Source organism: Chloroflexaceae bacterium, assembly GCA_025057155.1.
Lineage (GTDB): Bacteria > Chloroflexota > Chloroflexia > Chloroflexales > Chloroflexaceae > JACAEO01.
The window spans coordinates 115,344-173,014 of the sequence record JANWYD010000009.1 but is presented as its reverse complement, the minus strand read 5'-3'; the positions used below and the strand labels follow the sequence as shown (position 1 = coordinate 173,014).

General features: G+C 64.9%; 42 protein-coding genes and 1 pseudogene (2 of these 43 cut by a window edge). 33 read left to right on the top strand and 10 right to left on the bottom strand.

What is annotated here, in order from left to right; all coding sequences use genetic code 11:
• A protein-coding gene (locus tag NZU74_10155) for an alpha-E domain-containing protein (GenBank protein ID MCS6881685.1) crosses the window boundary here: on the top strand, positions 1-339 show its 3' portion. 624 nt of this gene lie to the left of the window's left edge; only the last 339 of its 963 coding nucleotides appear in the window; its start codon lies off the left edge, out of view; the stop codon is at positions 337-339.
• Between the two features lie 220 nt (positions 340-559).
• On the top strand, positions 560-1,513 hold the full coding sequence (locus tag NZU74_10150; protein ID MCS6881684.1) for a transglutaminase family protein: 954 nt from the start codon (positions 560-562) through the stop codon (positions 1,511-1,513).
• 113 nt (positions 1,514-1,626) lie between these two features.
• On the opposite strand, the gene NZU74_10145 is transcribed toward NZU74_10150, so the two are convergent.
• Both NZU74_10145 and NZU74_10140 read right to left on the bottom strand, forming a co-directional pair.
• A complete protein-coding gene (locus NZU74_10145) occupies positions 1,627-2,502 on the bottom strand; it encodes a DUF547 domain-containing protein (GenBank protein ID MCS6881683.1) in 876 nt (291 codons plus the stop codon).
• A complete protein-coding gene (locus NZU74_10140) occupies positions 2,499-4,043 on the bottom strand; it encodes an NAD(P)/FAD-dependent oxidoreductase (GenBank protein ID MCS6881682.1) in 1,545 nt (514 codons plus the stop codon). Before NZU74_10140 ends, NZU74_10145 begins: the two co-directional genes overlap by 4 nt.
• A 386-nt stretch (positions 4,044-4,429) precedes the next feature.
• Between NZU74_10140 and NZU74_10135 the strand changes: the two genes are divergently transcribed.
• Positions 4,430-4,963 carry a hypothetical protein gene (locus NZU74_10135; protein ID MCS6881681.1) on the top strand — a complete coding sequence of 178 codons (534 nt, stop codon included), beginning with the start codon at positions 4,430-4,432 and terminating at the stop codon, positions 4,961-4,963.
• Between the two features lie 228 nt (positions 4,964-5,191).
• Here NZU74_10135 and NZU74_10130 read toward each other — a convergent pair whose 3' ends face one another.
• Together NZU74_10130 and NZU74_10125 are read right to left on the bottom strand one after the other, a co-directional pair.
• Positions 5,192-5,980 (bottom strand): fumarylacetoacetate hydrolase family protein, encoded by a 789-nt coding sequence (locus NZU74_10130; GenBank protein MCS6881680.1) that lies wholly within the window; start codon positions 5,978-5,980, stop codon positions 5,192-5,194.
• A gap of 236 nt (positions 5,981-6,216) precedes the next feature.
• The gene (locus tag NZU74_10125) at positions 6,217-8,148 is read right to left on the bottom strand and encodes an ABC transporter ATP-binding protein/permease (protein ID MCS6881679.1); all 1,932 of its coding nucleotides are present in this window, start codon (positions 8,146-8,148) and stop codon (positions 6,217-6,219) included.
• Positions 8,149-8,388: 240 nt separating this feature from the next.
• Between NZU74_10125 and cax the strand changes: the two genes are divergently transcribed.
• The 7 genes from cax to NZU74_10090 all read left to right on the top strand — a co-directional run bounded on the left by cax (position 8,389) and on the right by NZU74_10090 (position 19,750).
• Positions 8,389-9,516 (top strand): calcium/proton exchanger, encoded by a 1,128-nt coding sequence (gene cax / locus NZU74_10120; protein MCS6881678.1) that lies wholly within the window; start codon positions 8,389-8,391, stop codon positions 9,514-9,516.
• A gap of 182 nt (positions 9,517-9,698) precedes the next feature.
• Positions 9,699-10,286 carry a DUF4126 domain-containing protein gene (locus NZU74_10115; GenBank protein MCS6881677.1) on the top strand — a complete coding sequence of 196 codons (588 nt, stop codon included), beginning with the start codon at positions 9,699-9,701 and terminating at the stop codon, positions 10,284-10,286.
• Positions 10,287-10,454: 168 nt separating this feature from the next.
• Positions 10,455-13,628, top strand: coding sequence for an O-antigen ligase family protein (locus NZU74_10110; GenBank protein ID MCS6881676.1), 3,174 nt, complete (start codon positions 10,455-10,457; stop codon positions 13,626-13,628).
• Between the two features lie 194 nt (positions 13,629-13,822).
• Positions 13,823-14,032 (top strand): zinc-ribbon domain-containing protein, encoded by a 210-nt coding sequence (locus tag NZU74_10105; GenBank protein ID MCS6881675.1) that lies wholly within the window; start codon positions 13,823-13,825, stop codon positions 14,030-14,032.
• 16 nt (positions 14,033-14,048) lie between these two features.
• Positions 14,049-14,984 carry a hydroxymethylglutaryl-CoA lyase gene (locus NZU74_10100; GenBank protein MCS6881674.1) on the top strand — a complete coding sequence of 312 codons (936 nt, stop codon included), beginning with the start codon at positions 14,049-14,051 and terminating at the stop codon, positions 14,982-14,984.
• A 512-nt stretch (positions 14,985-15,496) separates the two neighbouring features.
• Complete coding sequence (locus NZU74_10095) at positions 15,497-16,306, top strand: SDR family NAD(P)-dependent oxidoreductase (protein MCS6881673.1); 810 nt, start codon at positions 15,497-15,499, stop codon at positions 16,304-16,306.
• Positions 16,307-16,504: 198 nt separating this feature from the next.
• Positions 16,505-19,750: a S41 family peptidase gene (locus NZU74_10090; protein MCS6881672.1), complete on the top strand. Its 3,246-nt coding sequence runs from the start codon at positions 16,505-16,507 to the stop codon at positions 19,748-19,750.
• 220 nt (positions 19,751-19,970) lie between these two features.
• On the opposite strand, the gene NZU74_10085 is transcribed toward NZU74_10090, so the two are convergent.
• The 4 genes from NZU74_10085 to NZU74_10070 form a co-directional block, all read right to left on the bottom strand.
• On the bottom strand, positions 19,971-20,753 hold the full coding sequence (locus NZU74_10085; GenBank protein ID MCS6881671.1) for a succinate dehydrogenase/fumarate reductase iron-sulfur subunit: 783 nt from the start codon (positions 20,751-20,753) through the stop codon (positions 19,971-19,973).
• Between the two features lie 90 nt (positions 20,754-20,843).
• Entirely contained in the window at positions 20,844-22,817 is a 1,974-nt protein-coding gene (locus NZU74_10080; protein ID MCS6881670.1) for a fumarate reductase/succinate dehydrogenase flavoprotein subunit, read from the bottom strand.
• Between the two features lie 21 nt (positions 22,818-22,838).
• On the bottom strand, positions 22,839-23,567 hold the full coding sequence (locus NZU74_10075; GenBank protein MCS6881669.1) for a succinate dehydrogenase cytochrome b subunit: 729 nt from the start codon (positions 23,565-23,567) through the stop codon (positions 22,839-22,841).
• A 403-nt stretch (positions 23,568-23,970) separates the two neighbouring features.
• Positions 23,971-25,587, bottom strand: a complete 1,617-nt coding sequence (locus NZU74_10070) for an ATP-binding protein (GenBank protein MCS6881668.1) — start codon at positions 25,585-25,587, stop codon at positions 23,971-23,973.
• Between the two features lie 437 nt (positions 25,588-26,024).
• Between NZU74_10070 and NZU74_10065 the strand changes: the two genes are divergently transcribed.
• From NZU74_10065 to NZU74_09980, 18 genes and pseudogenes are all read left to right on the top strand, one after another.
• Positions 26,025-27,047 carry a glycosyltransferase 87 family protein gene (locus NZU74_10065; GenBank protein MCS6881667.1) on the top strand — a complete coding sequence of 341 codons (1,023 nt, stop codon included), beginning with the start codon at positions 26,025-26,027 and terminating at the stop codon, positions 27,045-27,047.
• Positions 27,001-27,525, top strand: coding sequence for a tRNA (adenosine(37)-N6)-threonylcarbamoyltransferase complex ATPase subunit type 1 TsaE (gene tsaE, locus NZU74_10060; protein MCS6881666.1), 525 nt, complete (start codon positions 27,001-27,003; stop codon positions 27,523-27,525). The genes NZU74_10065 and tsaE overlap by 47 nt, the downstream gene beginning before the upstream one ends.
• A 275-nt stretch (positions 27,526-27,800) precedes the next feature.
• Positions 27,801-28,469, top strand: a complete 669-nt coding sequence (tsaB, locus tag NZU74_10055) for a tRNA (adenosine(37)-N6)-threonylcarbamoyltransferase complex dimerization subunit type 1 TsaB (protein MCS6881665.1) — start codon at positions 27,801-27,803, stop codon at positions 28,467-28,469.
• Positions 28,470-28,581: 112 nt separating this feature from the next.
• The gene (locus tag NZU74_10050; protein ID MCS6881664.1) at positions 28,582-29,298 is read left to right on the top strand and encodes a DUF3662 and FHA domain-containing protein; all 717 of its coding nucleotides are present in this window, start codon (positions 28,582-28,584) and stop codon (positions 29,296-29,298) included.
• A complete protein-coding gene (locus NZU74_10045) occupies positions 29,299-29,751 on the top strand; it encodes an FHA domain-containing protein (GenBank protein ID MCS6881663.1) in 453 nt (150 codons plus the stop codon).
• 474 nt (positions 29,752-30,225) lie between these two features.
• On the top strand, positions 30,226-30,582 hold the full coding sequence (locus NZU74_10040; protein MCS6881662.1) for an NADH-quinone oxidoreductase subunit A: 357 nt from the start codon (positions 30,226-30,228) through the stop codon (positions 30,580-30,582).
• Between the two features lie 93 nt (positions 30,583-30,675).
• Positions 30,676-31,473, top strand: coding sequence for an NADH-quinone oxidoreductase subunit B (locus tag NZU74_10035; protein ID MCS6881661.1), 798 nt, complete (start codon positions 30,676-30,678; stop codon positions 31,471-31,473).
• Complete coding sequence (locus tag NZU74_10030; protein ID MCS6881660.1) at positions 31,460-31,981, top strand: NADH-quinone oxidoreductase subunit C; 522 nt, start codon at positions 31,460-31,462, stop codon at positions 31,979-31,981. Before NZU74_10035 ends, NZU74_10030 begins: the two co-directional genes overlap by 14 nt.
• Before the next feature lie 18 nt (positions 31,982-31,999).
• The gene (locus NZU74_10025) at positions 32,000-33,109 is read left to right on the top strand and encodes an NADH-quinone oxidoreductase subunit D (GenBank protein MCS6881659.1); all 1,110 of its coding nucleotides are present in this window, start codon (positions 32,000-32,002) and stop codon (positions 33,107-33,109) included.
• Positions 33,110-33,539: 430 nt separating this feature from the next.
• Positions 33,540-33,743, top strand: a pseudogene (locus NZU74_10020) (4Fe-4S dicluster domain-containing protein).
• An 810-nt stretch (positions 33,744-34,553) separates the two neighbouring features.
• Complete coding sequence (nuoH, locus tag NZU74_10015) at positions 34,554-35,891, top strand: NADH-quinone oxidoreductase subunit NuoH (protein ID MCS6881658.1); 1,338 nt, start codon at positions 34,554-34,556, stop codon at positions 35,889-35,891.
• Positions 35,892-35,898: 7 nt separating this feature from the next.
• Positions 35,899-36,567, top strand: coding sequence for an NADH-quinone oxidoreductase subunit J (locus NZU74_10010; protein MCS6881657.1), 669 nt, complete (start codon positions 35,899-35,901; stop codon positions 36,565-36,567).
• Complete coding sequence (gene nuoK / locus NZU74_10005; protein ID MCS6881656.1) at positions 36,564-36,881, top strand: NADH-quinone oxidoreductase subunit NuoK; 318 nt, start codon at positions 36,564-36,566, stop codon at positions 36,879-36,881. The genes NZU74_10010 and nuoK overlap by 4 nt, the downstream gene beginning before the upstream one ends.
• Positions 36,882-37,244: 363 nt before the next feature.
• Entirely contained in the window at positions 37,245-39,485 is a 2,241-nt protein-coding gene (locus tag NZU74_10000) for an NADH-quinone oxidoreductase subunit L (GenBank protein ID MCS6881655.1), read from the top strand.
• 166 nt (positions 39,486-39,651) lie between these two features.
• Positions 39,652-41,031, top strand: coding sequence for a DNA methyltransferase (locus NZU74_09995; GenBank protein MCS6881654.1), 1,380 nt, complete (start codon positions 39,652-39,654; stop codon positions 41,029-41,031).
• A 250-nt stretch (positions 41,032-41,281) separates the two neighbouring features.
• Entirely contained in the window at positions 41,282-42,949 is a 1,668-nt protein-coding gene (locus NZU74_09990) for an NADH-quinone oxidoreductase subunit M (GenBank protein ID MCS6881653.1), read from the top strand.
• A 58-nt stretch (positions 42,950-43,007) separates the two neighbouring features.
• A complete protein-coding gene (locus NZU74_09985) occupies positions 43,008-44,519 on the top strand; it encodes an NADH-quinone oxidoreductase subunit M (protein ID MCS6881652.1) in 1,512 nt (503 codons plus the stop codon).
• Positions 44,520-44,897: 378 nt separating this feature from the next.
• The gene (locus tag NZU74_09980) at positions 44,898-46,526 is read left to right on the top strand and encodes an NADH-quinone oxidoreductase subunit N (GenBank protein ID MCS6881651.1); all 1,629 of its coding nucleotides are present in this window, start codon (positions 44,898-44,900) and stop codon (positions 46,524-46,526) included.
• A gap of 275 nt (positions 46,527-46,801) precedes the next feature.
• Here the strand turns inward: NZU74_09980 and trxB are convergent, their stop codons facing one another.
• Positions 46,802-47,764 carry a thioredoxin-disulfide reductase gene (gene trxB, locus NZU74_09975; GenBank protein MCS6881650.1) on the bottom strand — a complete coding sequence of 321 codons (963 nt, stop codon included), beginning with the start codon at positions 47,762-47,764 and terminating at the stop codon, positions 46,802-46,804.
• A gap of 582 nt (positions 47,765-48,346) precedes the next feature.
• Between trxB and bchH the strand changes: the two genes are divergently transcribed.
• The 3 genes from bchH to NZU74_09960 all read left to right on the top strand — a co-directional run bounded on the left by bchH (position 48,347) and on the right by NZU74_09960 (position 54,127).
• The gene (gene bchH, locus NZU74_09970; GenBank protein MCS6881649.1) at positions 48,347-52,102 is read left to right on the top strand and encodes a magnesium chelatase subunit H; all 3,756 of its coding nucleotides are present in this window, start codon (positions 48,347-48,349) and stop codon (positions 52,100-52,102) included.
• A 160-nt stretch (positions 52,103-52,262) separates the two neighbouring features.
• The gene (locus tag NZU74_09965) at positions 52,263-53,318 is read left to right on the top strand and encodes a GHMP kinase (GenBank protein ID MCS6881648.1); all 1,056 of its coding nucleotides are present in this window, start codon (positions 52,263-52,265) and stop codon (positions 53,316-53,318) included.
• 368 nt (positions 53,319-53,686) lie between these two features.
• Entirely contained in the window at positions 53,687-54,127 is a 441-nt protein-coding gene (locus NZU74_09960; GenBank protein ID MCS6881647.1) for a hypothetical protein, read from the top strand.
• A 203-nt stretch (positions 54,128-54,330) separates the two neighbouring features.
• On the opposite strand, the gene NZU74_09955 is transcribed toward NZU74_09960, so the two are convergent.
• Positions 54,331-55,698, bottom strand: coding sequence for a GH1 family beta-glucosidase (locus NZU74_09955; protein ID MCS6881646.1), 1,368 nt, complete (start codon positions 55,696-55,698; stop codon positions 54,331-54,333).
• 458 nt (positions 55,699-56,156) lie between these two features.
• Between NZU74_09955 and NZU74_09950 the strand changes: the two genes are divergently transcribed.
• Both NZU74_09950 and NZU74_09945 read left to right on the top strand, forming a co-directional pair.
• Positions 56,157-57,245, top strand: coding sequence for a patatin-like phospholipase family protein (locus NZU74_09950; protein ID MCS6881645.1), 1,089 nt, complete (start codon positions 56,157-56,159; stop codon positions 57,243-57,245).
• Positions 57,246-57,544: 299 nt separating this feature from the next.
• A protein-coding gene (locus tag NZU74_09945; protein ID MCS6881644.1) for an SIMPL domain-containing protein crosses the window boundary here: on the top strand, positions 57,545-57,671 show its 5' portion. The gene runs 623 nt beyond the window's last position; 127 of the gene's 750 nt are visible here — the first part of the coding sequence; its start codon is at positions 57,545-57,547; its stop codon lies beyond the right edge, outside the window.

The following is a 57,671-nucleotide window of genomic DNA, read 5'->3' as shown; positions in this document are numbered from 1 at the left end:
GCGTACTGCAAGGTGTATACTGCTGATGTGCAGCCTCATACAGTCGCGGAGTTTTTGTTGCTCGACGCCGAGTTTCCCCACTCGGTGCGTTTTGCCGCCGACCGGGTGCAACGCGGACTGCAAGTGATTGCGCAGAGCGCCGGCATCCGCGGCGGCGGGCGGGCCGAGCGTCTGGCGGGCCGATTGCGCGCCTCGCTCGATTATGGCCAGGTTGAGGAGATCATGGCCGATAATATGCACGCCTACCTCGATGGCATCCAACGCCAGTGTATCGCCATCCACAGCGCGATCTATCAGACCTACGTGACCTACCCCGTAGAGAAGGCCCTTGACACCTAGAGCACTGACTGGAATGCTTGATCCACTGAGGCACTGAGGCGCTGAGGCGCTGAGCCGCATGGCTCGCGGGCGCTTCTGCCGCCATCGGGGTGGATCAACCTTTTCGAGAAACGCTATAGGAGGACTCTGGATTGTGGATCGTGGATTGGGCGCGGCAGATGTGGCCGTGGTCGGTGGTCTATTGATTCCCGAACAGGTTTCCTGGAGTTGCACCAGCCATATGTATTATTCTATTCTGCATAAGACCCGTTTGCGCTACAGCGCGCCGGTGAGGGAAAGCATCACCGAGGTGCGCAAGCAGCCCCGCTCGGAAGGTTCGCAGCGCTGTCTGAGCTTTCGCCTGGTTACAAGCCCCATTGCTCGTGTGCAACATTACACCGATTGCTACGGCAATATTGTTCATCACTTCAGTATCCCTGCGCCACACCGCACCACCACCATTACCGCCGAGGCGGTGGTCATCCTCCAGCCGCCGCCATTACTTCCCGACCGGCTTGACTCCGACGCCTGGGCCGCGCTCGACGCGCTGACCGAGCGTGAGGATCTCTGGGATTTTCTGGCGCCCAGCGCTTTCGCGCATCCGACGACGCTGCTCGATGATCTGGCCCGCGAACTCGAAGTCTGCCGTCGCGATGATCCGCTCACCCTGCTGCGCGAGTTGAACGCGCGGCTCTATGACGCCTTCGCCTACGATCCGGAGCACACCGAGGTCGACTCACCGATTGATGTGGCCCTGGCCGCCCGGCGAGGGGTGTGCCAGGATTACGCGCATATCATGATCGCTCTGCTGCGTCCCCTCGGCATTCCCTGCCGGTATGTAAGCGGCTACCTCTTCCACCGGGTGGAGGATCACGACCGCTCCGCGCAGGACGCGACTCATGCCTGGGTCGAGGCGCTGCTGCCGGAACTGGGGTGGGTGGGCTTTGACCCGACAAACAACCTGATTGCCGGAGAGCGGCATATCCGCACCGCCGTGGGGCGCGACTACGCCGATGTGCCGCCAACGAAGGGGGTCTACAAGGGTCAGGCCGAGAGCGTGTTAGAAGTGGGGGTCAAAGTGGCCCCGACCGAGGCGCCCATCGCCGACGAGGAGGTGCTGCCGGTGCTGGCGGGCCACGCCGCGGCGGTCGAGGCGGATGAGTCGTTCGAGGCCCAGCAGCAGCAGCAGCAGTAGCGCAACCTTCAAGGTTGCGCCTCTACGGCCAGGGTTGCGCCTACGGCGCAGACCGGATTTTCCGCGCCTCTACCCGATGGCCGGGCCCGGACGGCTCCGGGTCTGCCGGGCGCCTAGCGAGCGTTGAGCGACCAGTCGTAGGGCTTAAAGGCCAGAGCCACCTCCGTCTGAGCGTCAATCCAGCGCCGGCGCTCGTCATCGGGGGGGAGGTGGGCGCGAATGAAGCGCAGAACGCCTTCCAGCCCGCCAAAGTCGGCCTGGTACCACTTGAAGATTGACGAGACGAGGAGCGTGCCCGTCCGAGGGTCAAGTTCGGTATCGGCGCCGACGAACGAGCGGGCAGCCAGGTCAAGCTGGGCCTCGATCCGCCTGCCGTCGTAGACGGCGATGGGCGGGCAGGAGCGACTGGCGCAGTTGAGGGCGAAGTGGATGCGCGGTTCGAGGGGGGTAATGGCCCAGGTCAGGCGCGGGTCGTCATCGGCGAACTGGGGTCCGGGAAGGAAGGGGTTGCCAGCATTGGCCCGCAGAATCCCGTGCTCGACGTCGTCGGCGCAGAGACGGTAGCCGCCAACGATGTAGGCGATACGGCGGAAAAAGCCCAGACCTCCGAGTCCTGCGCGCACACTGCGGCGCACTTCGTAAGCCACCACGCCGTCGAGGATCATACCGTTGTAGAGGTTGATCCAGAAGGCCAGCCGCGTGCCGCGGTCGGGCAGCACCGACGGGTCGAACGTGACCAGGAGGGGCGTTACCTGCTCGACATAATCGGCATAGGCCGGGCTGTCGCGCAGGGCGACGTAGTCCACGGCGAGGCCATCGTCGCTGGCGGCGGCGATCTTGAGGGCGCGCACAGCAGTGGCCAGCCGGTCAGCCAGTTCGGGGCCGACGGAGGGATGGCCGGTGGGAGGCGGCGCGTTGAGAGCTTCGCCAGGGCGAATGCCGGCGACCAGGCTCAGCGCCGCCTCGCGAAGGGCAAGCAGTTCGTTCATGTGTACCTCGGTGGCGCGATAAGGCGCGCGCAGTTCATGCCGCTCATCGTGACGCTTACGACCCCGATGCCCGGATGGGTGTCGGCGCCGACCAGGAGCAGGCCCTCTACATCGGTCTTGTGCTGAAAGCGCCGGAAGGCGAATTGATCCACCGTCATGTGCGCGCCCCAGCCGCCGCCCCACTTCGCCAGGTAGTCGGCATAGGTCAGCGGTGTGCCGACTTCGAGGTGATCAAGCGCAGCGGTGAAGCCCGGAAAGACCTCTTCGGCCATACGCAGCGCGCGGCGGCAGGCGGCATCTTTGCGCGCCGCATAGCCCTCGTCGCGCCGCCAGCTCTCGAAGGCCCCGAACTCGGGGTCGAAGTACACGACCTGCACGGCATGCTTGCCCGGCGGAGCCAGACTCGGGTCTTTGAAGGACGAGTTGCAGAAGCAGATCATGCGCATGTCGCGCACACTCGAGTAGTAGCGGTCGAGGTACAGCGTATGCGGGTCGGTGCCGGGGGGAAACACGCGAGCATCTACTCCGGCGAAGAGGGTAACGAACGAGCCGGTGTACTTGAGGCGATCAACACGAGCCAGGGTCTCGGGGCGCAGCCAGCGCCGCTCCACCAGCGGCTCAACCGGCGTGCCGGCGCGTCCAAAGGTGTTGATCACCCCGGCATTGCTGATAACCCAGCGAGCGGCGATGCGGGCGCCGTTGTCGAGTTCGACGCCGCAGGCGCGACCGTCCTCGACAATTACGCGGCGCACGCGACTGCGGTAGGCGATGCGCCCGCCGTGCTTTTCCAGGCCGCGAATGAGCACATTGGCCAGTTCGCCGCTGCCGCCCCTGGTGAACGCGCCGCCGCCCTTGTGGCGCTCAATCAGCACCAGGGCGCCCAGCACGGCGGGCGCGACGTCAATGTCGGCGTAGCAGAAGGCGACAAACTCGGCGTTAATGATCGCCCGCAGTTCAGGCGAGGCGATGTAGTGGTCAAAGAGTTCGCCGAGCGTGACGCGGCTCCAGCGGTTCAGGTCAAGCAGCCGATCAAGGGGCACGCGCCAGATCAGACGGACCAGGGACCAGGGATCGTCGAGAGGCAGATTAGGAACGCCCACAAACAGCCCGTGCAGGGCCTCCAGGTGGTGATAGAAGGCGCGGATGCCTGCAGCCTCTTCGGGGAACGCGGCGCTCAGTTGCGTAGTGTACTCCTCGATTGAACCGGCGACTCGCAGGGCGCCACGGGGATGCTTGAGGGTGTAATAACTGTCATAGTGGATCAGGTCGGGCCATTCGTCAAGCTCGGCGAATACCTCAGCATGGAAGCGCATGTTCCCGCGGGTCGGATCCATGCCGAAAAACAACTTGGGGCCGACGTCGAAGCGGTATTTTCCGCTGGGAAAAGTCTGCGCCGAGCCGCCGGGGAGGTAGTGCTGTTCAAGCACCAGCACATCTTTGCCGCGGGCGGCAAGTAAAGCCGCCGCGGTCAGGCCGCCAATGCCGGCGCCGATCACGATCACCTCGTAGGCGGCTTTCAGCGGGCTGCGATCGCGTTTCATCACTACAGGCCGGTTTTCTCTTGATAGGATTTACGATGGCGTATTGCCTGTTGGCGTTCAGAGAGAGGGCGTCTGATCAGGCTATAAAGTAAGTTTCCTGGCGTTTTCGCCCCCCTCCCAACCCCCCCCGCTGGGGGGAGGAGCCGGACGCGCTCGCGTCTGAACCTGCCCAGCATTTCCGCGCAGGCGCCGAGAGGTGGGGCCGCCTGTCATTACATGTTCGCCCCTCCATAGGTAACCGTACCACAGTCTGGTTGTACAGGCAATGGTTCGACGTAACTCATATGTAACCTTCGCTGATACCCTCGGAGTTGTAACCACCAGGGAAATGCGCGAACCGGTGTAGGTCTACATCGGAGGGCCGGAGAATACTGAGGAGGATTGGTATGGACTGGTCGAAGCAGGCGAACGATATGATCAAGACCTGGACCGGCACGCAGCAGAAGGTCTGGGAGAGCTGGATGAGCTCGATGCAGGCGATGACGACACCGCAAAGCCCTGAGGCCTGGCAGAAAACAGTGGAAACGTGGCGTGGCACAGTGCGCTACGCGATTGAGCAGCAGGTGGAGCTGACCCGTCTCTGGGCTGAGAGTGTTGCTGCGGCCTCGGTGAATATGCCGGCGATGCCAGCGATGCCATCCGTTCCAGGCGTGCCGACGACTCCGGTGGAGTGGAGCCGACAGATGTTGGAGATGACGCGGGTGTGGGCCGAAACCCAGATGCGCTTCTCGGAGAACTGGTTCGATCTGCTCAAGAAGGCTGAGCCAAGCATGTTCGCCCAGATGTGGGACATGAACCAGGCGCAGAAGATTATGGCGACCTGGCAAGAGGCCGCGCAGAAAGCCGTCGAGGCGCAGACGCAGTTCAGCCAGATGGTGATGAAGACCGCGGTCAATAGCGTGGACATTTCCAAGAAGTAGAGGCGCGGCTCCGTCGCGTCTCCCGTCCCTGCCTGCCCCCTCTCCACGTTCGAGAGGGGGCCTCGTTGTTGTGTGGAGGTGTGGAGGTGTGGAGGTGTCCGTGATACTTGATTCAGATCGAATACCTACATCTCCACATCTCTACATCTCCACACTTCTACATAACAGAGTTGCCGAGCCATGAAGAACAGCGAGTCAGGCGGGTTTGAAACATCGCGCCTGACTCGCCTATCCGCAAGTCACGCGTATCGGCCCGAGGTGATCGAACACGGCCTCAAAGGTGTCGCCGGGGGCGCAGGGAACAAGCGGAGTCAGCGAGCCGGCCAGCACTACCTGGCCGGCCCGGAGGGCGTGGCCGTGGGCGGCTATGCGGTTCGCCATCCAGGCCAGGGCGTTGGCCGGGCTGCCCAGCACGCTGGCGCCCCGGGCGCGCGCCGCTTCCTGGCCATTGCGGAACAGCACCACCTCGAGCGCGGCCAGGTCCACGTCTGTGACTGGCACAACGCGTTCGCTGAGCACATAGCGGGCCTGGAAGACATTGTCGGCGATCAGCTCGGGCATCTTCGCCGCCCAGCCAGTGGTGCGCGAGTCGACAATTTCAAACGCGGCGACCATGCCCTGCACGGCGGCCAGGGCCGCCTCGGGGGTTACGCCAGGGCCGCTCAGGTCGCGGGCGAGGACGAACGCAACTTCGCACTCCACGCGGGGGTGGATCAGCGCCGCCATAGGCAGCGTGACGCCGCTGGAGAGGCGCCGTTCGCTCAGGAGCCGCCCGTAGACCGCGTCGCGCAGCTCGAAGGTCGCCTGTGCGCCGGGGTTGGTCGCGCCGGCCTTCCAGCCGGCCAGGGTTGCGCCATTGGCCAGGTGCAGCCGCAGCAGTTCGTTCTGGATGGCGTAGGCGTCGTCTTCCGTGACGCCGGGGAAGCGTTCGCGCCACGGCGGCACAGGTGCGGCGTCGCGCTCGGCGCGCAGGTACATGCTAGCGAGTTCGACAATGGTGGATTGATCCAGGATCATACCTGTTTTCCTCCTCTCTCATTTCAACGTAAGCCCGGAACAGCCGGATGAGACCGGCCCCAGAACCGGTTAAAGCGGGCGGGGAAACCCGGTCTCCCCGCACCCCTGCCTGATGGAGGGTCGGGCGGCCCCGCCGCCGGTTGGGGCGTAGGGAAACCGCGTTTCCCCGCGCCTATGGCCGCAGGGGAACGCTGTAGCGCGCAACCCGGAGGGTTGCGCACGGAACACCAGTTTTCCTACCGATACCCTTCGGCCTGCATATTGAAGAGTCGCGCGTAGGTCCCGCCGAGGGCCAGCAGTTCATGATGGGCGCCAAGTTCGGTGATGCGGCCCCCTTCGATGACAGCGATGCGGTCGGCCATGCGCACGGTGGAGAAGCGATGGCTGATCAGGAAGGCGATGCGCCCGGCGGTAAGCTCGCGAAACCGCCGGAAGATCTCGTACTCGCGCTCGGCGTCGAGGGCCGAGGTTGGCTCGTCGAGGACCAGCACCTCGCTGTCGCGCATGAAGGCGCGGCCCAGGGCAATCTTTTGCCACTGCCCGCCTGAGAGCTCGGCGCCGTTTTCAAACCAGCGCCCCAGCATGGTGTCGTAGCCCTGCGGCAGGTGGGCGATCACCTCGTCGGCGCCGCCGCGGGCCGAGGCCGAGAGAATACGTTCTTCGTTGGCCAGTTCTTCGATCTGGCCGAAGCCGATGTTCTCGCGAGCAGTGACCTGGTAGCGCACGAAGTCCTGGAAAATCACCCCGATGCATTGCCGCAGGTCGTCCAGATCATACTCGCGCAGATCCACCCCATCGAGCAGGATGCGGCCCTCAGTAGGGTCGTAGAGGCGCGTGAGCAGCTTGATCAGGGTCGTCTTGCCCGCGCCATTGGCCCCCACCAGGGCAATCTTCTCCCCCGGAAGCACGCGCAGATTGACGTCGCGGAGGGCATACTCCTCCCGATCGGGATAGCGGAAACTGACCCCCTGGAACTCGATGCCCTGGCGAATGGGCCGCGGCGCCTTGCGCCCCCTGCCGGTGATCATCTGCGGCGCGAGGGAGAGGAAGCCGAAGAGGTTCTCCAGGAAGAGACCGCTCTCAAAGAGCTGGCCGGCATTGTGGAAAACACCCTGGAAGGCTCCCTGGCTCTGGCGGAACAGCGTCAGGTAAAAGGTCATCGCGCCGATGCTAATGGTACCAGAAACGGTCTGCCAGATGATCCAGGCGTAGGCGCCGTAGTAACTCGCTGAGGCCAGCAGCCCCCAGAGGGTGCTGATCAGCGAGCGGCGCCGCGCCAGGGCGGCATCCTCACGATAGAACTTCCAGAACAGATCCTGGTAGCGCTGGAGCAATGGCTCCCCCAGGCCGAAGAGCTTGATCTCCTTGGCGCTGCTGTCAACCGTGAGCAGATGCTCCAGGTAGGTCATCTTGCGGAACTCGGGGGCGCGCCAGGTGAGCAGGCGGAAGTGCAGGCGGCTGTAGTGGGTCTGGGCCACGAAAGAGGGCAGCGTCGCGCCGAAGAGGATCAGCGCCACCAGGGGGCTGAAGGCGATCAGCCCCACGGCAAAGGAGCCGAGGGTGATCACGTTCTGCGCCAGGTTGAAACTGGCATTGATGATGCTGATTCCGCGCCAGTTTGACTCGCGGCGAGCATTCTGCAGCTTGTCGTAGAACTGCGCGTCCTCGAAGAACTGCAAATCGAGGGCCAGCGATTTACGGATGATGGCCGTGTTGATCGTGTTGCTGAGGCGCGCGTTGAGCATATGCTCGGCCAGGGAACGGGCCTGAGTGAGCGCGGCCCCCAGGGTGAGTAGGGCGAACTCCACCAGCAGGTAGGGGAGCGCGGCGCGCAACGCGCTCATCGGAGCGACGCTGCTTGTCACGGCGACTACGACCGCGTCAATGATCAGCTTCGCCACCCATGCCTGGGAGATCGGCAACAGGCCATTCACGAGGGTAATCAGCGCCAGGATCAGGGTCGCGCTGCGGTGGGCCTGCCAGACCAGAGCGAAGGCCCGCGGGACGTTGCGGAAGGCGGCGCGCACTTCTTTCCAGCGCTCGGACCAGGGTTTGGCGGGCGCAGCGCCGCCGGAGGGCGCGCCCGTCCCGGGCGGTCCTTTGGGCCGCCCACGCCGGGTGATGATCACGCGCTCGATAGGTGCGCCATTCGGATTATGGATTGTCATTTCTCTAGTATACTTCTACTTCGGGGCGAGGAGATCCATCGAACGGTCTGGATTCAGGGTTGTGCAACGTCCCTGGGGATTACCCCAACGGCGATGGCCTTCAGGCGCCCGGCGCGCTGGCGGGTCACGACCCATGCAAACGTTGTGTTGCGCCTACCGCGAGCGACGAATGTTGCCCGGGCCGTGGGATTATATCGGGGCCGGTCGCGTAGCCGGTGGCCGTGCCAGAGGGGGTCCATTGTGAAGTGGCTGCGTTTTTTGATCATCTTTGTGCCAGTGGCCTTCGTACTCGAATTCGTGCCGGGATTGCGGAACGAATTGCTGCTGTTTATAGTATGCTGCCTGGGGCTGATTCCCCTGGCCGGCTTTCTCGGTGAAGCCACGGAAGAACTGGCGGTGCACACCGGCCCGAAGGTGGGCGGCTTGCTCAACGCGACGCTGGGGAATGCCGCAGAGTTGATTATCTCGATCGTGGCGCTCGCACAGGGGAAGATCGAGCTGGTAAAGGCCTCGATCAGCGGTTCCATCCTGGGCAACCTGCTGCTGATCCTGGGTCTGGCCCTGCTGCTTGGCGGCCTGCGCAACGGCCTCCAGCACTTCGACCGGCAGGCGGCCAGCGTGGCGGCCTCGATGATGACCCTGGCGGTGATCGGGCTGATTATTCCGACGCTATTCGAGGTGGTGCGAGAAATCCAGTTCGGCCGGCTCGATCTGCTGACTACCGACGTGAAGGATCCATCGCTGAACGCCTTGAGTCTGGGCGTAGCCGGCGTGCTGATCGTGCTCTATGTGCTCAGCCTGATCTTCACCTTCCGCCGGCCTGAACGGGGTGTGGGCGGACGTGCCACGGCAAAACTCGCTTCCCACGATGAAGAGACCCACAGGGCGAAGTGGAGCGTGCCGGTCGCCCTTGGCGTGCTGGCGATCAGCACGCTGGGCATCGTCTTTCTGAGCGAGTTCCTGGTGGGGACGGTTGAACCCTTTGCCGAGGCTCTGGGGTTGAGCGAGTTATTCATCGGGATCATCATCATTCCTCTGGTGGGCAACGTCGCCGAGCACATCGTGGCGGTGCAGATGGCGTTCAAGAACAAAATGGACCTGGCGATGACGATTGCCATGGGGTCCTCGATGCAGGTGGCGCTGCTGGTTGGGCCGCTGCTGGTCTTTGTCGGCCTCCTCGTCGGTCATACAATGACGCTCTTCTTCACGGTGCTCGAGGTGGCGGCGCTGACGCTGGCGGTGCTACTCGCGACGATCATTGCAGTGGACGGTGAGAGCAACTGGCTTGAAGGGGCGCAGTTGCTGGCGGTGTACGCGATTACCGGCCTGGGGTTCTTTTATATCACCAGGGGGGTGATCGGAGGGTGAGGGTATGGGGAACCCGGGGTTCCCCATACCCCTGCCCAGAGGGCGCTCCGGGTGAAACTTTTTCGCCGGCTCCGTCGTCATGGAGAACGGGGACGTCACGAGGGACGGGCGACCGGGGCGAGCTGCGACGTGCCGGTCGCCCGTTCCGTTTCTGAACTCACGCACACGAAAGGCAACCGCGTATGGAGGGCTTGATCGCGCTGGCGTCCGGCCTTGGGTTGGCGATGGCCTCCGGGCTGAACCCCTATCTTCCCCTGTTGACCATTGGCATCTTCGCGCGCCTGGGGTGGATTCAACTCGCCGCGCCATTCGACCTGTTAACCAACGTTTTTGTTCTCTTAATCATCGCCGCCCTGGCGGCGCTGGACTTCGTGGGCGACAAGGCACCGGTGGTGGACAGCGTGCTGCATGCCGCCGGGCTGATCATCACGCCCATCGCGGGCGCGATCCTGGCCCTGGCTAGCCAGGGCGATGTGGCGGTCGTCAATCCTGTGATCGTAGCCGTGGCTGGCCTGATCGTTGCCGGGAGCACCCATCTGACACGCAGCGCGGTACGCCCGGTAGTGACGACGGCCACCGCGGGGACGGCCAATCCCGTCCTGAGCTTTATCGAAGACGCAACCTCGCTCTTCCTGAGCATCGTAGCGATCGTGCTGCCCATTCTGGCGCTGCTGCTGGTAGTGGCGCTGGTGGTGCTGGCGGTGCAATTTTTCCGCCGCACCGCCAGAGTGTGGAACAGAGATCGCGCCTCGGTGAATGGCCGCAAGTAGGGTTGGCCCTCCCGTCCAGCAGGGGTGTGGGGGAAACCCGGTTTCCCCATGCCCCTGCCCGTGGGGAGGTTCTGCGAAGGCAAGCCCTCCCGGAGATGCCCTTCACACCTGGCGCGCCGCGCGTCCCTGCGTTGACAGCCTCTCCCTCCCCGCATACAATCGGCCCCGATGAACACCGCCGGTCAGCGTCTCCTTCTGCTGTTGCTGCTCGATCTGCTGCTGCTTGCGGCCCTGGCCGCCGTGGTCTGGGCCGATAACGCAGCCAATCGCGGCGTGACCTTCAGACCCGATCCGCGCCCCATCCCCTTCGCGGGGGGGCCGGTGCTGGGCGTAAACCTGTTCAATATCCACCTCGAACCCGATCCCGAAGCGGTACGGCGCTCCTTTGCCCTGGTCCGCGCCCTGGGGGCGCGCTATGCGCGGATGCAGGCGCCATGGGAGGATATCGAGATCCACGGTCGCGGCGACTTCGAGGATCGACGCAACCTGGCGACGGTCGGCGCGGTGTCGGCGTGGGCCAAGTACGACCGTCTGGCCGCCGAAGCCCGCGCCGCGGGCGTCGAGTTGATCTGGCGCCTGGAGCGCCCGCCTCTGTGGGCCCGCGAGCGGGCCGCTGCCTCGCCCTACTTTCAGGCCGGTCTGGAGCGCGACGCAAACTCCACCGGCCCGCCCGATGATTTCGCCGACTACGCCGCCTTTGTGCGCGCCGTGGTCGAGCGGTACGACGGCGATGGCGCGGACGACGCGCCCGGCGGCCCGGTGGTGCGCTACTTCCAACTCTGGAACGAGCCGAACCTGAAGAACGAGTGGAACTGGGAGACGCCCCGCCCCGAGGATTTCGTGGAACTGTTGCGGGCGGGCGCCACTGCTGCGCGCGCGGCCAATCCCGCCGTGGTGATCCTCTTCCCCGGTCTGGCTCCCACCGACGGGCTCGACGATCGCGCTCCGATGACCGAACTGGAGTACCTCGACCGGGTCTACAAAGCCGGCGGCGCGGCCTACTTCGATGTGATGGCCGCCCAGAATTATGGCCTCGGACAGCCTCCTGACGAGCACCGCTACGTCTTTCTGCGCGGACGGGACAACTGGAACTGGCGCCGCCCGGTTGACACGCGCAACGATGTGAGCCGGATCGTGCTGCTGCGCGAAGTGATGGAGCGCAACGGCGACGCCGGCACGGCGATCTGGGTGACCGAGTTTGGCTGGAACGCCGCCCCGGAGCATGTTCCTGCCGAGCGGCGCTACACCTGGGGCGCGCCGGTAAGCGAAGAGACCAAAGCGCGCTACCTGGTCGGCCACATGGAGCGCGCCCGCACCGAATGGCCCTGGATAGGGGTGATGAACGTCTGGATGCTGCGCTACGGCGGCTATGCCGAGCCGGACCCCGACGATCCCACGCCCTACTTCGCCCTGGTGACGCGCGACTGGCAGCCGCTGCCGGCCTTCGAGGCCCTGGCGGCCTACACCCGCGCCCCCGCCCGGGCCGGGGTTGGCGCGCATCCCTGGACCCACCCGGCGGTGGAAGCGTTGCCCGATGGCTGGCGCATCCGTTTCACCGGGGCGCGCCTTACCCTCCTCGGCAATCTGCCGACGCCGCTCGTTGCCACTCTCAACGGCGCGGGGGTGACCCTGACGCCGGGGGCGCTGGACGGGTTGCCGGCGCTGGCGACCCCGGCCCTGCCAGATGGCGAGCATACGCTGGAGGTGCGCGGGCCAGGCGCGCCGGAGCGCTTCATTGTCGAGCGAGCGCGTCCCTGGGGCTGGTTGTACGACCACGGCCCCCTGGCGCTGATCGTAGCCCTGATGGCGAGCATTGGCGCCACGCTGCGCCTGGCCTTCCCGGCGGCCGCTGACGCCCTGAGGCGACTGCGGGAGGCGCAGCGGCGCGCCGAGGGCAGCTCGCGCCTTGCCGACCGGCTCATTCAGCCCGATAGCCTGATTGTCGCCTGCATGCTGGTGGCCGCGCTGATCGCCTACCGCGCCTCGCCGCAACTGCCGCTGACCCTGGCGGGACTGGTCCTCTTCACGGCGCTGGCCCTGGCGCGCCCGGATCTCGCCCTGCTGTTGGTCCCGCTTACCCTGCCGTGCTACTTCATCCCCAAGGGCCTCTTCGACACCCGCTTCGGCATCCGCGAGAGCGGTCTGTACCTGCCCCTGCACGAAATCCTACTCCTCATTGCGGGCGCTGCCGTGGTCGTGCGCCAGGTGGGAACGTGGCCAGGGCGGCGCCCGCGTCTGGCTGGCGCTACCGCCTGGGTGGTGGAACTGGCGCCGATTGGTCTGTTTCTGGCGGCGGCCGGGTGGGGCGTGTACATCGCCGAGGCGCGTAACCTGGCTCTGCGCGAGTTCCGCTGGACGGTGCTGGAACCGTTGCTGTTCGTAGGGCTGGCCTGGCTCGCCGGGGCGCGTCTGGCCCATGGCAGCCCCGAGGTCTACTGGCGGAAGGTGCTGTGGTTCTGGCTGGCAGGTGGGGCCGTGGCGGGGCTGGTGGGGCTGTTGCAGTTCGTCGGGCTGAACCTGGCGCCGCTCTTTGGCGACAAGGCCGGCTTCGGCGAAGATCGCTTCCTGGTGGAGGGCGTGCAACGGGTGGCAGGGCTGTACGGGCATCCCAACAACCTGGGGCTGGCGATGGGACGCCACTGGCCGGTCGCGGCAGCGCTAGCCTATGGGGCCTTCTGGGGGGCGGCAAGCCGTGGCGAAGGGCTGCGCCAGGCGTTGCCGGCAGCGCTGGTGGCCGCACTGTGCGCGGGCGGCCTGCTGGTCTCCTTCTCGCGAGGGGCCTACCTGGGCGCGCTGGTGGCCGCTGCGCTCCTGGCGGCGCTGCTGCCGCCGCGCTCCTTCTGGCGCGACCGGCGCGCGCGCCTCGCGCTGGGGGCCCTTGGCGGCGCGGCGTTGCTGGCCCTGGTCGTCGCCGTGGCGCTGGACATCGAACGCTTCAACCCCGTCGGGGCCAGTGGCGCGGTGCGCCTGAAGACCTGGGCCTCGGCGCTGGCGATGCTGCGCGACCATCCCCTGGGCGTCGGGCTTGACCAGTTCGGGCAGTTCTATCCGGCCTACATCGCCTCCGAGCTGGCCGGCACCAGCGAGATCAACACCTCGCACCCTCACAATCTGTTTCTGGACATCGCCCTGCGTATGGGGCCCCTGGGGCTGGTCGCCTTTGCCTGGCTCATCCTCCGCTTTTACCGTGACGCCGGGGGTGGCCTGCGCGACGGCCAGGCCCTCTGCGCGGGCCTCATCGCCGCGATGAGCGCCGCGCTGGCCCATGGCCTGGTGGACCAGTTCTACTTCTGGCCGGATCTCGCGTTTGGGTTCTGGATTCTGGTGATCTTGAGGCGGTGATCTTGAGGCGCAACCCGGAGGGTTGCGCGCAACCCGGAGGGTTGCGCCCACAGGGGACTCTCTTTTCTCCTGAGCCTGTCTCACCAGAGTGACCGGCGTGTTACAATAGAGCAATGTATTGCAAAAGACAGCCCCGCGCCGGGCGCACGCGGTTGCCCGGTGGTCTCGCTGGCGGGCAACCACGGTAACACCCTATGCCATTCTACCGGGATATGGAGCTAATCTGCCGCAGTTGCGGTGAGAAGTTTATCTTTACCGCTGGCGAGCAGGAGTTTTACGCCGACAAGGGCTTTCTGCACGAACCGACGCGCTGCCCGCGCTGCCGCACGCGTCGCGACGGTCCTGCCAACGGAGGTCAGGGGAGCAGGCCGGCGCGCGGCGCCCGGCGCGACGAAGAGGAATAGCGGCTGCCGGAGGTCAATGATGACAGAAGTAGCGGGTTGGCCGGGATTGCCGGCGCGCGTCCATATTCGCGAGGTCGGGCCGCGCGACGGCTTGCAGAACGAGGAAAAGATCCTCTCCACGGATGAGAAGCTCCAGTTGATTGACGCCCTTGGCGTTACCGGCCTGACCGAGATTGAAGTCGGCGCCTTTGTGCGCCCACAGAATGTACCGCAGATGGCCGACACCGCCGAGGTGTTCGCCGGGCTGCGGCGCCGTTCCGGGGTGACCTACAGCGCAATCGCCCCCAACGTGGTGGGCGCGCGGCGTGCAGTGGCGGCGGGGGCCGATGCGGTGCAGGTCTTCCTCAGCGCGACCGAGAGCCACAATCGCAGTAATGTGAACATGAGCGTCGAGCAGTCCCTGGCCAATGTCGCCGATATGAGCGAGGTGGTGCGCTCGGCGGGAATCCCCTTCGATGCGGTCCTCTCGGTGGCCTTTGGCTGCCCCTTCGAGGGCCACGTGCCGATCGAGCGCGTTCTGGAGTTGTGTGGCCGCCTGCTCGACCTGGGCGCAGAACGGCTGACGCTCGGCGATACGACCGGCATGGCCCACCCGGTGCTGGTGCGGCAGGTGGTGCTGGCCTTCCGCGAGCGGTTTCCGCGACAATCACTGCGTCTGCACCTCCACAGCGCCCGTGGCGCGGGCCTGGCCAATGTCCTGGCCGCCCTTCAGGTCGGGGTGACCGAGTTCGACAGCAGCATCGGCGGGATTGGCGGTTGCCCCTTCGCCCCCGGAGCGCCGGGCAATCTCTGCACCGAGGACCTGACCCATATGCTCCACGAAATGGGCATCGCGACCGGGCTGGATCTGCCTGCACTTATTGATGCCGCTCTGCTGCTGGAGCGCATGCTCGGTCACGTGGTGCCCGGACAGACGATCAAAGCAGGGATCTGTAAGCATTTGACGGGGTAAGACGATTTTGGATTTGGGATTTGGGATTTGGGATTGTTGTATATAGGGTCTCGGTGAGATCCGGCGATAATTAGTCTGTAAAGGAAGTTTCCCGGCCTTTCCGCCCCCCTCCCAGCCTCCCCCCAACGAGGGGAGGCGGCGGGCGCTCTCCCCTGGCGGGGGAGGGTTGGGGAGGGGGTATAACGAAAACTTTGTTTATATAGCCCGCGAAGGCAGGCTCCGCATCGGTAGCCCGCGGCTTCAGCCGCCGGGCTACAGGGCGAATACCGGTTTATATACTTAAATCTTCATCAAACTAATAATGCGCATGCAGTCTATTCAACAGTGATGCATATAAGCTATTCAACAGTGATGCATATAAGCGCCTGTCTGAATAGTTCCCGGAAGAGAGCAGGGAAATCGGTGTCCCTATGCCCCCGCCTGATAGGAGGGTTTGAGGCCGTAGCCATCCCAGACCCTCCTGTTCGACGCCCTGCCAGTACATGGGTAAGGCGTTATGTAACTCCTGGCATATGGATCCACGTCATCGCGTCGTTATCGTTACCGGGGCTTCGGCTGGCATTGGCGCAGCGACCGCGCGCCTGTTCGCCGCGGCTGGCGCGCGGCTGGTGCTGGCAGCGCGTTCCCGTGAGCCGCTGGAACGTCTCGCGGCCAATCTGCCCGGCGCAGTGGCGGTCCCGACCGATGTAAGCGATCCGGCACAGTGCCGGGCGCTGGTCGAGTTCGCCCGCGGTCGGCATGGGCGGGTAGACATCCTGATCAACAACGCTGGTGTGGGTCTCGCCGGACCGGTGGCCGATCTGTCTGCCGACGATCTGGAGCGCGCCCTGGCGGTGAACCTGTTCGGGCCGCTGTGGTTGATGCAGGCGGTAACGCCGCTGATGCGCGCCCAGGGGCGGGGCCAGATCATTAATGTTTCGACGGTGCTCGCCGAGCAGCCTCTGCCCTACCTGGGCGGCTACGCCGCTACCAAGGCGGCTCTGGAGCGATTGAGCGAGACGCTGCGGATGGAGTTGCTTGGCGCCGGCGTCAGGGTGACGGTAGTGCGTCCGGGCAGTACGCGCACCGAGTTTCGCGCGCATCGCCTTGGTGCGGGCAGGGAACAGCGTCGCATGGCGCCGCCCGCTGTGCCGCCCGAGGCGGTTGCGCGGGTGATCCTCCGCGCGGCGCGTCGTGAACCCCGGCGCGCCTATGTCACCTTCGGCGACCGCCTGGCAATCTGGGCGGCGCGAATGTTGCCCGGTCCCGTCGAGGCGCTCCTGAGCCGGGCGATTACCTGGGAGACGTCCGCCGGGCCGGTCCCGTCAAAGCCGGAAGGGTAATCTCCGGTCGAAGAAGGTTGCACGTCTGGAGGGCGCCGGGAGGCGCAGCCTTCTCGCAACTCCCCTTCCGCCTGAGGCAGGCGCGCGCCCGCACGCAGCCCCCTCTGGAAGGAGGTCGGGGAAACCTGGTTTCCCCCGCCCCCTCCAACAGGCTGTCAATCATGTTGAGAAAAGCTCATAAGAGAGAAACCCACTACCGTGAGCGAACCCGCACCTCAGTTATACCTGCGGACCCCCGCCATTGACGCCGATGGACGGCAGATCGCCTTTGTGTATGCTGGCGACATCTGGCTGGCAAGCGCCAGTGGCGGCCCTGCCGAGCGCATCACCGCCCACCAGGCATCTCATTACGCGCCCCGCTTCAGCCCTGATGGGGCGAGCATTGCCTTTACGTCGGGACGCAGCGGTTCGGGCGATATCTATGTGCTGCCGCTCGGCGGCGGTCCCGTCCGGCAATTAACCTTCCACGACGCCTTCTGCCACGTCGAGGACTGGGCGCCTGACGGCCAGAGCATCTTCTTTACCTCGGATCGCGAACGGATCCGCCCCGATATTTACCGCGTTGATCTGAATGGGGGCACGCCAGTGCTGGTGTACAGCGAACCCTATGAGAACCTGGCGCACGTGAGCGTCTCGCCTGATGGGGAGTGGCTGGCCTTTGCCAACACGCGCAACCGCTGGTGGCGGCGTGGTCCCAATCCCTTCGCCCCCGATGAGATCTGGATCGCGCCGGTGACGACCGACTATACAGCCTTACGCAAGATCGCCGGTCCTGGCAGCGCCAACGGCCATCCGGCGATTGCCGCCCCCTACGCCGGGCGCAACACCGCGCCGCTCTGGGCGCCTGATGGCCAGGGGCTGTACTTCGTCAGTGACCGTGACGGCGTTGAGAATATCTGGTACGTACCGCTGGACGGGAGCGAACCGCGCCAGGTTACCCGCTTTACTGAGGGACGGTTGTGCTTCCCGGCGATTGCCCGGCGGAGCGGGCTGATCGTCTTCGAGCGTGACTGGCGCCTCTGGCGGCTGGATCCGGCGTCGGGCGCGTGCGAGCCGATTGATGTGCGGGTGCGCGCTGATACCAAGCATACCCCCGTGCGAGTGGAGAGCTGGCCGCGCTGGTTCTCCGAGTTGCGCCTCAGCCCCGATGGCAAGAAAATCGCCTTTGTCGCCCGTGGCGAGATTTTTGCTGACTTCGCCGATAAAGAGACCGACCGCGATATCCGCCAGGGACCTTCGTTTCGCGTCACCGATACACCGGCGCGCGAGAGCCAGATTGTCTGGACCCCCGACAGCAACAGTTTGATCTACGTCTCCGACCGTCATGGCGAGGACGAACTCTACCGCTACGACTTCACCACCCGCCAGGAGACGCGCCTGACCTGGGATCTGACGCCCAAGCGCCTGCCCCGTGTTGCGCCCAATGGTAAAGCGGTGGCCTACATCAGCGGCCAGGATTCGCTATGCGTCCTCGACCTGGCCAGCGGCGAACGCCGGGAGTTGTGTCGGGCGCGCTTCGTGTTCGCCAGGGATCTGGCCTGGTCGCCCGACTCGTACTGGATCGCCTTCCTGGCCCAGGACGAACGCTATTTTAGCAATGTCTGCGTGATCCCCGCCGCAGGCGGCGAGCCGCGCCAGGTCAGCTTTCTCAGCAACGTCGGCGGCGGCGATCTGCTCTGGGCGCCGAATGGGCAGTTCATTATCTTTACGACCGAACAGTACCGCGCCGAGACCCAGATTGTGCGGGTGGACCTGCGTCCGCCGCCGCCGATCTTTCGTGAGGCCGAGTTCGAGCGGTTGTTTGAGAAGCCGAATCCCGGCGAGCGGGCCGGCGGGGAGGGCGCCCCTGCCGCTGAGCGCCGCCAGGCTGAGACAGAGCAGGGGGCAACGGGCGAGCGGCCATCTGACGGCGCGGCCTCCGTTACGGCGAAGCCCGATGCCGGCGATCCGCCCGCTACGTCCCCGTCCTCGCCGCTGGAGATCGTCTTTGAAGGCATTGAACAGTGGCTGCGCTTCCTCACGCCGCTTCAGATGAACGCCAGCGCTGAGGCCATCAGCCCCGACAGCAAGGATCTGCTGTTGCTCGCCACCGTTGCCGAAAAAGTTAATGTCTGGACATTGCCGCTCGATGAACCACGGGCCGACCAGGCCCCGCGGCAATTGACCGCGACCGATGGCGATAAGCGCGCTCTGCAGTTCACGCCCGATGGCAAGGCCTTTTTCTACCTCGAAGACGGCTACGTCACCGTGCGCAAGTTTCCCGGCGGCAATGACCCCGTGCGCGTCAATCTGCGCGGGGATGTCAACGTGGATTTTCACCGCGAGAAGTGGCAGATCTTCAATGAAGCCTGGCGCGCCCTGCGCGACAGTTTCTATGACCCCACCTTTCGCGGCCAGGACTGGACGCGGGTGCGCGAGCGCTTCGCGCCGCTGGTCGCCGGTGTGCACACTACCGCTGAGTTGCATACCGTAATCAATCTGATGGTTGGCGAATTACGCGCCTCGCATCTCGGAAGCTACTCTAATGACTGGACGGGCAGCGACGGCTACACCGGGATCATCTTTGATGCGGCTGAGCAACGCGCCACCGGGCGCTTGCGCGTCGCCCGGCTCGTGCCCGACAGCCCCGCGGCTCGTGCCGAACACCCCCCGCGCCCTGGCGAGTATCTGCGCGCCGTGGATGGGATACCGGTCGGGCCGGAAACAAGCCTGGATCAACTCCTGCGCCGCAGCGCCGGGCGCCGCGTGCGCCTGACCTTCGCCGACACACCCGATGGCGACCAGGGGCGCGATGTCGCCCTGCGCCCGGTGGACGCCGATGCGTATGAGCGGCTACGCTACCGCGACTGGGTGATTGCCAACGAGCAGTACGTTCACCGCATGAGCAACGGGCGCCTGGGGTACGTGCACATCGAAGAGATGAGCTACGCGGCCTATCAGCAGTTCCTGGCCGATCTCGACGCCGAGACCTACAGCAAGGAAGGCGTCATCATTGATGTGCGCTACAACGGCGGCGGCCATACGGCGACCTTTGTGCTCGACGTTCTGATGCGACGCTCCACTGTCCTCAGCGGCTTTCGCGAACGCAACGGCGCTGATGCCGGCCATCTGGCGGGCAACCGCGTCCTCAACAAGCCGACGGTGCTCGTTACTAACGAACGTTCGGCGAGCAATACCGAGGTGTTGAGCGAGAGCTACCGCCGGCTGGGGCTGGGCAAGGTCGTCGGCCGTCCTACCGCCGGGGCGGTTATCTGGACCTATGGCATCCGTCTGCTGGACGGGGTCTGGTTTCGCCTGCCGCGCTTGTATGTCGTAACGCCCGAGGGAGAGGACCTTGAGGGGCGCGGGCGACCGGTTGATGTGGAGGTTGAGCGCCCGCTGGGCGAGTGGGCGTCGGGCCGCGACCGCCAGCTCGACGCGGCGATTGCCGTCTTGCTGGGATAAACGCCCCGTCGCCTGGCTAGAGCATTTCTCAGAAAGGTTGACGCAACGGCTACGTTGCGTCCCGGCGGTCACGGGTGATCGGCAAGCCTCGGTGCAAGGTGTGCAGGAGATGCGGTAGACCGGTGGAGGCGTGTGCAAGCAACGCCGTTGCCTGCATTACAAAAACGCCAGCCGAGCCCCCAGGGCGCGGCTGGCATGTCCGGCGAGAACCGGCTGCCGCTTAACTGGCCTTGGCCGCGGCCGGCTGCACCGTTGGTTCGATGCCCTTGAGCGCGGCGACAATCAGATCGCGGTTAAGCCGGGCGATAGTGTCCATGCTGATCTCCTTCGGGCAGACGGCGGAGCATTCGCCGATGTTGGTGCAGTTGCCGAAGCCTTCGAGATCCTGCTGCATCACCATGTTGACTGCTCGCTGATACCGTTCCGCCTGGCCCTGGGGGAGGAAGCTCAGATGGGCGGCCTTGGCGGCCACGAAGAGCATCGCCGAGCCGTTGGGACAGGCCGCGACGCAGGCTCCGCAGCCGATGCAGGCGGCGGCGTCCATGGCCTTGTCGGCGTCGGGCTTCGGTACGGGGATGGTGTTGGCATCGGGGGCCGAGCCGGTGGAGACGCTGATGTACCCGCCGGCCTGGATGATCCGGTCGAAGCTCGACCGGTCCACCACCAGGTCTTTGATAATCGGGAAAGGCAAAGCGCGCCACGGCTCGATGGTGATAGTGTCACCATCTTTGAAGCTGCGCATGTGCAACTGGCAGGTGGTGATCGCCGCCTTGGGGCCGTGGGCGACGCCGTTGATCATCAGCGAGCACATGCCGCAGATGCCCTCACGGCAGTCATGGTCAAAGGCGATCGGCTCCTCGCCCCTCAAGATAAGCTCTTGATTGACCACATCGAGCATTTCCAGGAACGACATATCCGGGCTGATATGGTCGGCCTGGTAGGTCTTGAACTCGCCTGGCGTCTTGCTGTTCTTCTGACGCCAGACCTTGAGAGTGAGCTTCATGGTTCCTATCGCTCCCCATTAGAGATTTTAGATTTTGGATTTTGGATTTCGGATTGCCTACAATCAAAATCCAAAATCTAAAATCCAAAATCACTTATAGCTGCGCTGCGATGGCTTGACGTATTCGAAGACCAGCGGTTCCTTGTGCAATTCGGGTTTGGCAAGGTCGCCGGTGTATTCCCAGGCGGCGACGTAGGAGAAGTTTTCGTCGTCACGCTTGGCTTCGCCGTCCTCGGTCTGGCTCTCTTCGCGGAAGTGCCCGCCGCAGGACTCGGTGCGATGCAGAGCGTCAATGCACATCAGCTCGGCCAGTTCGAAGAAGTCAGCCACGCGCCCCGCCTTCTCCAGTTCCTGGTTCAGTTCGCCGCCTTCTCCCGGCACCTTCACGTTCTGCCAGAACTCCTCGCGCAACTCGGGAATGCGCCGCAGCGCTTTACGCAGACCGGCATCATTGCGGGACATGCCGCACTCGTCCCACATCAACCGGCCCAGTTCGCGGTGGAAGGAGTCGACGGTGCGCTTGCCGTTGATGCTGAGCAGCCGCTTGATGCGATCCGTCACCTCGCCCTCGGCCTCGGCGAAGGCCGGGTGGTCGGTGCTGAGGCCGCCTGGCTTGACGCCGGCCAGGAAGTTGGCGATGGTGTAGGGTAGAATGAAGTAGCCATCGGCGAGGCCCTGCATCAGCGCCGATGCGCCGAGGCGGTTCGCGCCGTGGTCGGAGAAGTTAGCCTCGCCGGCTACGAACAGCCCGGGGATAGTGCTCATCAGGTTGTAATCCACCCACAGCCCGCCCATGGTGTAGTGCACGGCGGGATAGATGCGCATCGGCACCTCGTAGGGATTCTCGCCGGTGATCTGCTGGTACATATCGAAGAGGTTGCCATAGCGTTCGGCGATCTTCTGCTTGCCCAGCCGCTTGATCGCGTCGGCAAAGTCGAGGTACACCCCCTGGCCGCCGGGGCCGACCCCACGGCCCTCGTCGCAGACCTGCTTGGCGTTGCGCGAGGCCACGTCGCGGGGCACCAGGTTGCCAAAGGCCGGGTAGCGCTCCTCCAGATAGTAGTCGCGCTCGCTTTCGGGAATGTCCTGGGGCCGACGGGTATCGCCCTTCTTCTTGGGCACCCAGATGCGCCCGTCGTTGCGCAGCGACTCGCTCATCAGCGTGAGCTTGCTCTGGTGATCGCCGGTGACGGGAATGCAGGTGGGATGGATCTGGGTGAAGCAGGGATTGCCGAAGAACGCCCCGCGCCGGTGGGCGCGCCAGATGGCCGTGGCGTTGCAGCCCTTGGCGTTGGTGCTCAGATAGAAGACGTTGCCATAGCCGCCGGTGGCCAGCACCACCGCATCGCCCACGTGGCGCTCGATCTTCCCGGTAACCAAATCGCGGGTGATGATGCCGCGCGCGCGGCCATCAACTACTACCAGGTCGAGCATCTCGGTGCGGGGGTACATCTTGACCGTTCCGGCGGCGATTTGCCGCGAGAGGGCCTGATAGGCGCCGAGCAGGAGCTGCTGCCCGGTCTGGCCGCGAGCGTAGAAGGTGCGGCTCACCTGGGCGCCGCCGAAGGAGCGGTTATCAAGGTAGCCGCCGTACTCGCGGGCGAAGGGCACCCCCTGGGCCACGCACTGGTCAATGATGTTCACCGACACCTGGGCCAGGCGATAGACATTGCTCTCACGGGCGCGGAAGTCGCCCCCCTTCACCGTATCGTAGAAGAGGCGGAAAATGCTGTCGCCGTCGTTGCGGTAGTTCTTGGCGGCGTTGATGCCGCCCTGGGCGGCGATCGAGTGGGCGCGGCGCGGGCTGTCCTGATAGCAGAAGCACTTGACGTTGTAGCCCTGCTCGCCGAGCGTCGCAGCGGCCGAGGCGCCGGCCAGCCCCGACCCTACCACGATAATCGTGTACCGGCGCCGATTGGCCGGGTTCACCAGCTTCATCTCGAAGCGGTGCTTGTCCCAGCGCTGTTCGATCGGGCCGCCGGGGGCTTTGGAGTCCAGACTCTTGACATACTCGACCGTGCGCACGCCGGTGCGAGTTGTCGTCTCACTCTTAGTCTCGCTCATCGCTCACCTGCTCCTCACCAATTACGCCGCCGGGCCGACGATCCCGGCCATCACCGCGATCGGGAACGAGATGTTGCCGATCACCACCGCCAGAGCGACCAGAACCGCCAGACCACGCAGCAGCCGCGTATACATCGCGTTATTCAGGCCGAGGGTCTGAAACATGCTCCACACCCCGTGGTACAGGTGGAGCCCCAGGGGGATCATCGCAAAGATGTAAAAGCCGGAGATCAGCGGGTTCTGAAAGCCTTTCACAACATTGCTGTACACCTCGTACTCGCCGCCGTGCGGATGCTTGAACTCACCCGGCCCGTATCCCACGACCCCGAAGGTAAGATGCAGCAGATGGTAAATGATGAACAGGAAGATCACAATCCCGCCAAAGCGCATGGTATAGGCAGCGTAGCCCGTCTGGCGCTTCTTCTCCCCATAGCGTCTCATGCTGCTCACGCCGTTGGCGAATGTATTCTTCTGGCTCTGCATCGTCAACATGGTGGCCGACCAGATGTGCAGCACTACCGAGGCCAGCAAAATGACACGGGCGACCCACAGCAGGTGCTCATGCCCGAAGACAGGATAGCCCAGTTCACGCAGTCCCGCCGCATAGGCGTTGAACACCTCCGGCCCCTGGTACATCTTCAGGTTGCCGTACATGTGGAAGACCACGAAACCGACAAGGATGAAACCGGTGACCGCCATGATCACCTTCTTGCCGACCGACGTTCGGTAAAGCGTGAGGACCCCTGTCATCGTCGCTTCCTTCCCTTGCAATGCTCGTGCAATTGGAACAGAACTAACCATCCGCCGCCACGCCGGGTTGCGTATGGCTGGCCACTCTCTCACGGCGGGAGCTGGACTCGGGGCAGATGCGTTAGACGCCGCTTACTTGCAAAAGGAATTATATCCGAACGCGATCAGCTTGTCTAACCTGTGCAAAATCCGTGCGAAATTGTGACAAAAGGCGCAGGGCGTATGGACGCGGCAGAGACGCTCTAGAACCGCGCGATCTTGAAGCAATGCCAAACTTGTCTTTTCGCGCACAAGAAATGGCGGGCCTGTGGCCCGCCAGGAAGGGGGAAGAAGCTCAACCAGATGCGCCGGAGGGTCGGGCTGTAACCGTTCCGCCAGCCCTGCCTCTCGCCGCGCCGTTCCGTTAGAGATCCAGCCGCACCTTGGCCCCGAAGTTCTTCTTCTCCTTGCTGGGGAAGTACGTCAGACAGGCCGCGTCGAGCAGGTCGGCGGTGAGCGCCGGTTGTTCCATGTTGTATTTCGCGATGGAAATCAACTGGTCGAGGATATCGCGCGGCTGGCACATGCGGAAGGGCCGGTTGTCCGGCCTGTACCATTTGTTGACCAGGTAATCGAGCGCCCGGTCGTCGTAGCGCACGCCCCGCGCCTTGCACATGATCTTCCAGATCTCCCGCCACTGCTCCTCAGTGGGGTCAATGATCTCAAACTTGAACTTGATGCGCCGCAACAGGGCCTCATCGCCGAGATCCTTCGGGTCCAGGTTGGTGGAGAACATAATCAACTGGTCGAAGGGGATCTGGATCTTCTGCCCGGTGACGGTGTTGAGGTAGTCGAAGCGTTTCTCCAGGGGCACGATCCAGCGGTTGAGCAGGTCGAAGACGCGCACCTGCTGGCGCCCGAAGTCGTCAATCAGGAAGATGCCGCAGTTGGCCTTCATCTGGAAGGGCGCTTCGTAGATTTTTGACGACTCGTTGTAGATCAGGTTCAACTGCTCCAGGGTCAACTCGCCGCCGACGATCACCACCGGGCGGCTGATGCGCACCCAGCGCCGGTCATACTCCTGCTGCTCGTCCCAGGGGCGCTTCGGCGGTTCATGCACAATAGCGTCGTACATTTTAATAATCGCGCCGTCGGCGTAGATCGTCTGCGGAATAAAGATGTCATCCCCCATCAGGTGGGTGATGCGCTCGGCGATGGTGGTCTTGCCATTGCCAGGGTAGCCAAAGAGCATCACTGAGGACCCCGAGTTTACCGCCGGGCCGACCCAGTTGAGGATCGACTCGTCAATCACCAGGCCGTGGAAGGCGTCGCGGATGTTTTTGCGCGTCACCTTGACGTTCTTGACCGTCTGGGCCTTGACCGAGGCGATCCAGTCGTCAATTGGCACCGGGGCCGGGCCGGCGTACTGGGTCTTGAGCAGGGCGGCCTGGGCGGCCTCCTGCCCGCGGGGGGTGAGCACATACTCGTAGTTGATGTCGCCGAAGCCTTTCTGCCCAATGATGTCAATCTGTTCCACCCGCCGCAGATCCTGGATCAATTCCTCGACAATCCGGTAGTAGAGACATAGCGCGTCGGCCAGTTCGCGTCCGGTCATGCGCCCGCGATTGTAGAGCACGCGCAGGAGGTGCTCGGTCAGAAAGGTGCGGTTGAGGCCGGTTTCCGCCAGGGTCTGGGGCGGGGGAGGCAGGAAGCTGTTGTTCAGGTGCGGGCGCGCCTCGTCCTCTGAGGGCGGCGGGTCGCCAAGGGCGCGCAGACTGGCGATGTTCTCGCCCCGCGCCCGCGCCTCGGCGATCAACTGCTCGAGGTCATGCACATGCATCTGGAGGTGGAGGATGGCGTCGCTGTCTTCCCTGGCCTGGGCCTCTTTCAAGCAGGCGTACACCGCGCGCGCCACGGTGTATTTGACCCCGTCAATATACAGATGGTGCAGGTATTCGGTGTCGCGGACGTAGCAATCGCGCGAATGGCCCTTGCGGCGAAGCATCTCGTCGTAGGATTGCTGATCGAGCAGGTAGCGCATACGTCTCCAGTCTGCGATGTGAAGATGCGGGTCAGTGAAACGCTTTTGCACCCAACATAACGCGCAACCGCGCGTCAGTGCGTAGTATAACGCTCTGACGTATGCGCGCCTATAGCGCGCCGGTACCGAGGCAGGCTAATACTGCCGGGTCTCTGTACGGCTCAACCCGTTTATTCGATTGCGGATTGTGGATTTTGGATTTTCGATTGCCGTCTATGGCGTCTCAAGGCGACCGGGGGATATGCGCTCCGGGCAACAGGTCTGGCATTCCCCGTCGCCAGGCGCGAGGAAAGAGAACGGTCGTAATAGGTATGTGCTACTGTGGCTTGCAACGACACCAACACCTTGCCGGGGAGAGGGCTGTCCGATGAACCGGGGCCCGGTCGGGAGGACGGCGCCCTTCCGACCTTATCCGGCCACACGAATGAGGTTCGCCGATGGAGCAATTCTGGCTGTCGGACTGGCGTTCATTGATGGGGGCCGTATTGCACTGGCTGGCCGGCGGCGACCCGTATGGCGCGTTTACCATGCCCGATGGCAGGGCCTACGAAGCCGGCTGGTACGCCTATCCGCCAGCCACGCTGCTGCTGGCGGCGCCCCTGGCCTTGCTGCCCTGGCAGGTCAGCGGAGTGCTGGTGCAACTGCTCTCGATCATCGGCTTTGAACGCTGGGCGAAGCGGATGAGCGGGCGCGTCGCCCTGCTCTGGCTGCTGCTCTGGCTGCCGTTGATGCAGGGGCTGGTGATCGGGCAGACCACGCTGCTGGCCCTGGTGGGCCTGATGCTTGCCGAGCAGGCCATGCGCTCAGGCCATGACCGGCGCGCGGCGCTGCTTCTGGCCCTGTGCCTGCTCAAGCCCCAGGCTACCATTCTGGGGGCCCTGTGGCTGCTATGGCTGGCGCTGCGCGAGGGCCGCTGGCGCTTGCTCGGCTTCTTTGCCGGCATCTGCGCGTTGCTCTGGGGAGGCGCGGCGCTGATCGCCGGCCCGCAGATCTACGTGCAGTGGCGCCATGGCCTCAACGCTTATCGCGTGGCTCTGCCTGACCGGCCGCTCCTCGCGCTGCCCTTCGGTCCGGTGCTGGGGCTGCTGGCCGCGGCCCTCTGGTGGCGCCACGGGCGCCACGACCCCTTTGGCGCCCTGGTGCTGCTGAATACGCTGCTCTACCCCCTCTCGGTGATCTACATCGCCGTCGGGATCGCCTTCGTGGTCATCCGCTGGCGGCCCGCCTGGCCCTGGTACCCGCTGATGCTGAGCTGGCTCATCCCCGCCGTGTTCATCCTCGGCGAGCGAACCCCGGATACCATTGCCGGGCTGACCCAGGCGATCATCGCCACCGGCCTCCTCGCCGGGCTGCTGCCGCGCCTGCCATTGCCTGCGATCCGCCGCTCTGCTCCGCCGTGCTACAATACAACCGATGAGCGACCAGCGCCTGCCGGCGGCCCAGACCGCCCACGAGCTTGATTTCATCAGCCATAGCCCCGCGCAGACCGAGCGCGTCGGCCAGCGGCTCGGCGAGCGCCTGCGCGCGGGGGATGTCGTGCTGCTGGCGGGCACGTTCGGCGTCGGGAAAACCCAGTTCGTGCGCGGGGTCGCGCGGGGTCTCGATTCACCCGATCTGGTCACCAGCCCCAGCTTTGTCCTGGTGAACGAGTACCGCGCCGGTCCGCGCCATCGGGGTATGCCGATTTACCATGTCGATCTGTACCGTATCGCCGAGGAGCGCGAGCTGGCGACCATTGGCCTCGAAGAACTCTGGTCGGGCGAGGGCGTCTGTCTGATCGAGTGGCCCGAGCGGGCGCTGGGGCGCATCCCCGCCGAGCATCTGGCGATCTACATGCAGCATCTCAGCGAAACCAAGCGCCGGCTGCGCTTCGTTCCTCACGGCCGGCGCTACGTCGAACTGGTGACGGCATTTAAGGAGACGGCGTTTCACGGATGACCCGCGCCTCCGGCGCGTTTTTGAACCGGAGGGGCCAGAGGTGGAGATAAGGTGGGTTTTCCTGCTACCCTGCTCGATATTTTAGGGACAGATAGAACGCACGAGCCCAGATGAAGTTTATGGCGTTGGGATGCGCTATTTCACCTTCACCCCCTCCCCCTGCTCCCGCACGCGGGGGAGGGGAGACCAGAGCCGCGGCCGGGGGCGTCCGAAAGCGATGGAAGCAGCGTTGGCTCGTCTGTTCTGTCCGCCCCTGAACCTGCCGGGATGGGAACATGCTGCTGGCAATAGACACTGCGACCAGCCTCACGGGGATCGCGCTGTACGATGGGCGCGGGCCGCTGGCGGAGTGCGTCTGGGAGTCGGGGCGCAACCATACGGCCCAACTGCTGCCGCAACTCGACCGGTTGCTCGGCTACGCCGGAGTGGAACGCGGGGCGCTGCGGGCGGTGGGGGTGGCCCTTGGCCCGGGCAGTTGGAGCGGCCTGCGGGTGGGCATGAGCGTGGCCAAGGGCCTGGCCCTGGCGGGCGGGCTGGCCCTGCTGGGGATCAGCACCCTGGAGGCCCTGGCCTACCAGCATGCTCATGCTGGCGTGCCGATCTACCCGTTGATCCGCCTGGGACGCGACCGCTTCGCGACGGCGGCGTTTCACTTCGCCGCCGATCCGGTGCGCCGCGAGCCGGATCGCAACGTGACCCTGGATGAACTCTGCGCTGCGGTTGAGGACCAGGCCCTGTTCTGTGGCGATCTGGACGAGGGCGCCGTGGCCCGGATTCAGGGCGCGCTTGGCGCGCGGGCGCTCTTTCCGCGCCCGGCGGCCAACCTGCGCCGGCCCGCCTTTCTGGCCGAACTGGCCTGGCAGCGTCTGGTCAGCGGCGAACAGGATGACCTGGCGACCCTGGAGCCGATCTACCTGGGCGAGCCGATAAGGCCGCGCCTATGACCGGGTGCAAGGGTTCCAGGAGGGCGAAGCCTCTGCGCCATGCAGAGGGGTGCGCTACGGTGGCAGGGACACGGGCAACCCGCCTGGACCGGCAATTCGAGGAGCGACAGCCATGTCGGCGCTGAGCCGCTTTGAGCAATTCATGGAGCAACTGGTAGAGGGGTCGGTGGCGCGCCTCTTCCGCAGCCCGGTGCAGCCAGTGGAGATCGCCCGGCGCCTGGAGCGGGCTATGGAGAGCCACCAGACCATCAGCGTCAGGCGCGTGATCGTGCCGAGCTTCTACCGCGCCTACCTCAATCCGCAGGATTTCGCCGCCTTCGAGCCGGTGCGGCCGCAAATCGAGCAGGAAATGGCCACCTACCTGAGCGAACTGGCCCAGGAACGCGGCTTTGCCATGCTCGAACACCCCCGCGTGATGCTGGCCGCAGACGCCGCGGTGCCGAAGCGCACCATCCAGGTCGTCGCCGAGATGACCAACAGCCAGGGGGCGGAGACCACCCAGGTCATTCCGCCGGCTGCCGCCGCGCCAGCAGCGCGCAAGAACCACGCCCTGCTACTGCTCCAGACGCCCGAAGGGCCGCACTCAATCCCTCTGGAGAGCACCGCCATCGCCATCGGGCGCGGCCTCAACAACGATGTCATCCTCGAAGACAGCCGCGTCTCGCGCCACCACGCCCAGTTGCGCTACCGGCAACGGCGGTTCTGGATCATCGATCTGGGCAGCACGAATGGCACCTTCGTCAACGGCGCGCGCGTCAGCGAAACCGCCCTTCGCGACGGCGACATCATCTCCCTGGGCGGCCTGGAATTGACCTTTCGCGACAGCTAGATGTTCGACATCGCGAATCTCTCCATCGGCGTGCTCCTCCTTCTGCTGCGCGTGGCGGTGGTGTTCTTGCTCTATTTTTTCCTCTGGCAGGTGTTGCGCGTGGTGGCCCGCGACCTCCGCGGGGCCAGCCCCGCCCCGCTCCCGGCCAGCCAGTACGGGCAACTGGTGGTCGTCTCCGCCGGGCAGACGGGGATTCCCGTGGGCAAGAGCTTCCCCCTGGCGCCCATTACCATCATCGGTCGCAGCACCGAGGCCGACATCTCCCTAAACGACACGTTTCTCTCGGCCGAACATGCCCGTCTGGAATGGCACGACGGGGTATGGCAACTCGAGGACCTCCACAGCACAAACGGCACCTATCTGAACGGCTTCGAAGTCCGCTCGCGCACCGAGGCGCACGACGGCGACATCATCCGGGTTGGACGCGTGGAGTTGAAGCTGCTGACCGCGTAGGCCCCCTGGCGTGACGTTAGATTGCCGATTGTGGATTGCGGATCGGGCGCGGCGCATCGAGACTTGCTGGCGTCACGCTGATGCCCGAACGGGCCGCCTGCCTGCGCGCGGCGCAGCCGCGCACCCCCGGCGCGCCAGGATGCTATGTGCCGGAGGACTCGCGGAGGGCTGCATCCTTCCGGGGAGATGCTTCGTATGAGGCGAATCCTCGCGGCTGTACAGAGGAAGCTGATCGGAGAGCGTAGCCTTCCCCATCCCCCTGTCCGGCACGGTACGAAGAAGCGGGTTTCCCCGGGTTGTACACCATGCCCTGAAGGCAATGAATGTAATTCCCTTGTGATATAGATCGCAAGAAGGGGTGCGCCTCTTTGCGATGCGGATTTTCGCAAAGGTGACGTTTGCGCGTAACTTCAAAACTATGCTATACTTGGCCCGTTCCACTCGGAGACCGCGCCAGAGAGGGTAGGGACGGCCATGCTTGCAAACTATGCCTTCATTGCCATCTTTTTCATCGCTGCGGTGAGTTTTCCTCTGGCGTCCCTGGCGCTGGCCTACTTTCTGCGCCCCAAACGGCCGACGCCGATCAAGCAGTCAACCTACGAGTGCGGCCTGGAGGCCATCGGCGATCTGCGGGTGCAGTTCAAGGTGCAGTACTACCTCTACGCCCTGGCCTTTGTGATCTTCGACATCGAGGTCGTTTTCCTCTACCCCTGGGCGGTCGCCTTCAACCAGCTCGGGCTCTACGGCTTCACGGCCGCGGCGGTGTTCCTGCTCATTCTGACCGCCGGGCTGCTCTATGAATGGCGCAAAGGCGCCCTAGAATGGGTATAGGATTCAGAGGAGGACCCGTTCCGGGTCAACGGACGCCGCGCCTCGCGGCCGTCCTGGCGTATACTGCGCGGCCCTCGGAATCCGTTATCAGCTATGAGCGAACATGAGATTCAGCTTGATCTGGAGCGGCAAGGCATCTTCCTCTCCACGCTCAATCGCTTTTATAACTGGGGTCGGCGCTCGTCAATCTGGCCGATGGCCTTTGGGCTGGCCTGCTGCGCCATCGAGATGATGGCCTTCGGGTTGAGCCGCTACGATGTGGCCCGCTTCGGGGCCGAGTTGTTCCGCGCGTCGCCGCGGCAGGCCGATCTGATGATCGTTGCGGGCACGGTGACCAAGAAGATGGCGCCCCAGGTGGTGCGGCTCTACAACCAGATGGCTGAGCCGCGCTACGTGATTTCGATGGGCGCCTGCGCCACCTCGGGCGGTCCCTTTCGCGATGGCTACAACGTGCTGCGTGGCATTGATCTGCTCATCCCGGTGGACGTGTACGTGCCCGGCTGCCCGCCCCGACCTGAGGCGCTGCTGCATGCGCTGATGACGCTTCAAGAGCAGATTGACCGGCAGAAACTCGGGCGCGTGCGCTGGTATGGCGAGGGCGACAAGCCCCAGACCAGCGATTTTCCTGTGCCCGCTTTTGGCGCGAAGGGTCTCGAGGTGGACGGGAAGCTGATTGACCCTGTGGGCGGCCTGCCGCTGGTCAGCCCGTACACCTCGCCTGAGCATGGCGAACGGCGCAGCGGACAGATCGAACACCCCGAGATTGTGCGCACCTTCCCGATCATGGATCCCACGGTGGAACTTGAGAACATTCTCAAGGCCCGGGGCGTGGCCCCGGAGATCGCCGTGGACGATCTGAAGCGCAACGAGGTTGGCGATGCCCAGGCTTAGTCCCGAAGAATTGCGCGAACGCATGGCCCGCGATCTCCCCGGCGCGGTGCTGGAGCCTGCGCCGCTGCGCGTCGCGCCGCCGCCGGCCCACGGCCCGCAACCGGCGCCCTTCGTCACCAACGACACTGTTGTGGCGGCTGAGCGGATCGTCGAGGCGGCGCTCTACCTGCGCGACACCCTCGGGTATGCCTTTCTCTCCGATATTGCTGTGGTTGACTACCTGGCCGACGGGATCTTTGAACTGGTCTATCGCTTCTACACCCTCGAAGGAGGCGAGGGGCTGGTGCTGAAGGTGCGCGTCCCGCGCGAGGCGCCAGAGGTGCCCTCGCTCACTCCTTACTGGCCGGGGGCCAACCTGCACGAGCGCGAGGCCTTCGATCTCTTCGGCATTATCTTTACGAACCACCCCTACCTCCGGCGCATCTATATGTGGGACGAGTTTGAAGGCTGGCCCATGCGCAAAGATTTTCCCAAACAGGGCGATAAGTATATTGGCGCGGATGAGTAAGGGTAGGGAACGAGCGCCATGTTCAAGACCGAAGAACTCCAGATTAACATCGGCCCGCAGCACCCGTCTACCCATGGGGTGTTCCGCATGCTGGTGACGGTTGATGGCGAGACGATCATTGATCTCAAACCGGTGTTTGGCTATCTCCACCGCAACCATGAGCAGATCGCCGAGCAGAATACTTATCTGCAAAATATGCCCTATACCGATCGGCTGGATTATTTCAACTCGATGGCCAACAACCATGCCTATGCGATGGCGGTGGAAAAACTGGCCGGCATCGAGGTCCCCGAGCGAGCCGAGTATATTCGCGTGCTGATGGTGGAACTGACGCGCATCCTCAACCATGCCGGCGCGCTGGGCTTCCTCATCAACGATATGGGGATGTGGCAGACCCAACTGGCCTTCGGGATGCGCGAACGCGAGAAGATCCTGGATCTGTTCGAGATGGCCTCCGGCGCGCGGATGATGTGCAACTACTTCCGCTTTGGCGGGGTGGTGCGCGACCTGCCGCCGGAGTTTATGCCCAGATTGAAAGAGCTGCTGGTGGCGATGCCGGCGTTCGTGGATGAACTGGAACGGCTCCTGCGCGAGAATGAGATCCTCATGCAACGGGCCGAGGGCATCGGCATTCTCCCCAAAGAACTGGCTCTGGCCTACAGCGTCACCGGTCCGGTGCTGCGGGGTTCAGGCATTCCCTACGACATCCGCAAGGCTGAACCGTACAGTGTATACGACCGTTTCGATTTCGACATCCCCGTCGGCTCGGTCGGCGATGTCTATGATCGCTTCCTGGTGCGCATCGAGGAGATGCGCCAGAGTAAGCGCATTATCGAACAGGTCATCGAGCAACTGCCCGACGCCAGAGGCGGCCATATCAACCCCAAGGCGCGCCAGAACGTGCGTCCGCCCGTCGGTGACGCCTACGCGCGCATCGAGTCGCCCAAGGGCGAACTGGGCTTCTACCTGGTGAGTGATGGCAGCCCAAGGCCCTATCGCTACAAGGTCCGCGCACCCTCGTTCATCAACCTTACTCCCCTTGGGGACATGTGCCGGGGCTACAAGGTGGCCGATGTAGTGGTCATTCTGGGCAGCATTGATATTGTGATGGGCGAGGTTGATCGCTAGTCGAATCTTTGCCGGCCCCGTCCCCTCGCTGCACCTTCCCCCGCCGGGGAAGGCGACCGGGCTTCTACCTCCAGCGGCGGGATGAGGCTGGGAGGGGGGAAGAACGCTGCAAACGGTGACGAAGGCGGGGAAACCTGGTTTTCCCCACCCCTCCGCCAGCGGTCGGCGTTGGGCAACAGGTCGCTTCGCACTGCACTAGAAATAGATTGCCATGACGATCAAGATCGAACGCGGTCAAGTTGTGACGGTCGAGCGAGGACAGCGCGCCGCGCGCCGCATCCCCGGCCTGGGCCTGCTCGACGGCATGGCGGTGGTCTGGAAGCACTGGACCGGATCGTTCCGTAAGAACCAGGGGTTCAATGACATCCACGGGGTCTTTACGTTTGAGTACCCTGAGGAACGCCCGAAGCTGCCCGAAGCCTACCGCAACATGCCTATCCTGCTCTACGACGAGGAGACCGGGCATGAACTCTGCACCTCGTGCTTCCAGTGCGAACGCATCTGCCCGCCCCAGGTCATTCATATGACCCAGGCCAAAGACCCGGCCACCGGCAAGCCGGTGCCCGCCGTGGCCGAGTTCGTGATCGAGTACGATGCCTGCATGAGCTGCGGCTTCTGCGCCGAAGTTTGCCCCTTCGACGCGATCAAGATGGACCACGAATTCGAGCTGTCAACGTCGGAGCACCAGAAACTGACGGTGTTCAAGGAGCAGTTGAACCGCCCGATCTCGTACTACGAGCGCATCGCTCCGACGATGTGGGCCGAGGTGCGCGATGGGGCGCTGAAGAAGCTGCAGGGCAACATCAAGCGCCGTCCCGACGTGATCGGCATGGCCCCCAACCTCGCCGAGAAGATCGCCGCGCGCCGGCGCGAACTCGAGGCCGCCGCAGCCGCCGCGGCCGTCGCAGCGGCGCCCGAAGCGCCTGCCGCAGCGCCCGCCGAGGGACGTAAACTGACCCCTGAGGAGAAGGCGGCGAAACTGGCGGCGATCAAGGCGGCCAACGCGGCGAAGAAAGCTAGCGGTGCGGCTGAGCCGCCAGCAGCCCCCGCCGAAGCCGCGCCTGCCGATGAAAAGGCCGCCCGGCTTGCCGCCATCCGCGCCAAAAATGCCGCCAAAAAAGCTACCGAAGGCGCTGACGGCGCCTCGCCGACCGAAGCAACTCCCGCCGCGCCCACCGATGAGAAGGTCGCGCGCCTGGCCGCCATCCGCGCGAAGAATGCCGCCAAAAAAGCTGCCGAAGGCGCCAATGGCGCTTCAGAGGCGGCGAACGTATCCGCGCCCGAGCCTGCTCCCGCGCCGCCTGCCGACGGGCCCCCCGCGCCTTCGGGCGAGGCCGCCGGGACAGGGGCTGCGCCCGCCGATGAGAAGGCCGCGCGCCTGGCTGCCATTCGGGCGAAGAATGCCGCTAAAAAGGCTGCCGAACAGCAGGGTGAGTGACCGGTTATGTACGATATCATTGACGCGCTCCTCAATCGCACGCTTGGCTTGAACTGGCCCGGCTGGGCCATCGCCCTGATCAGCCACCTCGCCGTCGCTACCCTGCTCTTTGTCATCGCGCCGCTACAGATGCTCTTCCTGACCTACTACGAACGGCGCGCCATCGCGAGGATGCAGGACCGCATCGGCCCGAACCGGGTCGGTCCGGCGGGCTTGTTCCAGCCCATCGCCGATGGCGTGAAGATGTTCACCAAGGAGGACATCGTTCCCGCCGCCGCCGATAAGTGGGTGCATTTCCTGGCGCCCTGCGTGGTGGTCGCCCCGACCATGCTGATGTTCGCCGTGCTGCCCTGGGGTCCGGGGATGGTGCCGGTGGATCTAAATGTGGGATTGCTGTTCTTCTTCGCCATTTCGTCCATCAGCGCGGTGGGCCTGATGATGGCCGGCCTGGCGTCGAGCAATAAGTTTGCGCTGCTGGGGGCCATGCGCGCCGTGGCCCAGATGGTGAGCTACGAGATCCCCGCCGTGCTTAGCCTGCTGGCGGTGGTGATGCTGACGGGGACGCTCTCGATTGTGCAACTGATCGAGGCCCAGGCGGGCCTGTTCATCAGTGTCGCTGACGTGCCCGGCATTCCCGATCTGGGCCTGGGCTGGTTCATCTTCACGCCGGTAGGTTTTCTGGCCTTCATCGTCTTTTTTATTGCCGCCCTGGCCGAAGGTGAGCGCACACCCTTCGATATTCCCGAAGCCGACTCGGAGATCGTCGCCGGGTACATGACCGAGTACAGCGGCATGAAATTCGGCCTGTTCTACCTGGCCCAGTACGTGCTCAACTTCCTGCTCTGCGCCATCGCCGCGGTGATCTTCTTCGGGGGCTGGCAGGGTCCGGGCGTGGGCTGGCTCTACGCCCGGGCCATCTCGCCCGCCAATCCCGACGGCAACTGGGTGTTCAACGTCCTGGCCGGCTTCCTGGGGGTGTTCTACCTGCTGGCCAAGACCTACGCCTTCTTCTTCGTCATGGTCTGGCTGCGGGGGGCCTTTCCGCGGCTGCGGGTGGACCAGTTGATGGATTTTGGCTGGAAGTTTCTCATTCCGCTCACGCTGGTGAACATCGTAAGCGCCGCGATCTGGGTGGCGCTGCTGCGCTGGGGGCCGGAGCAGGGCATCACCTTCACCCTGCACTGGTCGCCGCTCCTGCGCTGGGGCGTGGCCTTCAGCGTCACCCTGGCCCTGAACCTCGTCGCCTACATTGCGCTCGCGCGTATCTTCGCCGCCGCGCAGGCCCAGCAGGGCCGGATTGACCTCGATGAGTACCGCGACACGCTGACCGCCACGCTGCGGTAGGGGGGCTATGGCAACGGTCATCCAGATCATCTTCGGGCTGATCGCGGCCCTGGTCATCGGCGCGGCAGTGATGGTGGTGACGGTGCGCAACGTCATTCATGCGGCCCTGTGGCTGATCGCCTGCTTCTTCGGCGTCGGCGCGCTGTACCTGCTGCTCGAGGCGGAGTTCCTGGCCGTCGTGCAGGTGCTGGTTTATGTCGGAGCAATCTCTATCCTCATTCTGTTCGCGATTATGCTGACGCGCCAGGTGACCGGGGAGGGGGTGCGGCAACTGGTGGGCGGGTGGCGCCTCTGGCTCACCGCGGCGATCAGCGCACTGCTCTTCGCCGTCGCTATTGTTCCGACCGTTATCGCGCACCGCTGGAACATCCCCGCGCCGCCTGGCCCTCCCGGCACGCCCGAGCCGCTGGCCGGGGTGAACGAACTGGGGCGCGCCTTCGTCTATGAGTTTCTGTTGCAGTTCCAGGTGGCCGGCGTGCTGCTCACCGTGGCGCTGATCGGGGCGATCGTGATCGCCTTCGAGGAGCGCGCCCGGCGCCGCCGCGTGCTCACCCTGGCCGAGGAGCATGAACTTCGCAAGCGCCTGGCGCAACCGCCCCCGGTGGAGGCCCCGGCGGGCGAGCCGGCGCCCGCGCCCCGCGCCACGCCGATCAGTGAAGGAGAGACACAACCATGACTGCGGCGGTTCCCCTTGAGGCGGTGCTGGTCGTCGCCGGGGCCCTGTTCTGCATTGGTCTGTTCGGCGCCCTGTCACGGCGCAACCTGATCGGGGTGCTTATGGGCGTCGAACTGATGCTCAACGCGGTGAACATCAACCTGGTGGCCTTCTGGCGCTACCTGGAGCCGCGCTTCATCACCGGGCAGACCTTCGCCATCTTCATCATCTGCGTCGCCGCCGCCGAAGCCGCCGTGGGTCTGGCGATGGTCATTGCTATTTATCGCAACTGGCTTACTGTCAATGCCGATGCAGTGGATTCGTTGAAAGGGTGAGGCGATTTTGGATTCTGGATTGCCGTGTAGCTCTACTTTGTCACGTTGTCCCTGGCGGGGTTGCGGGGGCCGCAGGCCCCCAAAGATCCTCCCTTACCTGGTGGCGGCGCGGCGAAGCCCCGCTGCACCAGGAAGAAGAAAGCTCGGAGGGGTGAGGCAGCCCCTCGGAACCTCCTCGCAGCGGAGGCCACAGCACGTGACAGGGTAGAGGCAAGGGGCGCCTTGCGGAAAGCAATTCAGCCGTTGAGATAGTGTTGAACGCATTGGTGCGGCAGAGTGCGCGGAGAGCTTCAAAAAGCGCTGCACTGCGTGCCTGGCGGCAAATGTGCACACGTACCCGTTGAACCGATGTGAGGATGGCGCATGGCTCTCTTTCTCCAACTGGCCTGGCTCATCCCGGCGCTGCCGTTGCTCGGCTGCGCGCTGATCACCTTTACGCCCCTGCGCCACAGCAAGCCCGCCAGTGGCTGGACGGCCATCGCCCTCATGCTGCTGGCGACGGTCCTGGCAGTGGGCCTGCTCGCCGCGACGGCCCAGGGGCTGGCGCTGCGCGAGGGGCAGGTGGTGAGCCTGGCCGGCGGCCACGGCGGGGAGGAGCACGGCGCTGCCAAAGAGCACGGCGCGGGTGAGAAGCACGGGGCCTTCGCCTTCCCCGAGCCGAACCTGGTGCAACGCATCGCCTGGGCGCCCACCGGGAGCAGTGTGTTCACGATGGGGCTCTACGTGGATACCCCCGTGGCGGCCATGCTGGCGATGGTGACGATCACCGCGACCTGCATCCACCTCTTCTCGCTGGGCTACATGGCCGCCAATGCCCGCCAGAGCCGCTTCTTCAGCTTTATCTCGCTCTTTACGGCGGCGATGCTGCTGATGTGTATGGCCGATAATCTCCTGCTCTTCTTTATGGCCTGGGAGATTATGGGCCTCTGCTCCTACCTGCTGATCGGCTTTCTCTATGAGCGCCCGCAAGCCTACCGCGCGGCGGTCAAGGCCTTCATCGTCACCCGCATCGGCGACGTGCTGATGCTGCTGGGACTGGTCTACCTCTACACGCAGGCCGGCAGTCTGACCCTGGGGGTCAACGAGGGGGAGATCTTCAACCCGGCGTTTCTAGAGCGCATTGGCGCCGAGCGAGGCTTCTTCGGTCTGAGCCACGCCACCGGCATCGCCCTGCTGCTCTTCTGCGGCACCATCGGCAAATCGGCCCAGTTCCCCCTGCACGTCTGGCTGCCCGACGCGATGGAGGGTCCGACGCCGGTGTCGGCGCTGATCCACGCGGCCACGATGGTGGCGGCGGGCGTGTTCCTGGTGGCCCGCACCTACCCGATCTTCCTGGCCGACGGCGGCGCGGCCCTGGGGGTGGTGGCCTTCATCGGGGCCTTCACGGCTTTCTTCGCCGCCACCATCGCCGTGGCGCAGTTTGACATCAAGCGCATCCTGGCCTACTCGACGCTCTCGCAACTGGGCTTCATGGTCGCCGCTCTGGGCATCGGCGGCTGGGTCGCCGCGCTGTTCCACCTCCTGACCCACGCCTTCTTCAAGGCCCTGCTGTTCCTCGGCTCCGGCTCGGTCATCCACGCCATGGAGGCCACCCCGGCCATCGAGCGCCTCCACCACAGGGACGAGTACGCCGCCCAGCAGACCGCGCAGGACATTCGCAACATGGGCGGGCTGCGCGCCCATCTGCCCTGGACCTTCTGGACCTACACCGCAGGCTACCTGGCCCTGGCCGGCGTGGCGCCCTTCGCCGGGTTCTGGAGCAAGGACGAGATCCTGGCCGACGCCTTCAAGGGCGGACACTGGATCGTCTTCAGCGTGCTGACCGCCGCAGCCTTCCTCACGGCGTTCTACATGACCCGCCAGTGGCGTCTGGTGTTCTTCGGGAATTTCCGCGGCGAGCACCCGGTAGTGTTCCACAACCCGGAGGCGCCCCGCAAGGCCGCGCATCACGCCGATGCGCATCACGACGAACACGAGGAGCGCCACGGCATCCACTGGCACGAGGACCCGACCATGACCGCCGCGCTGGTGGTGCTGGCCGCCTTCGCGGTAACGGCGGGCTTGTTCAACCTGCCCTTCGCCATCCCCGGCGGCCACTGGCTGAGCGACCTGTGGGGCCAGGAGGCCCTGCCCTTCAGCCCTCTGGTGGCGGGCATCTCGCTGCTGGCGGCCCTGGGCGGCATCGCGGCGGGGTGGACGTTCTACGCCGGGGCCTTCGCCCGCGCCAGCGACGCCGACCCGCTGGCGACGCGCGCGCCGGGGCTGTTCCGGTTGCTCCACGAGAAGTACCGGGTGGACGAACTCTACCAGGCCAGTTTTGGACGCCTGGTGGCAGTGCTGGCCCTGTTCTGGGCCTTCATTGACCAGATCCTCAACCGCGTCATTGACGGCATCGGCCAGATCACCCTGTTTGTGGGGCGCTTTAACTTCATTGTGGACGACACCCTGTTCAACGACGGCCCCGATGCGCTGGCCGGCGGCACGGTGGCGACGGGCAAAAACACCCGCCGCGTGCAGACCGGCAGGGCCCAGGATTATGTGGGCTACGTCTTCGCCGGGGTGGTGGTGCTGGCGGTGTTTTATCTGTATGTGCTGCGGCGGTAACGTGAGACTTCGCCTGTTGTGGAAGTTTGGAGGGCCAATGCCACGAACTTTATTCGCAGCGGCCCGGAACTCGCTGCTTCTCACCGGAAAGAGAAATTGCCGGGAAACGCCTCTCGCGTGCAGCGTGTCTAGATGATGCGCGGTTGCAACATCAAGGACGCAAACGATGGATTATCGCGAAGCGAGCCCCTATCCGGCAACAGCGCCTGATGAACAAACGAATGATCGCCGCGTAAGCAACGGCGACATCAACAAACTGTTTGACCAGGATCGGCCTGCTCACGGCTGGTATCGTTTCGTGCTTTCCTTCCCTCCGCACCTGGTTCGTGATTATGTGCGGCGATTTGATCTCCGAGATCATCACCGTGTTCTCGACCCATTTTGCGGTACCGGCACAACGCTGGTTGAATGTAAGAAGTTAGGCGTTCCAAGTACAGGTTTCGAAGCGAACCCATTGGCGCATTTTGCAGGACAGGTCAAAGTTGACTGGTCTCCCGATCCCGAAAGTCTCGTGAAACATTCCGAGCATGTGGCAGAAATTGCGTTAAGAATACTCGAAGAGGATGGGATTACAGATAATCCTTTGCTTAACCAAATAACTGAGAATGACCTTACAGATAAGAGTCTACGAACTATCAATCCGGAGCTTATGCAGCTCTTACTCGCCAACTCCATCAGTCCCCTTCCATTACACAAGGTTCTTGTCCTTCTCGATTGCTTACGACAAAACGCAGATCCGCGATTTGAAAGACATCAGCGACTCGCGCTTGCGAAAGCCCTGGCGTTCTCTATTAGCAACCTGCATTTTGGGCCAGAAGTTGGGATTGGCCCAAAGAAGCTGGATGCTCCAGTTATCGCCGCCTGGTTAGATGGCATCTATGTAATGGCGAGAGATCTGCGACAGTTACAGCAGTTCGATCGCACAGAAGCGGTAGTATATCATGCAGACGCCCGACGAATATCAGATGTGTTGCAAAACAGTTCGATCGATGCGGTCATCACTTCTCCTCCTTATCCAAATGAAAAAGATTACACTCGAACAACGCGACTTGAGAGCGTACTGCTTGGATTTATTCAGAGTAAGACAGAACTGCGGGCTCTGAAACAAAATCTTTTGCGCTCTAATACTCGCAATGTGTACAGGGCGGATAATGACGACCAATGGGTGGCATCATTCCCCAAAATCCAACATCTTGCTGACGCAATTGAGGCTCGACGCGCCGAATTACAAAAAACTTCAGGTTTTGAACGACTATACGCAAAAGTTGCGAAACTCTACTTTGGGGGCATAGCACGGCATCTTGCCGATCTGCGTGCCGTTTTACGTCCAGGGGCACAGCTAGCATATGTTGTCGGCGATCAGGCTTCCTATTTTCGAGTGATGATACGAACAGGCGAACTCCTGGCAGATATAGCGCAAACTCTGGGCTATGAGGTCGTAAGCATAGATCTCTTTCGCACACGCATCGCTACCGCAACCAGAGCGCAGTTGCGAGAAGAGGTTGTTGTTTTGCGCTGGCCCGGTAGCGCTATAAGTTTGGTCTAACGTAAAAACAGGCGGTTTAACGGGTGTGAGTGAACCTGTTTTCGCCATATCTCTGGCCAATTGCAGTGTGAGAGAATATTAATGAACTGCTGGCCGAGACAAAAGTGCCAGACAGCACGCCCGGTATTCTTGCAATGCGAGAAAAGCATTGCCGTCTTGTTCCGCCCGATAATTTCTCCGTAGAAGATTTGCAGCAGTATCGTAAGCTGCCAGTGGAAGATTAGCTGATTTTCACCTCAGGAACGCATCTATGGATCTGCCCGCATACTTGATCCCTTCACCCGATGGCGTGCCCTGGCTGACGCTGCTGGTCCTCTCGCCGCTGGCGGGCATCCTGCTGGTGGGGCTGGCTGCTGCGTTGCGCCTGGACGACCGGATCGCGCGCCTGGGGGCCACGGCGTGGACGGGCGTGCCCCTGGCCATCGCCCTGGTGGTCTGGTCGCGCTTTGACCCAACGGCCAGCGCCGGGGGCCAGGGCGCGGTGCAACTGGTGGAGAAGATCCCCTGGATCCAGGCCGTCCGCGTGGACTACTTCCTGGGGGTGGATGGGCTGAGCCTGCCCCTGGTGCTGCTGACGACGGCGATCGCCCCGGTGGCCATGCTGGCCTCCTGGCGGCTCACCGACCGGGTGAAGGCCCACTACGCCCTGCTGCTGCTGCTCCAGGCGGCGATGCTGGGCTTCTTCGTGGCCCTGGACTTCTTCTTCTTCTTCATCTTCTGGGAGTTCAGCCTGGTTCCGGCTTACTTCCTCATTCAGCTCTGGGGGCGCGAGAACCGGCGCTACGCCGCCTTCAAGTTTTTTGTTTACACTATGGCCGGCTCGATCGGCATGCTGCTGCTCTTTCAGGTCATCTACCTGTCGGTGCGGCAGGCGGGCCTCCCCACCTTCGACCTGATCGCTCTGGGGCGGCTGGGCCTGGGCCTGCCGGTGGAGGGGGTGACGGGCACGTTCCGCGACATCCTCTTCGCCTACATGGAGCGACTCGGCGTGGCGAACGTGCTGGGACGCTACCCGCTGCTCTACACCAGCATCGCCTTCTGGGCGATCTTCATCGCCTTCGCCATCAAACTGGCGGTGTGGCCCTTCCACACCTGGCTGCCCGACGCCTACGCCGAGGCCCCGGTGGCCGGCAGCATCCTCCTCAGCGCGGTGATGAGCAAGATGGGGGCCTATGGCATGCTGCGGATCATGCTGCCCTTCGTGCCGGATGCCAGTCAGTACTTCGCGCCGGTGATGGGCGCCCTGGCCCTGGTGGGGATCGTCGCTGGCGCGTTCGGCGCCCTGGCCAACGTGGGCGGCGACATCAAGCGGCTGATCGCCTACACCTCGATCAACCATATGGGCTACGTAATGCTCGGCATCGCCGCCGCCGCCGCGCTGCCCGGCGGGGCTGCCCAGGACAGCCGGGCCATCGCCCTCAACGGCGTGATGGTGCAACTGGTGGCCCACGGCCTCTCCACGGCGGCCCTGTTCTACCTCGCCGGTGCCCTGCACGCGCGGACGGACACCTGGAGTCTCAACGACTTCGGCGGGCTGCGGGTGATCGCCCCCACCTTCGCCGGGGTGATGGGCACGGCCATGTTCGCCAACCTGGGCCTGCCGGGGCTGGCCGGCTTCGTGGGGGAGTTCTTCATCTTCCGCGGGGCCTGGGCGACTCTGCCGCTCTTCACCGCCCTGGCGACCATCGGGCTGATCGTCACCGCCCTGGCGCTGCTGTTGATGTTCCAGCGCCTCTTCCTGGGGCCGCTCAACGAACGCTGGAAGGGCCTGGCCGACCTGCGGCCGGCCGAGTTCTGGACGATGCTGCCGCTGCTGGCGCTCATGCTGCTGATCGGCGTCTATCCCGGGCCGCTGATGAACCTGGCAAACACCACCGCCACCCAGCTCGTCGCCGTGTTTCAGCGGGCGCTGAGTTGACCGTATTTGCGGGCGCACCGCGCCCATAGCGGGAGCGCGCGCTCCCTTGAAAGCACGTATGGGCCTGTTCACGCTTCCGACCACCATCCCCTGGTTGAGCCTGATCTGGCTCAGCACGGTCGCGCCCGCCGCGATCATCGCCCTCATCCCCAATCGCCAGGCCGAGGCCATGCGCTGGACCGGGGCGATCTTCGCGCTGATCTCGCTGGTGCTCTCCCTGCTGGTCTGGCTGGCCTACGATCCGATCCGGGGCGGCTTCCAGTTCATCGAGCGGCTGGAGTGGATCCCCCAGCTCGGCATCTCCTATCTGCTTGGCGTAGACGGGATCAGCCTGCCAATGCTGGTGCTCAACGGCGTGGTAATCTTCACCGGCGCGCTGATGAGTTGGAACATCGAGGAGCGGGTCAAAGAGTACTGGGTGCTGCTGCTGTTGCTGACCACCGGGGTGTACGGAGTGTTTGTCGCCCTCGACCTGTTTCTCTTCTTCGTCTTCTACGAACTGGCCGTGCTGCCGATGTATTTGCTGATCGGCGTCTGGGGCAGCACGCGCAAAGAGTACGGGGCGATGAAGCTTACCCTGTTCCTCATGGCTGGGAGCGCGCTGGCGATCATCGGCATGCTGGGGCTGTACTTCGGCTCGGGACTGCGCACCTTCGATATGCTGGTGCTGTCGCGCAGCGTGACCCTGGCGGGCGACCTGCAGCGCATCTTCTTCCTGCCGATGTTCGTGGGCTTCGGCGTGCTGGCGGGCATGTTCCCCTTCCACACCTGGAGTCCGACCGGACACGTGGCGGCGCCCACAGCGGTGAGCATGCTCCACGCCGGCGTGCTAATGAAGCTAGGGGCCTATGGCTGTATTCGGGCGGCGATGTGGCTGATGCCGGTGGGGGCGAACCTCTGGCTGCCGGTGATTGCCGTGCTGACCATCTTCAACGTCGTGTACGGGGCGACGATTGCCATGGCCCAGCGCGACGCCAAGTTTATTATCGGCTACTCGTCAGTGAGCCACATGGGCCTGGTGCTGATGGGGCTGGCCGCTGCCACCCAACTGGCGATGACCGGTGCGGTGTTGCAGATGTTCGCCCATGGCATTATGACGGCACTGTTCTTTGCAGTCGTCGGGCGCATGATCTATGATCGCACCCACACGCGCCAGTTGCCCGAACTCGGCGGCCTGCGCAAGGTGATGCCCTTCGCGGCGTGGATGTTCATCCTCGGCGGCCTGTCGTCCATGGGTATGCCCGGGCTGGCCGGCTTCTGGGCCGAGTTCACCATCTTCCTGGGCGTGTGGGAACGCTACCCGCTGATTGCGGTGATCGCCGCCATCTCCATCCCCGTCACCGGGGCCTACATTCTCCGCGCGGTCTGGGCCACCTTCGATGGGGAGGTGAAGAACCCCGAGTTCTTCAAGCTGCCCGCGCTTACCTGGCAGGAGCGTACCGGCGCGATCATCCTGGCGGTGATCCTGGTGGTGGTGGGCATCTACCCGGCCATCCTCACCGAGCTGATCAACACCGGGGTGCAGCCGGTGGTGGCCCAGCTCAGCGGGGTGGTGGTGGCGGGGCGATAGGCGTCTGTCCGGATAGCCTGGGTGTTCGATGCCGCTCCGGGAGCGCTGCGCGCAACCCTCTGGGATGCGCTACCGCGACGGGCAGAGGCGTGGGGAAACCCGGTTTCCCCACCCGCCCCCTGATGACCAGGGCACAAGCGTTCCCGGGAGGGTCGCGCCCTCCCGGCAGGCAGGGGCGTGTGGAAACCTGGTTTCCCCACCCGCCCCCTGATGACCAGGGCACAAGCGTTCCCGGGAGGGTCGCGCCCTCCCGGCAGGCAGGGGCGTGTGGAAACCTGGTTTCCCCGCCCTCCTCCACACGACCAGGGCGCGAGCGTTCCGCGGGGAGGGCCGCGCCCTCCCAGAACTTCGCGCAGAGGTTATCCTAAGGAGTGACCGGTGTTTCAGATCACCGACATCCCGCGGCTGCTGCCGGAGATCCTGCTGCTGGTGCTGGCGCTGCTGGTGCTCGGCTCGGACATCTTCGAGAAATGGGGCCGCACGCCCGAGGCGCAACTGGAACGGGTGCGCTCCTCGGCCTCGCTGACGGCGATCGGGCTGGGGCTGGTGTTCGTCATCGCCCTGTTGCAGAGCGCCTATGTGCCCGGCACCCGCGCCCCGCAGGGGCCGATCGGCAACGCGGCGCTCGACTGGCTGCTCACCATTCTGCGCAATCTGCAGAGCGGCGGCCCCGGCGGCGAGCCAATCACCGGCGCCTTCGCCACCGACCACTTGACAATGATCGCCCGGCTGACCTTCATCGGCGCGGCCTTCATCGCCAGCCTGCTGTGCCTGGACTACCGTCCGAGCGCCCATCCGGCCGAGTTCTACGCCCTGATCCTCTTCTCGACCCTGGGCATGTGCCTGATGGCCGGGGCCACCGAGTTCATCATGGCCTATCTGGCAGTGGAACTGACGAGCATCCCGCTGTACATTCTGGCGGGCTACTTCCGCAACGACGCGCGCTCGTCCGAGGCGGGGATGAAGTACTTCCTCTTCGGGGCCATGTCGTCGGGCATCCTGCTCTACGGGATGAGCCTGGCCTACGGCTACGCCGCCAGCGCCCTGGCCGGCAATGTGACGGCGAATGACCTGACGCAGTTTTCGCGCATCGCCCAACTGGCCGGCGACGCCGGCCCTGGTTCGGGGCTGCTGACGCTGGGGATGGTCTTCGTGATTGCCGGGGTAGGCTACAAAGTGGCGGCGGTGCCGTTCCACGGCTGGGCGCCTGACGTCTACCAGGGCGCGCCCACGCCGATCACGGCCTTTATCTCCACGGCCTCAAAAGCGGCCGGCTTTATCCTGCTCCTGCGCCTGCTGACCACGGCCTTCCCCGCGCTCAGCGGCGGGGCCAGCCTGGCCGACCTGGGCGGCTGGACCAGCCTGGCGGCCTTCCTGGCGCTGCTCACGGTAGTGGTGGGCAACCTGGCGGCCCTGCCGCAGACGAACGCCAAGCGCCTGCTGGCCTGGTCGAGCGTGGCCCACGCCGGCTTCGTGCTGCTGGCGCTGGTGGCCTGGGCCGCGCCGCAGCCCTTCGACCGCGACCAGGGCGCGGCGGCGCTGCTGTACTACCTGGTGGTCTACACCCTGACCAATCTGGGGGCCTTCGGGGCGCTGGCAGCGATCAACCTGCTCGTCGGGGGCGACGAGATCGCCGATCTCAACGGCCTGGCGCGGCGGAACCTGGGCCTGGCCGCTCTGTTCACGCTGTGCATCCTCTCGCTGGCGGGCATCCCGCCGCTGGCAGGGTTCTTTGCGAAGTTCTACGTTTTCATGGCCGCCTGGCAGGGTGGAGCGCGCTGGTTGGTGGTGGTGGCGGTGATCACCACGCTGATCAGCCTCTACTATTACCTGCGGCTGCTCAAGGCCATGTTCATCGCCCCGCCGTCGAGCGAAACGCCCCTGTCGGCGCCGCCGGCCATCGTGGCCGCGGTGGTGGTAGCGGTCGTGCCGCTGATCGTCGTGGGCCTGTTTCCGAACCTCATTCTGGGGGTGATCAGCCGGGTGCAGACCGTGGCGGGGATGTAGGGGGCTGGGGAAACCGGGTTTCCTTAGATCCCTGATAAAGATGAAGAATAGAAACCGGTATTCGCCCGATAGCCCGGCGGCTGATGAAGATGAAGAATAGAAACCGGTATTCACCCGATAGCCCGGCGGCTGAAGCCGCGGGCTACTGATGCGAAGCCCGCCTTCGCGGGCTATACCGGACTCAATTCTTAATCCTCATCAGGGGCAAGAAGGTGTTTTCCTGGGAGGGTGAAACCCTCCCAGACCCTCCCCTGAATATCCTCTTGCCCCACTCGTTACGATGACACGCTCTCGGCCTGGGCGGCCTTTTTGGCGGCGTGCTCCTGCTCGGCCAGGTACCAGGTGGCCTCCATGGCCGCCTTGCAGCCCTCGCCGGCGGCGGTGATCGCCTGGCGGTAGATGTGGTCCACCACGTCGCCAGCGGCGAAAATGCCGGGCACATTGGTGCGCTGGCGTCCGTCGGTGACGATGTAGCCCCCCTCGTCCAGCGTCAGAATGCCCTCGAAGAGCTTGGTGTTGGGCACGTGGCCGATGTAGGGGAAGACCCCATCGGTGGCCAGTTCGCTGGTCTCGCCGGTCTTCAGGTTGCGGATGCGCACGGCAGTCACGCGGTCCTCGCCGAGGATCTCCTCGACGACGCTGTTCCAGACGAAGCGGATCTTCTCGTTGCTGAAGGCGCGCTCCTGCAAGATGGCATCGGCGCGGAGCGTGTCGCGGCGGTGGACGATGATCAGCTCGCTGACGTAGCGGGTGAGGAACAGACCCTCGTCGAGGGCGCTATTGCCGCCGCCGACCACCACCACCTTCTTGCCGCGGAAGAAGAAGCCGTCACAGGTGGCGCAGTAGCTGACGCCGCGGTTGGCCAGGCGCTCCTCGCCGGGGACGCCCAGCTTGCGCGGCGAGGCGCCGGTGGAGACGATGATGGTATCGGCGGTGAGCTGCTGGCCATCGTCGGTGGTAAGGGCGAAGGGGCGCTGCCCGGCGTCAACCCGCGTCACCAGGGTATCCAGAAAGCGGGCGCCGAAGCGGGCGGCCTGCTTCTCCATGTTGTCGGCGAGTTCAAAGCCGCCGATGCCCTCGACGAAGCCCGGATAATTCTCGACTTCAGCGGTGGTGGCGATCAGGCCGCCGGGCTGCAACCCGCGCACCACCAGCGGCTCCAGATTGGCGCGCGCGGCATACAGGGCGGCGGTCAGGCCCGCGGGACCCGAGCCGATAATCACAACTTTGTTGTGCATGCAAAACCCTCCTCGCGAACGCACAGGGGAGCATACCCCCCTGCGGATGGCACAGGCATAGTATACCATACCGCACAAGAGTGACACGCGATCGAAAATACCTCGTAGGGGTATAAGACGATCTACGGGGCGGCACGCCGCGGCCCTTCGGCGACGCGCGCCCATCCCGGCGGATGATCCCCCCGGCGGTGCCGGTGAACCCGCCCCGTGGCGACGCGCGCCCATCCCGACGAATCATCCCCCCGCGGCGACCCGTAGAGACGGCCCGCCGGGCCGTCTCTACGTCGGCCCCGGGACCGGCACCCCATCCGGGGCGGGCCGCCGCCCCCCGCCTGCCCCGGGACCGGCGCCCCATCCGAGGCGCGGCGCGGCCCCCCGGCGGCCCCGGAACCGGCGCCCCATCCGAGGCGCGCCGCCCCCAACCGCCCCCGGAACCGGTAATGCCATGCGGGGCGCGCCCCCGCCCCGCGGTTGCGGTTGCGCCTTCCTTACCCGGCGTGAAGATTCCCTCCCCCGACGCGGCGCGGCAGGGGTGTACGATCGCCGGTATCCGGCCCTCGCTTCGCATGCAAGGAGGCAGCAATGCGAATCGTCGTGCTCACGACCCAGGATAATTACACCGTCGGGCTGCGGGCCGCTGCCGCCGCCATTCAGCGCGACTACGGCGTGCCAGTCGCCATCAATGTCTACACCAGCGCGGATCTGGCCGATCCGGCCCGCCTCGCCGAGGTGCAAGACGAGGTGGCCCGCGCCGATTTTGTGCTCGGCGCGATGCTTTTCGGCGAGGCCTATGTGCGCCCGCTCGAGCCTATCCTGGCCGGGGCTTCCTGCCCGGTCGCCGTGATTATGAGCAACCCCGCCCTGGCGCGGCTGACGCGCATGGGTAAGTTCACCCTCGGCGATCAGAGCGCCGAAGGCGGCCACCACGGGATCATGCAGGCCCTCAAACCCAGGCACGGCCATGGCGAGGTGTCGCGTCAGCTTGCCATGGTCAAGGGGCTGACGAAGGTCCTGAAGTTCCTGCCCGGGCGCTTCCGCGACCTGCACAGCTTCATCAGCCTGCACCAGTACTGGGTCAACAACAGCCCCGAGAACCTGCAACGCATGCTCTGCCTGATCGGCGAGCGTTACGTGCCCGAGCTGCGGGGCCGGCTGCCCGTGCGCGATGCCGACCTCTACCCCGATGTAGCTCTCTGGCACCCCGACGCTCCGGGACCCTTCGCCGACCTGAAGAGTTACGAGAAGTGGCAACGCAAACGTCGCCTGCGGCTCGACCGGGGCGTGGTGGGGCTACTCTCGCTGCGGGTGATCACCCTCGGCAACAATGTGGCTCACCTGGGCGCCCTCATCCACGCGCTGGAGGCGCGCGGGCTGGAGGCGCGCCTGGCCTACACCGCCACCCTGGATAACCGGCCCGCCCTCGACTTCTTCAAGGACGCCCAGGGTCGCCCGACGATTGATCTGCTGCTCACCACCTCGGGCTTCGCCATGGCCGGCGGCATGGCCCAGAGCCGCCCCGAAGAGGCCCGCGCGGCCCTTGAGGCGCTCAACATCCCCTTTCTCCAGGCCATTCCCCTGGTCTTCCAGCGCGTCGAGGAGTGGCGACGCGATGAGCGCGGCCTGAACCCGATGCACCTCGCTATGAACGTGGCCCTGGCCGAACTCGAAGGCGCCACCGAGCCGCTGGTCTATGGCGGCCCCTCGGGCGACAGCGGGGTAGCCGTGCCCGTGCCCGAGCAGATCGAGCGCCTGGCTGACCGCGTGGCCCGCCGCGTGGCCCTGCGCCGCAAGGCCAACGCCGAGAAGCGCGTCGCCCTGGTGCTCTTCAACTTTCCGCCCAGTATGGGCAGCATCGGCACCGCGGCCTACCTGGACGTGTTCGCCAGTGTCTACCGGCTGCTGAGCGAACTGAAGGCCGCTGGCTACCAGGTAGAACTGCCGGCCAGCGCCGAGGCTCTGCGCCAGATGGTGGTCGAAGGCAACGCGCTGATCAACGGCACCGACGCCAACGTGGCTGCCCATCTGACCGTTGAGGAGTACCGCCGGCTGTTCCCCGCCTACACTGAGATCGAACCCTACTGGGGGCCGGCGCCGGGTGAACTGCTGACCGATGGCCGGCGGTTCCAGATCCTGGGACGTCAGTTGGGCAATGTGTTTATCGGCGTGCAGCCCACCTTCGGCTACGAGCGCGACCCCATGCGCCTGCTCATGGCCCGCGACGCCGCCCCGCACCACGGCTTCGCCGCGTTTTATACCTGGATCGACCGCGTCTTCGCTGCCGATGCCGTGGTGCACATCGGCACCCACGGCGCGCTGGAGTTTATGCCCGGCAAGCAGGCCGGCCTGGGGCCGACGTGCTGGCCGGCCCGCCTCCTCGGCGGCCTGCCTAACATCTACTACTACTGCGTCAACAACCCCAGCGAGGGCACCATCGCTAAACGGCGCGGCGCGGCTACCCTGGTCAGCTACCTGGTGCCGCCCGTGCAGCACGCCGGGCTGTACAAGGGGTTGCGCCAGTTGAAGGACAGCATCGAGCAGTACCGCCAGCGCCCCGATCCCGGGCTGCTGGAAACCATTGACGCTCTGGCGCAACAGGTCGGCCTGGGCATGGTTAATGGCGCCGCCGCCGGGAACCTGGAAGAGGCGCCGGACGCCGAGGCGCGCCTGGCCCGCCTGAGCCACGAGCTGCTGCAGATCGAGCAACGCCTCATCCCGGTCGGGTTGCATATTCTGGGGCGGCCTCCCGAAGCCGACGAGTTGACCGACATTCTCACTCTGGTGGCGGCCTTTCAGCGCCCCGTCGCCGGCGCGCCGACCCTCCCCGAGCGCGTCGCCGCTACGATGGGTCTGGACTACGCTACTCTGCGCCGTGCCATCGCCAGTGATCCCCAGGCTCAGGACCAGTGGCGAGCTATCGAGGATCGTTGCCGCGCCGCCGTGCGCCGCATGGTAGAAGGCGGGCCGCTGGAACTGGAAGGGGTGGACGCGGGTGAACTGACCCCGCTGGCGAACTTCCTGCAAGACCTGCTCACCCGGCTGCGCACCGACAACGAGGTGCGCGGGCTGCTCAACGCCCTCGCTGGCGGCTACACCCCGCCCTCCGGCGGAAACGACGTGGTGCGCGACCCTTCGGTGGTTCCCACCGGGCGCAACCTCCATGGCCTTGACCCTTACCGGATGCCGAACGAAGCCGCCCAGACCGAAGGCGCCGCCTGCGTGCGCGAACTGCTGGCTCGCCTCGCTGCCGAGCAGGGGGCGCTGCCTGAAACAGTGGCCATGGTTCTCTGGGGCACCGACAACATCAAGACTGGCGGCGAAGGGGTGGCCCAGGCTCTCGCCCTGCTCGGCGCCCGCGCCGTTACCGATGAGCTCGGCAAGATCGCCGATGTCGCCCTCATTCCCCTGGCCGAACTTGGGCGCCCGCGGGTAGACGTGGTTTGCACCGTGAGCGGTATTTTCCGCGACCTGATGGCCCACCAGGCTATGCTCATCGACAGGGCCGCCCGGCTCGCCGCAGCCGCCGACGAGCCGCTGGAAGCCAACTTCGTGCGCAAGCACGCCCTGGCGCTGGCCGCGTCGCTGGGCGTGAGCCTCGAAGAAGCCGCGGCGCGCGTCTTCTCCAACGCGCCCGGCTCCTACGGGGCCAACGTCAACCACATGGTCGAACAAAGCGCCTGGCAGGACGACCAGGAGCTGGGCGAGGTCTTTATGAACCGCAAAGGCTTCGCCATGACCCCCGGCGGCGAGTGGCGCGAGGCCCGGTCCCTGCTGGAGGGCGTGCTGGCCACTGTCGAGGCCACCTTCCAGAACGTGGACAGCGTCGAAACCGGCATCTCCGACGTTGATCACTACTACGAGTACCTTGGCGGCGTCACCAAGAGCGTGGAGCGCCTGCGCGGCGCCCGGCCCGTGGTGATGGTCGCCGAGGTCGAGGCCCTCAGCGGGGCCAGCGGCGGGCGGGTGCGCACGCTGGAGCAGATGGTGCGCCTGGAGAGCCGTGCCAAGCTGCTCAACCCGAAGTGGTTCGAGGGCATGCTCGCCCATGGCTACGAAGGCGTGCACGAGATCGAAGTGCGCGTTAGCAATACTTATGGCTGGAGCGCCACCGCGAACGCCGTGGACGGCTGGGTCTACCAGGGCGTCGCCGAGACCTACCTGCTTGATGAGGCCATGCGCGAGCGGCTGGCCCGGCTCAACCCCCACGCCACGGCGGGTATGGCCCGCCGGCTGCTCGAAGCCTGCGAACGAGGCTTCTGGCAGGCCGACGAAGAGACCCTCGAACGGCTGCGCGGCATCTATGCCGACCTGGAGGACCGCCTGGAGGGGGTAACGGGGTAATGCCATTTTGGATTTTGGATTTTGGATTGCCATATCTAGCAATCCGAAATCCAAAATCCAAAATCCAAAATCGAATAAGGCGCTTGCCCTTTGCCATTTCCGTCCCTCCTTGCTATACTGGCCCCGCTTCGCGACCCTACCAGAGCGGAGAGGGATGGCCGTGAAAATCTACAAAGCCCGCGCCCCGATGCGCATTGGCTTCTTTGGCGGCGGAACGGACGTCAGCCCCTACGCCGAGGAGTACGGCGGCAAGGTCCTCAACTGCACCATCAACCTGTATGTGCGCTGCATGCTCAGCCCGAGCACCGAGCCGGGCCTGATCATTCGCTCGCTCGACCTGCAGGAGGTCAGCCGGCAGGTCAGCGGGCGCGCCTGGGACGGGCGGCTGACCCTGCCCCAGGCAGTGCTCGACGCCATACCCCACCTGCGACCGGCGTTCACCCCCGAGCGCCCCGGCTACAAGATCACCATGTTCAGCGACGCGCCCCCCGGCAGCGGATTGGGATCCTCGTCGGCCCTGGTGGTGAGCATGCTCAAACTGCTCTACGCCGTGGCCGGGGAGAGTTATGACCCCCACGAGCTTGCCGAGTTAGCCTACCGTATCGAACGCGCCGACCTGGGCATCCCCGGCGGGCGCCAGGACCAGTACGCCGCCGTTTTTGGCGGAATGTGCGTCTACCACTTCGGCGCCGGGCGGGTGATCGTCGAGCCGGTGGCAATGGATCCCACCGCCCTGCTCGAACTGGAGAGCTGCCTGATCATCGGCTACATCGGCGACCGGCAACTGCTGCGCCGGCACCTGATGGAGGACCAGGTGCAGCGCCTGGTGAAAGGCGATACCCTGCGCTACCACGACGAGACCAAAGCCTTCGTTGACCAGGCTACGCGCTACCTGCGCGAACTGCGCATCGCCGACTTCGGGCGCCTGCTCCACGACGCCTGGGAAGTGAAGAAGGCCTTCTCGCCCCACATCGCCCCGCCGATCGTCGAAGAGGTCTACGCCCTGGCCCTACGTCATGGCGCCTGGGGCGGCAAGATCACCGGTGCGGGCGGCGGCGGCTTCATGGTCTTCGCCTGCCCCTTCGACCGCCGGCTGGAACTCGAGCGAGCCCTGACCGCCGCAGGGGTGGTGGTGCGCCCGTTCTCGTTTGTTTCCCATGGCGTGCAATCCTGGGCCGTCGAAGCTGCGCCCTCGGAGCGCGCCATGACCAGATGAAGATTGAACGACCTGCCAGATGATGCGCGGCCCGCGTTCATCGGTTTGACAGGACGGCATACTATCATCATGCAGCGACCAGGGGGAGGCAGAGCAGGCCGACCGGGCGGGGAAATTCCTTGAGCAGAGGGGTTTCCCCGTTGGATTCTTGCCCGCCTTTGAGTCCGCTCGTCTACCACATCGGCGTGCGCTACGGTCTTCTGATCCTGAATCATCAAGCGGCCGCTTGTTACAGATGCGCCACAGTTGGCATACCGCAATCCCCGGTAGGCAGGTCTTTACCGGTTCCATGCCCCGCTCAGCGTATAGTCGGAGAAGTCCGGGGTTGCCGGCGACCCCGCCGTGCCCGCGAAGAGGAGGGATGCCCGATGTGGCGCGCAGTGCTTGACCGTGTTGTCTTCGTGCTGATGAACATGGTGGTGATGGTCATCCTCCATGGCAACAGCAAGCAGTTCTGGCCCAAGATCCCCTACCTGAGCCTCCGCAACGAGAGTACCGCGGAACATACCCGGCTCGTCTTCAACACCCTGGCGATCAGCACGCTGATCCAGGCGCTGTCTGGCCGGCTGCCGCGCGAGCGCTGGCTTCCGCGCGTCCTGGTGCTGGGCGTGGTTCCGGCCATGCTGCCCGCGGTGATCTTCTTCGGCCAGAAGGTGCTGCGCCTGCAGGGCGCCGCGGCCGAGCGCTACAACCTGGCGATGGTGCCGCTGCTGCCCATCGCCGCCGTCGCCGTCGAAGAGGGCCTGGTTGCCCAGCTCGCGCCGCCCCCCGAAACCCCCTCTTCGGCTGATTATTCGCATCTTGTGTGATGGGAAGCGGTCCTCACCCTCCCCCGCCTCCCTGCGCTCGGCCCCTTCCCTCTCTACCTGCGGTGGAGAGGGAGGGGGCTGGGGGGAGGGTGAGGAGCGGCGGTAAGTCAGCCGGTAGCGCAACCCTCCAGGTTGCGTACCCCGGCAAGCGGGTTTCCCCATCCCCCCGCCCGGAGGCGCGACCTCCTTCTCCCACCCCTTGATCACACCTCGACCCCATTGCGGGCAATCACCTCCCGGTACCAGTGCGCCGAACGCTTCCAGATGCGCCGCCCCGTGGCATAATCGGTGTAGAGCAGCCCGAAACGCTTGCTGAAGCCGTGCGACCACTCGAAGTTGTCCAGCAACGTCCAGACGTAGTAGCCGCGCAGGTCGATCCCCTCCTGGATGGCCCGGTGCGCCATGGCGATGTGTTCGCGCAGATAGGCGACCCGCGCCTCATCGTAGACGCCGCCGTCGGGAGCGATGGCGTCGTCGAAGGCCGCGCCGTTTTCGGTGATGTAGAGCGGCACGGAGGTGTAGGTCCGCGCCTGCCGGAGCGTCTCGATGATGCACGCCGGATAGATCTCCCATCCCATTGCCGTGACCGGCCCTGCGGGCGTTATCTGCCGCGCGCCCCCGATGAGGTCGAGAGGGTAGAACTGAGTGACCAGCCGCGAATAGGTGTTGACGCCGAGAAAATCAATCGGAACATGAATGACCTCGAGGTCGCCGGGCCGTATGGCGGGGCGGATGCCGCGCCAGGCAAAGTGGCGCAGGACATCCTCGGGGTAATGCCCGCGAAAGAGCGGCTCTAGAAACAGGCGGTTCATCGCCCCCTCGGCGAAGCGGCTGGCCCGCACGTCCCACGGTCGCGGCGAGGCCGGGTGGTGTGGCCAGAGGATCAGCACGATGCCGATCTGAGGGCCAGCGGCCGCTCCGGCGGCCCCTGGCGGAAACTCGGCCCGAAAGGCCTGTACCGCCAGCCCGTGCGAGAGCAGCAGGTGGTGGGCGACGGTGAGTATGACCCGGGGATCGCGCCGGCCCGGGGCGTATTCGCCCGTGCCATAACCGTAAAAGGTCTGGATGAACGGCTCGTTGTGGGTGACCCACAGTGGCACGTCGGCGCCCAGGCGGCGGAACAGCAGCGCGGCGTACTCGGCGAAGCGCAGGGCCGTGTCGCGGTTGGCCCAGCCGCCCCTGTCCTCCAGGGCCTGCGGCAGGTCCCAGTGATAGAGTGTGACATTTGGTATGATGCCACGTGTGTTGAGGGCGTCAATCAGGCGCCGGTAAAAAGCCAGCCCCCGCTCGTTGATCGGCGGAGCGCCGGTCGGCAATATCCGCGGCCAGGCGATGCTGAAGCGGTAGCTCTTCAACCCCAGTGCGGCCATGTGTTCGACGTCTTCCTGCGAGCGATGGTAGTGATCGCAGGCCACGTCGCCGGTGCTGCCATCGGCGATCTTTCCCGGCGTATGAGCAAAGCGGTCCCAGATGCTCTCGCCCCGGCCATCTTCGTTCCAGGCGCCCTCGATCTGGTAGGCCGCCGTCGCTGCGCCCCATACAAAGCCGGGCGGGAAGGTGAGGTGAGTCATTGTGTTTCTACCTGATGTGCAAATGGGCCAGGGAGGCTACCAAACAATTGAAAATAGACCGCATGTGAGACCTGACCGGTGGGCGCCAGGATTCCGCTGCGGGAACAGGGATCGCCCATGCACCTGCCTGTCAGGTCTTTGCGTCATCTCCCCTATCGATTGGTAGCGAGGATCTGGAAACCGCGCCCTCCCAGGAAAACCCCTGACCCCGCTGGTGAAATCGCGGCTACCCTGACGTTTGTACCATGACGAACCCTGTTTCATCGGGAGGGTCGGGGATGGCTTTGGACTCCCCCGCCACCCTTTAGGAGTCTATAAAGTGAGTTTCGTGGGATTTCCACCCCCCTCCCAACCTCCCCCCGTTGGGGGGAGGAGCCGGACCCCCTCCCCCGGCGGGGGAGGGTTGGGGAGGGGGCGGAGTTACTGAAAAACTTAGTTCACAGAGTATTTAGCCATCTATGAAAAAAGCCCTGGTTCTCTCCGGCGGCGGCGCCCGCGGCGCCTATCACGTCGGCGTTATCGAGGCGCTGGTCGAAGCCGGCTGGATGGAGGATGGCCGCGGCCCCGACATTGTCGCCGGCACCTCGATTGGCGCGGTCAACGCTGCGGCGCTGGCCTCCGGGTTGCCCGTGGCCCGTCTGCGCGAGTTATGGCTGCGGATGCATACTGAAGATGTGCATCGTCTCTCCCGTGACCTGCCGCCGGTGACCCGCCCGCTGCTGCGTTTTCTCCTGCGTAATGTGTTGACCTCGCAGGCCCGCGGCGGCGCCGGGCGCTATGCCCTGCCCTCCGCGGAACGCGCCCGGAGCGCCGAAAGTCTTCTGGAGCGCCTTGGCGCACTGTTTCGCGCCCGGCCCTTCCGCGGGCTGCTCGATACCACTCCCTGGCGCCGCACGCTCGCCGCCTGGATGAATTTTCCGCGCATTAACAGCCCCGACGCGCCGGCCCTGCTAATTACCGCCACCGAGTTGCAAAGCGGCGCCCTCGAGGTTTTCTGTAACCGCCCGCTCCAGGGCCGCCCGGCCCAGACCATCGGCATCGATCATCTGCTGGCCTCGTGCAGCATTCCGATTGTTTATCCCTGGACCGAGATCGGCCAGCGCAAGTACTGGGATGGAGCAGTGATCGCCAATACGCCCCTCGACCCGGTGATTGACCTGGCCGGCGAGGACGACCTGGATATCCTGGTGGTAATGATGACGCCCTGGAATCCTTCCCCTGAGAACGCCTCGGTTGCCGCGCCGCGCGATCTGGTGCAGGCCGCCACTCTGGCCCTCGACTGGACGCTCCTGGCTTCGTATCGCATGGCCTTTGAGACTCTCGAACAACGCAACCGTCTCGCCGAGGCCCTGGCGCGCCTGCGCGCCGCCGGTCTGGAGTTGCCTCCCGGTCCTGTTCCACGGCCCATTGCCCTGCCCACAGTGATTGCCCCCTCGACGCTGATGCCTCTCGACTGGATTATTGACTATGAGAGCGTCAACCACTATCGCCTCTTCGCCCAGGGGCGCGCCGACGCCCTGCGCGCGTTGAACAGCCGGCGGGCCTGATGAAGATTAAGAACATAAACCGGTATTTGACCTGTAGCCCGGCGACTGAAGCCGCGGGCCGCCGATGCGAAGCCCGCCTGCGCGGGCTATACCGGATTTAATTCTTCAAGGGCCGCCTGCCCGGCGCCGGGAGCGCCGGGAAACCTTGTGGCTCCATCTTTACCCGGCGGCGGATCTGCCCACGGAGTGGTGCAACCAACCGGGTTGCGCTGCAGGGGAACTTTCGCCCCTGCGTCGCCGTTGTACTCTTGACGACAGATGATCTGCGGGCGTTGCCCGCCTCGTGCAGGAGTACACGTATGGACACTCGCAATTCGACCCTCATCGGCGTGCTGGCCGGCGCCTTGCTCGTGGCCGTGCTGGCCATCGGCGCCCTTGCCGGTCTCGCTTTCGCCCGCCCTGCGCCGGCCCAGGCCCAGAGCGTCG

Coding starts and splice junctions, on each gene's coding strand:
- NZU74_10150 (MCS6881684.1), top strand. CDS start 560: ATGTATTATTCTATTCTGCATAAGACCCGTTTGCGCTACAGCGCGCCG.
- NZU74_10145 (MCS6881683.1), bottom strand. CDS start 2,502: ATGAACGAACTGCTTGCCCTTCGCGAGGCGGCGCTGAGCCTGGTCGCC.
- NZU74_10140 (MCS6881682.1), bottom strand. CDS start 4,043: ATGAAACGCGATCGCAGCCCGCTGAAAGCCGCCTACGAGGTGATCGTG.
- NZU74_10135 (MCS6881681.1), top strand. CDS start 4,430: ATGGACTGGTCGAAGCAGGCGAACGATATGATCAAGACCTGGACCGGC.
- NZU74_10130 (MCS6881680.1), bottom strand. CDS start 5,980: ATGATCCTGGATCAATCCACCATTGTCGAACTCGCTAGCATGTACCTG.
- NZU74_10125 (MCS6881679.1), bottom strand. CDS start 8,148: ATGACAATCCATAATCCGAATGGCGCACCTATCGAGCGCGTGATCATC.
- NZU74_10115 (MCS6881677.1), top strand. CDS start 9,699: ATGGAGGGCTTGATCGCGCTGGCGTCCGGCCTTGGGTTGGCGATGGCC.
- NZU74_10110 (MCS6881676.1), top strand. CDS start 10,455: ATGAACACCGCCGGTCAGCGTCTCCTTCTGCTGTTGCTGCTCGATCTG.
- NZU74_10105 (MCS6881675.1), top strand. CDS start 13,823: ATGCCATTCTACCGGGATATGGAGCTAATCTGCCGCAGTTGCGGTGAG.
- NZU74_10100 (MCS6881674.1), top strand. CDS start 14,049: ATGATGACAGAAGTAGCGGGTTGGCCGGGATTGCCGGCGCGCGTCCAT.
- NZU74_10095 (MCS6881673.1), top strand. CDS start 15,497: ATGGATCCACGTCATCGCGTCGTTATCGTTACCGGGGCTTCGGCTGGC.
- NZU74_10085 (MCS6881671.1), bottom strand. CDS start 20,753: ATGAAGCTCACTCTCAAGGTCTGGCGTCAGAAGAACAGCAAGACGCCA.
- NZU74_10080 (MCS6881670.1), bottom strand. CDS start 22,817: ATGAGCGAGACTAAGAGTGAGACGACAACTCGCACCGGCGTGCGCACG.
- NZU74_10075 (MCS6881669.1), bottom strand. CDS start 23,567: ATGACAGGGGTCCTCACGCTTTACCGAACGTCGGTCGGCAAGAAGGTG.
- NZU74_10070 (MCS6881668.1), bottom strand. CDS start 25,587: ATGCGCTACCTGCTCGATCAGCAATCCTACGACGAGATGCTTCGCCGC.
- NZU74_10065 (MCS6881667.1), top strand. CDS start 26,025: ATGGAGCAATTCTGGCTGTCGGACTGGCGTTCATTGATGGGGGCCGTA.
- tsaE (MCS6881666.1), top strand. CDS start 27,001: ATGAGCGACCAGCGCCTGCCGGCGGCCCAGACCGCCCACGAGCTTGAT.
- tsaB (MCS6881665.1), top strand. CDS start 27,801: ATGCTGCTGGCAATAGACACTGCGACCAGCCTCACGGGGATCGCGCTG.
- NZU74_10050 (MCS6881664.1), top strand. CDS start 28,582: ATGTCGGCGCTGAGCCGCTTTGAGCAATTCATGGAGCAACTGGTAGAG.
- NZU74_10045 (MCS6881663.1), top strand. CDS start 29,299: ATGTTCGACATCGCGAATCTCTCCATCGGCGTGCTCCTCCTTCTGCTG.
- NZU74_10040 (MCS6881662.1), top strand. CDS start 30,226: ATGCTTGCAAACTATGCCTTCATTGCCATCTTTTTCATCGCTGCGGTG.
- NZU74_10035 (MCS6881661.1), top strand. CDS start 30,676: ATGAGCGAACATGAGATTCAGCTTGATCTGGAGCGGCAAGGCATCTTC.
- NZU74_10030 (MCS6881660.1), top strand. CDS start 31,460: ATGCCCAGGCTTAGTCCCGAAGAATTGCGCGAACGCATGGCCCGCGAT.
- NZU74_10025 (MCS6881659.1), top strand. CDS start 32,000: ATGTTCAAGACCGAAGAACTCCAGATTAACATCGGCCCGCAGCACCCG.
- nuoH (MCS6881658.1), top strand. CDS start 34,554: ATGTACGATATCATTGACGCGCTCCTCAATCGCACGCTTGGCTTGAAC.
- NZU74_10010 (MCS6881657.1), top strand. CDS start 35,899: ATGGCAACGGTCATCCAGATCATCTTCGGGCTGATCGCGGCCCTGGTC.
- nuoK (MCS6881656.1), top strand. CDS start 36,564: ATGACTGCGGCGGTTCCCCTTGAGGCGGTGCTGGTCGTCGCCGGGGCC.
- NZU74_10000 (MCS6881655.1), top strand. CDS start 37,245: ATGGCTCTCTTTCTCCAACTGGCCTGGCTCATCCCGGCGCTGCCGTTG.
- NZU74_09995 (MCS6881654.1), top strand. CDS start 39,652: ATGGATTATCGCGAAGCGAGCCCCTATCCGGCAACAGCGCCTGATGAA.
- NZU74_09990 (MCS6881653.1), top strand. CDS start 41,282: ATGGATCTGCCCGCATACTTGATCCCTTCACCCGATGGCGTGCCCTGG.
- NZU74_09985 (MCS6881652.1), top strand. CDS start 43,008: ATGGGCCTGTTCACGCTTCCGACCACCATCCCCTGGTTGAGCCTGATC.
- trxB (MCS6881650.1), bottom strand. CDS start 47,764: ATGCACAACAAAGTTGTGATTATCGGCTCGGGTCCCGCGGGCCTGACC.
- bchH (MCS6881649.1), top strand. CDS start 48,347: ATGCGAATCGTCGTGCTCACGACCCAGGATAATTACACCGTCGGGCTG.
- NZU74_09960 (MCS6881647.1), top strand. CDS start 53,687: ATGTGGCGCGCAGTGCTTGACCGTGTTGTCTTCGTGCTGATGAACATG.
- NZU74_09955 (MCS6881646.1), bottom strand. CDS start 55,698: ATGACTCACCTCACCTTCCCGCCCGGCTTTGTATGGGGCGCAGCGACG.
- NZU74_09950 (MCS6881645.1), top strand. CDS start 56,157: ATGAAAAAAGCCCTGGTTCTCTCCGGCGGCGGCGCCCGCGGCGCCTAT.